At 43.1% G+C, this 56,968-nt stretch carries 63 protein-coding genes and 4 pseudogenes (2 of these 67 running past the window's edge); 44 read left to right on the top strand and 23 right to left on the bottom strand.

All coding sequences use genetic code 11. The features are described 5' to 3' along the window. Positions 1-76, bottom strand: a pseudogene (locus tag B853_RS23690) (outer membrane protein transport protein) (it extends 1,211 nt beyond the left edge of the window). A gap of 466 nt (positions 77-542) precedes the next feature. On the opposite strand from B853_RS23690, the gene B853_RS23685 reads away from it, so the two are divergent. Then, positions 543-1,520: a ribonuclease Z gene (locus B853_RS23685; RefSeq protein ID WP_038886614.1), complete on the top strand. Its 978-nt coding sequence runs from the start codon at positions 543-545 to the stop codon at positions 1,518-1,520. 87 nt (positions 1,521-1,607) lie between these two features. Here the strand turns inward: B853_RS23685 and B853_RS23680 are convergent, their stop codons facing one another. Next, the gene (locus tag B853_RS23680; protein WP_010452123.1) at positions 1,608-2,087 is read right to left on the bottom strand and encodes an aminoacyl-tRNA deacylase; all 480 of its coding nucleotides are present in this window, start codon (positions 2,085-2,087) and stop codon (positions 1,608-1,610) included. A gap of 129 nt (positions 2,088-2,216) precedes the next feature. On the opposite strand from B853_RS23680, the gene B853_RS23675 reads away from it, so the two are divergent. From B853_RS23675 to B853_RS23665, 3 genes are all read left to right on the top strand, one after another. Beyond that, a complete protein-coding gene (locus tag B853_RS23675) occupies positions 2,217-3,758 on the top strand; it encodes a glutamate synthase-related protein (RefSeq protein WP_038886616.1) in 1,542 nt (513 codons plus the stop codon). A gap of 113 nt (positions 3,759-3,871) precedes the next feature. Further along, positions 3,872-4,324, top strand: a complete 453-nt coding sequence (gene parS / locus B853_RS23670; protein WP_038886617.1) for a type II RES/Xre toxin-antitoxin system antitoxin — start codon at positions 3,872-3,874, stop codon at positions 4,322-4,324. Between the two features lies 1 nt (position 4,325). Further along, the gene (locus tag B853_RS23665) at positions 4,326-4,796 is read left to right on the top strand and encodes an RES family NAD+ phosphorylase (RefSeq protein ID WP_038886619.1); all 471 of its coding nucleotides are present in this window, start codon (positions 4,326-4,328) and stop codon (positions 4,794-4,796) included. Between the two features lie 55 nt (positions 4,797-4,851). Here the strand turns inward: B853_RS23665 and B853_RS23660 are convergent, their stop codons facing one another. Next, on the bottom strand, positions 4,852-6,699 hold the full coding sequence (locus B853_RS23660; protein WP_038886621.1) for an acyltransferase family protein: 1,848 nt from the start codon (positions 6,697-6,699) through the stop codon (positions 4,852-4,854). A 253-nt stretch (positions 6,700-6,952) separates the two neighbouring features. On the opposite strand from B853_RS23660, the gene nifW reads away from it, so the two are divergent. Beyond that, positions 6,953-7,228 carry a nitrogenase-stabilizing/protective NifW family protein gene (nifW, locus tag B853_RS23655; protein WP_005441361.1) on the top strand — a complete coding sequence of 92 codons (276 nt, stop codon included), beginning with the start codon at positions 6,953-6,955 and terminating at the stop codon, positions 7,226-7,228. 148 nt (positions 7,229-7,376) lie between these two features. Here nifW and B853_RS23650 read toward each other — a convergent pair whose 3' ends face one another. Both B853_RS23650 and gloA read right to left on the bottom strand, forming a co-directional pair. Next, positions 7,377-8,477, bottom strand: coding sequence for an alkene reductase (locus B853_RS23650; RefSeq protein WP_038886622.1), 1,101 nt, complete (start codon positions 8,475-8,477; stop codon positions 7,377-7,379). An 11-nt stretch (positions 8,478-8,488) separates the two neighbouring features. Beyond that, a complete protein-coding gene (gene gloA / locus B853_RS23645; protein WP_038886624.1) occupies positions 8,489-8,875 on the bottom strand; it encodes a lactoylglutathione lyase in 387 nt (128 codons plus the stop codon). 254 nt (positions 8,876-9,129) lie between these two features. Here gloA and B853_RS23640 point away from each other — a divergent pair, with 254 nt between their 5' ends. After that, complete coding sequence (locus B853_RS23640; RefSeq protein ID WP_038886625.1) at positions 9,130-9,531, top strand: PaaI family thioesterase; 402 nt, start codon at positions 9,130-9,132, stop codon at positions 9,529-9,531. Between the two features lie 85 nt (positions 9,532-9,616). Further along, a complete protein-coding gene (locus B853_RS23635) occupies positions 9,617-10,087 on the top strand; it encodes a GNAT family N-acetyltransferase (RefSeq protein ID WP_038886626.1) in 471 nt (156 codons plus the stop codon). A gap of 39 nt (positions 10,088-10,126) precedes the next feature. Here the strand turns inward: B853_RS23635 and B853_RS23630 are convergent, their stop codons facing one another. Continuing rightward, entirely contained in the window at positions 10,127-10,564 is a 438-nt protein-coding gene (locus B853_RS23630) for a DUF417 family protein (RefSeq protein ID WP_010452111.1), read from the bottom strand. Positions 10,565-10,865: 301 nt separating this feature from the next. On the opposite strand from B853_RS23630, the gene B853_RS23625 reads away from it, so the two are divergent. The 5 genes from B853_RS23625 to B853_RS23605 all read left to right on the top strand — a co-directional run bounded on the left by B853_RS23625 (position 10,866) and on the right by B853_RS23605 (position 16,848). Next, positions 10,866-12,179 carry a peptidoglycan DD-metalloendopeptidase family protein gene (locus B853_RS23625; protein ID WP_038883903.1) on the top strand — a complete coding sequence of 438 codons (1,314 nt, stop codon included), beginning with the start codon at positions 10,866-10,868 and terminating at the stop codon, positions 12,177-12,179. A 175-nt stretch (positions 12,180-12,354) separates the two neighbouring features. Continuing rightward, positions 12,355-13,233 carry an AraC family transcriptional regulator gene (locus B853_RS23620; RefSeq protein ID WP_038884052.1) on the top strand — a complete coding sequence of 293 codons (879 nt, stop codon included), beginning with the start codon at positions 12,355-12,357 and terminating at the stop codon, positions 13,231-13,233. Positions 13,234-13,356: 123 nt separating this feature from the next. Further along, on the top strand, positions 13,357-14,214 hold the full coding sequence (locus tag B853_RS23615) for a nuclear transport factor 2 family protein (protein WP_038883905.1): 858 nt from the start codon (positions 13,357-13,359) through the stop codon (positions 14,212-14,214). A gap of 241 nt (positions 14,215-14,455) precedes the next feature. After that, on the top strand, positions 14,456-15,016 hold the full coding sequence (locus tag B853_RS23610; protein WP_038883908.1) for a fasciclin domain-containing protein: 561 nt from the start codon (positions 14,456-14,458) through the stop codon (positions 15,014-15,016). Positions 15,017-15,288: 272 nt separating this feature from the next. After that, entirely contained in the window at positions 15,289-16,848 is a 1,560-nt protein-coding gene (locus tag B853_RS23605) for a methyl-accepting chemotaxis protein (protein WP_038883910.1), read from the top strand. A 73-nt stretch (positions 16,849-16,921) separates the two neighbouring features. Here the strand turns inward: B853_RS23605 and B853_RS23600 are convergent. Then, positions 16,922-18,414 (bottom strand): annotated as a pseudogene (locus B853_RS23600) (AGE family epimerase/isomerase). Positions 18,415-18,513: 99 nt separating this feature from the next. Beyond that, positions 18,514-19,059, bottom strand: coding sequence for a sugar O-acetyltransferase (locus B853_RS23595; RefSeq protein ID WP_038883914.1), 546 nt, complete (start codon positions 19,057-19,059; stop codon positions 18,514-18,516). Positions 19,060-19,343: 284 nt separating this feature from the next. On the opposite strand from B853_RS23595, the gene B853_RS23590 reads away from it, so the two are divergent. Continuing rightward, the gene (locus B853_RS23590; protein WP_038883915.1) at positions 19,344-20,480 is read left to right on the top strand and encodes an AI-2E family transporter; all 1,137 of its coding nucleotides are present in this window, start codon (positions 19,344-19,346) and stop codon (positions 20,478-20,480) included. Positions 20,481-20,541: 61 nt separating this feature from the next. On the opposite strand, the gene B853_RS23585 is transcribed toward B853_RS23590, so the two are convergent. From B853_RS23585 to B853_RS23550, 8 genes are all read right to left on the bottom strand, one after another. Next, positions 20,542-20,871: a c-type cytochrome gene (locus B853_RS23585; RefSeq protein ID WP_038883917.1), complete on the bottom strand. Its 330-nt coding sequence runs from the start codon at positions 20,869-20,871 to the stop codon at positions 20,542-20,544. Positions 20,872-20,873: 2 nt separating this feature from the next. Further along, positions 20,874-21,350, bottom strand: coding sequence for a TlpA family protein disulfide reductase (locus tag B853_RS23580; protein WP_038883918.1), 477 nt, complete (start codon positions 21,348-21,350; stop codon positions 20,874-20,876). Next, positions 21,343-21,912 carry an SCO family protein gene (locus B853_RS23575; RefSeq protein WP_038883920.1) on the bottom strand — a complete coding sequence of 190 codons (570 nt, stop codon included), beginning with the start codon at positions 21,910-21,912 and terminating at the stop codon, positions 21,343-21,345. The genes B853_RS23580 and B853_RS23575 overlap by 8 nt, the downstream gene beginning before the upstream one ends. 11 nt (positions 21,913-21,923) lie before the next feature. Then, positions 21,924-23,018, bottom strand: a complete 1,095-nt coding sequence (locus tag B853_RS23570) for a YncE family protein (protein ID WP_038883923.1) — start codon at positions 23,016-23,018, stop codon at positions 21,924-21,926. A gap of 110 nt (positions 23,019-23,128) precedes the next feature. Next, positions 23,129-24,787, bottom strand: coding sequence for an Lcl domain-containing protein (locus tag B853_RS23565; protein WP_038883924.1), 1,659 nt, complete (start codon positions 24,785-24,787; stop codon positions 23,129-23,131). Further along, positions 24,788-25,399 carry a cytochrome c3 family protein gene (locus tag B853_RS23560; RefSeq protein ID WP_017190228.1) on the bottom strand — a complete coding sequence of 204 codons (612 nt, stop codon included), beginning with the start codon at positions 25,397-25,399 and terminating at the stop codon, positions 24,788-24,790. A gap of 8 nt (positions 25,400-25,407) precedes the next feature. Then, positions 25,408-25,878, bottom strand: a complete 471-nt coding sequence (locus B853_RS23555) for a copper chaperone PCu(A)C (RefSeq protein WP_038883926.1) — start codon at positions 25,876-25,878, stop codon at positions 25,408-25,410. A gap of 24 nt (positions 25,879-25,902) precedes the next feature. Continuing rightward, positions 25,903-26,901, bottom strand: coding sequence for a porin (locus tag B853_RS23550; protein ID WP_038883928.1), 999 nt, complete (start codon positions 26,899-26,901; stop codon positions 25,903-25,905). Positions 26,902-27,119: 218 nt separating this feature from the next. On the opposite strand from B853_RS23550, the gene B853_RS23545 reads away from it, so the two are divergent. The 4 genes from B853_RS23545 to B853_RS23530 all read left to right on the top strand — a co-directional run bounded on the left by B853_RS23545 (position 27,120) and on the right by B853_RS23530 (position 31,780). Continuing rightward, on the top strand, positions 27,120-28,022 hold the full coding sequence (locus tag B853_RS23545) for a LysR family transcriptional regulator (RefSeq protein WP_038883930.1): 903 nt from the start codon (positions 27,120-27,122) through the stop codon (positions 28,020-28,022). A gap of 200 nt (positions 28,023-28,222) precedes the next feature. Next, positions 28,223-29,605: a hypothetical protein gene (locus tag B853_RS23540; protein WP_038883933.1), complete on the top strand. Its 1,383-nt coding sequence runs from the start codon at positions 28,223-28,225 to the stop codon at positions 29,603-29,605. A 372-nt stretch (positions 29,606-29,977) separates the two neighbouring features. After that, positions 29,978-31,312: a sensor domain-containing diguanylate cyclase gene (locus B853_RS23535; RefSeq protein ID WP_038883935.1), complete on the top strand. Its 1,335-nt coding sequence runs from the start codon at positions 29,978-29,980 to the stop codon at positions 31,310-31,312. A 117-nt stretch (positions 31,313-31,429) separates the two neighbouring features. Then, entirely contained in the window at positions 31,430-31,780 is a 351-nt protein-coding gene (locus B853_RS23530; protein ID WP_038883936.1) for a DUF3147 family protein, read from the top strand. 4 nt (positions 31,781-31,784) lie between these two features. On the opposite strand, the gene B853_RS23525 is transcribed toward B853_RS23530, so the two are convergent. After that, positions 31,785-32,606: an AraC family transcriptional regulator gene (locus B853_RS23525; RefSeq protein ID WP_038883937.1), complete on the bottom strand. Its 822-nt coding sequence runs from the start codon at positions 32,604-32,606 to the stop codon at positions 31,785-31,787. A gap of 109 nt (positions 32,607-32,715) precedes the next feature. On the opposite strand from B853_RS23525, the pseudogene B853_RS23520 reads away from it, so the two are divergent. The 5 genes and pseudogenes from B853_RS23520 to B853_RS23500 all read left to right on the top strand — a co-directional run bounded on the left by B853_RS23520 (position 32,716) and on the right by B853_RS23500 (position 35,579). Continuing rightward, positions 32,716-33,191 (top strand): annotated as a pseudogene (locus B853_RS23520) (YHS domain-containing (seleno)protein). A 245-nt stretch (positions 33,192-33,436) separates the two neighbouring features. After that, the gene (locus tag B853_RS23515) at positions 33,437-33,766 is read left to right on the top strand and encodes a YceK/YidQ family lipoprotein (RefSeq protein ID WP_038883941.1); all 330 of its coding nucleotides are present in this window, start codon (positions 33,437-33,439) and stop codon (positions 33,764-33,766) included. Positions 33,767-33,919: 153 nt separating this feature from the next. After that, complete coding sequence (locus B853_RS23510) at positions 33,920-34,294, top strand: VOC family protein (RefSeq protein ID WP_038883943.1); 375 nt, start codon at positions 33,920-33,922, stop codon at positions 34,292-34,294. 192 nt (positions 34,295-34,486) lie between these two features. Next, positions 34,487-34,948: a GNAT family N-acetyltransferase gene (locus tag B853_RS23505; protein ID WP_307718077.1), complete on the top strand. Its 462-nt coding sequence runs from the start codon at positions 34,487-34,489 to the stop codon at positions 34,946-34,948. Positions 34,949-35,072: 124 nt separating this feature from the next. After that, a complete protein-coding gene (locus B853_RS23500; protein WP_038883944.1) occupies positions 35,073-35,579 on the top strand; it encodes a P-loop nucleotide/nucleoside kinase family protein in 507 nt (168 codons plus the stop codon). Between the two features lie 61 nt (positions 35,580-35,640). Here B853_RS23500 and B853_RS23495 read toward each other — a convergent pair whose 3' ends face one another. Next, positions 35,641-36,975 (bottom strand): MFS transporter, encoded by a 1,335-nt coding sequence (locus B853_RS23495; protein ID WP_038883945.1) that lies wholly within the window; start codon positions 36,973-36,975, stop codon positions 35,641-35,643. Positions 36,976-37,086: 111 nt separating this feature from the next. After that, on the bottom strand, positions 37,087-37,881 hold the full coding sequence (locus B853_RS23490; RefSeq protein ID WP_038883947.1) for a CLCA_X family protein: 795 nt from the start codon (positions 37,879-37,881) through the stop codon (positions 37,087-37,089). Positions 37,882-38,216: 335 nt separating this feature from the next. Between B853_RS23490 and B853_RS23485 the strand changes: the two genes are divergently transcribed. From B853_RS23485 to B853_RS23405, 17 genes are all read left to right on the top strand, one after another. Next, on the top strand, positions 38,217-38,612 hold the full coding sequence (locus B853_RS23485) for a hypothetical protein (protein WP_038883948.1): 396 nt from the start codon (positions 38,217-38,219) through the stop codon (positions 38,610-38,612). Between the two features lie 183 nt (positions 38,613-38,795). Further along, positions 38,796-39,629: an alpha/beta fold hydrolase gene (locus tag B853_RS23480; RefSeq protein ID WP_211285390.1), complete on the top strand. Its 834-nt coding sequence runs from the start codon at positions 38,796-38,798 to the stop codon at positions 39,627-39,629. Positions 39,630-40,038: 409 nt separating this feature from the next. Continuing rightward, entirely contained in the window at positions 40,039-40,497 is a 459-nt protein-coding gene (locus B853_RS23475; RefSeq protein WP_038883951.1) for a hypothetical protein, read from the top strand. Between the two features lie 216 nt (positions 40,498-40,713). Next, entirely contained in the window at positions 40,714-41,730 is a 1,017-nt protein-coding gene (locus B853_RS23470) for a metal-dependent hydrolase (protein ID WP_038883953.1), read from the top strand. A gap of 124 nt (positions 41,731-41,854) precedes the next feature. Beyond that, on the top strand, positions 41,855-42,544 hold the full coding sequence (locus tag B853_RS23465; protein WP_038883956.1) for a glutathione S-transferase: 690 nt from the start codon (positions 41,855-41,857) through the stop codon (positions 42,542-42,544). A 128-nt stretch (positions 42,545-42,672) separates the two neighbouring features. Beyond that, a complete protein-coding gene (locus tag B853_RS23460; protein WP_038883958.1) occupies positions 42,673-43,323 on the top strand; it encodes a LysE family translocator in 651 nt (216 codons plus the stop codon). Between the two features lie 155 nt (positions 43,324-43,478). Continuing rightward, entirely contained in the window at positions 43,479-43,826 is a 348-nt protein-coding gene (locus tag B853_RS23455) for a DUF6404 family protein (RefSeq protein ID WP_038883959.1), read from the top strand. A gap of 63 nt (positions 43,827-43,889) precedes the next feature. Then, positions 43,890-44,201, top strand: coding sequence for a N(4)-acetylcytidine aminohydrolase (gene yqfB / locus B853_RS23450; protein ID WP_227741897.1), 312 nt, complete (start codon positions 43,890-43,892; stop codon positions 44,199-44,201). Between the two features lie 120 nt (positions 44,202-44,321). Next, positions 44,322-44,681, top strand: a complete 360-nt coding sequence (locus B853_RS23445) for a MerR family transcriptional regulator (RefSeq protein ID WP_227741898.1) — start codon at positions 44,322-44,324, stop codon at positions 44,679-44,681. 45 nt (positions 44,682-44,726) lie between these two features. Continuing rightward, entirely contained in the window at positions 44,727-45,302 is a 576-nt protein-coding gene (locus tag B853_RS23440; RefSeq protein ID WP_050568941.1) for an NAD(P)H-dependent oxidoreductase, read from the top strand. A 199-nt stretch (positions 45,303-45,501) separates the two neighbouring features. Further along, on the top strand, positions 45,502-45,693 hold the full coding sequence (locus B853_RS23435; protein WP_038883968.1) for a hypothetical protein: 192 nt from the start codon (positions 45,502-45,504) through the stop codon (positions 45,691-45,693). Positions 45,694-45,839: 146 nt separating this feature from the next. Next, positions 45,840-46,853 (top strand): acyltransferase family protein, encoded by a 1,014-nt coding sequence (locus B853_RS23430; RefSeq protein WP_038883969.1) that lies wholly within the window; start codon positions 45,840-45,842, stop codon positions 46,851-46,853. 211 nt (positions 46,854-47,064) lie between these two features. Next, positions 47,065-47,406, top strand: a complete 342-nt coding sequence (locus B853_RS23425; protein ID WP_038883970.1) for a hypothetical protein — start codon at positions 47,065-47,067, stop codon at positions 47,404-47,406. Positions 47,407-47,445: 39 nt separating this feature from the next. Continuing rightward, positions 47,446-47,700 carry a nicotinamide mononucleotide transporter gene (locus B853_RS23420; RefSeq protein WP_038883972.1) on the top strand — a complete coding sequence of 85 codons (255 nt, stop codon included), beginning with the start codon at positions 47,446-47,448 and terminating at the stop codon, positions 47,698-47,700. 59 nt (positions 47,701-47,759) lie between these two features. After that, positions 47,760-48,173 carry a nucleotide triphosphate diphosphatase NUDT15 gene (locus tag B853_RS23415; RefSeq protein WP_038883974.1) on the top strand — a complete coding sequence of 138 codons (414 nt, stop codon included), beginning with the start codon at positions 47,760-47,762 and terminating at the stop codon, positions 48,171-48,173. A gap of 411 nt (positions 48,174-48,584) precedes the next feature. After that, positions 48,585-49,136, top strand: coding sequence for a DUF6795 domain-containing protein (locus B853_RS23410; RefSeq protein WP_038883976.1), 552 nt, complete (start codon positions 48,585-48,587; stop codon positions 49,134-49,136). Positions 49,137-49,145: 9 nt separating this feature from the next. Continuing rightward, entirely contained in the window at positions 49,146-50,303 is a 1,158-nt protein-coding gene (locus B853_RS23405) for a lipase family protein (RefSeq protein ID WP_128827027.1), read from the top strand. A gap of 257 nt (positions 50,304-50,560) precedes the next feature. Here the strand turns inward: B853_RS23405 and B853_RS23400 are convergent, their stop codons facing one another. Together B853_RS23400 and B853_RS23395 are read right to left on the bottom strand one after the other, a co-directional pair. Next, entirely contained in the window at positions 50,561-52,321 is a 1,761-nt protein-coding gene (locus B853_RS23400; RefSeq protein WP_038883978.1) for an ABC transporter ATP-binding protein/permease, read from the bottom strand. A gap of 219 nt (positions 52,322-52,540) precedes the next feature. Beyond that, complete coding sequence (locus tag B853_RS23395; RefSeq protein WP_038883979.1) at positions 52,541-53,179, bottom strand: hypothetical protein; 639 nt, start codon at positions 53,177-53,179, stop codon at positions 52,541-52,543. Between the two features lie 355 nt (positions 53,180-53,534). On the opposite strand from B853_RS23395, the gene B853_RS23390 reads away from it, so the two are divergent. Further along, on the top strand, positions 53,535-53,795 hold the full coding sequence (locus B853_RS23390) for a DUF5062 family protein (RefSeq protein WP_038883981.1): 261 nt from the start codon (positions 53,535-53,537) through the stop codon (positions 53,793-53,795). A gap of 89 nt (positions 53,796-53,884) precedes the next feature. Here B853_RS23390 and B853_RS23385 read toward each other — a convergent pair whose 3' ends face one another. Next, entirely contained in the window at positions 53,885-54,310 is a 426-nt protein-coding gene (locus B853_RS23385; protein WP_038883982.1) for a YybH family protein, read from the bottom strand. 189 nt (positions 54,311-54,499) lie between these two features. On the opposite strand from B853_RS23385, the gene B853_RS23380 reads away from it, so the two are divergent. Next, positions 54,500-54,838, top strand: coding sequence for a winged helix-turn-helix transcriptional regulator (locus B853_RS23380; protein WP_038883985.1), 339 nt, complete (start codon positions 54,500-54,502; stop codon positions 54,836-54,838). A gap of 235 nt (positions 54,839-55,073) precedes the next feature. Further along, positions 55,074-55,553: a DUF6795 domain-containing protein gene (locus tag B853_RS23375; RefSeq protein ID WP_227741900.1), complete on the top strand. Its 480-nt coding sequence runs from the start codon at positions 55,074-55,076 to the stop codon at positions 55,551-55,553. Positions 55,554-55,659: 106 nt separating this feature from the next. Here B853_RS23375 and B853_RS23370 read toward each other — a convergent pair whose 3' ends face one another. Further along, positions 55,660-56,193: a DUF6795 domain-containing protein gene (locus B853_RS23370; RefSeq protein WP_038883987.1), complete on the bottom strand. Its 534-nt coding sequence runs from the start codon at positions 56,191-56,193 to the stop codon at positions 55,660-55,662. A gap of 307 nt (positions 56,194-56,500) precedes the next feature. Here B853_RS23370 and B853_RS23365 point away from each other — a divergent pair. Both B853_RS23365 and B853_RS23360 read left to right on the top strand, forming a co-directional pair. After that, positions 56,501-56,743 (top strand): annotated as a pseudogene (locus B853_RS23365) (winged helix-turn-helix transcriptional regulator); the annotation flags it as partial. Between the two features lie 166 nt (positions 56,744-56,909). Next, positions 56,910-56,968 carry the start of a YcxB family protein gene (locus B853_RS23360; protein WP_038883988.1) on the top strand. It continues 436 nt past the right edge of the window, so 59 of the gene's 495 nt are visible here — the first part of the coding sequence; its start codon is at positions 56,910-56,912; its stop codon lies beyond the right edge, outside the window.

Raw genomic sequence — 56,968 nt, 5'->3', positions numbered from 1 at the left:
ACCCGGCAGCGTATAAGTTAGGGGAGCTAAGCGCTATGCCTATTGCAAGCGCGAGTTTTGCATTCCTTGTCTTCATATCACTCTGAAACTCCATGTGTTTTTAGGATGCGTTTTAAATAAAAGTGCTGATAAATCCATATCGGGGTGAATCGGTTGTTCACTACACACTCGGCTCAAGCATAAAAACAATTAACATACTTGTAACATTGAATTTCAGAATTTGTTATTTCCATCTCATATAACTATCAGTTTGTAATTGCCGTCCTAACTATCTGTAAATGTTATACTTAGGCGATATTTTTCTAAGGCTTCCATTTGATGAAGCTCCTCTTTACTGTTTGATGTTCGCTTAAAAAGCGATGTTTAATTGTTAGCGAATGGTAGATGGTAATAAAGTGAATTTAGTACGATTGTTTTAAACGTGTGTTTAATTGAATTTTAAGGCTCAAAGCGAAAGTTGGCGAAAATGGCGCAATTTATCACTGAATCGCATGCTAAACTTTATGAGTGATTAGAGCTTTTACGTAAGTGTCGAGGAGCATATGGAGCTGTATTTCTTAGGGACGTCTTCTGGAGTTCCAACAAAATCCCGTAATGTTTCTGCGACTGCTTTGCTGGAGAGCAAGGGGAAAGGGTGGTTTCTAGTTGACTGCGGAGAGGCGACTCAGCACCAATTGCTACACACTCCGTTATCACTTAATTATTTGCAAGCCATCTGTATTACCCATATTCACGGTGACCACTGTTATGGTTTACCGGGGTTGCTCGCGAGTGCAGGTATGAATAACCGTAAAGATCCTCTGACGATCATTGCGCCAGAGGGGATTAAACAGTGGTTTGAAGCGACTCAAGCGTTCACCAAACTCTACCTGCCATTTGAACTTCACTTTATTGAAGTAGAGCAGTTTGATTCGATTGAAATTGGTCAGTTTACGATTACCGCAACTGCACTTTCACATCGCGTTCCTAGCTTTGTTTTCTGTTTTGAAGAGTCAACCATTCGCATGTATCCAGACATTGATAAGCTTGAGCAATCGAACATTCCGAGGGGACCTATCTGGGGAGAGCTTGTGCGGGGCAATGATGTGGAGTACCAAGGTCAAACCTTAATGAGCAAAGCATTTACTAAGTTTGCTCATGCACCGAGAAAAGCGATCATTTGTGGTGATAACGATAGACCGGAAAAGCTTGATGGTCTGATTGAGGGCGCGCATCTGTTGGTACATGAATCAACGTACTCAGAAGCGATGAAAGAGCGAGCGGGAGAAGTCGGGCACGCTTATTCATCACAAGTCGCCAATTACGCGCAGGCAAAACAAGTCCCGAACTTAATTCTCACTCACTTTAGTCCTCGCTATCAGTTCAGCTCTGAAGCGGAGGTATCGATCGAGCAGATTCGGAAAGAAGCTCAAACAGCTTACTCTGGTCGCCTCTTTCTTGCTCATGATCTCGCACATTATCGAATTGACAGGGCGGGTGTAGTTGAGGAGGTTAAAGATGCTGAGAGTAAGGGTGAATAAAGGCTCTTGCTGTATGAGCAATTCAAAATGTAATCGTCACAACAAGAGCCAACATTGTCTATATATCAGGTTTATCGTAGCCTGATGCTAGTGGAATACTTCACTACTAAAGCGTAGAAAACGACTTTCTCCCATCAGTTCACGGAACGCTTCTTTATCTAACTTAATCAAGGTTTCGTGATCGCCTGCTTCCAAATACACATGGTCTAAGTTGGCAAGCATTTCGTCGCAAATAGTTGCCATGTGATAAGCGCCTCCGACGGGTGGTATTGCACCGTTATCGCAATCGGTAAATAGACGGTAGACTTCGCGCTCTTTGATTAAGTGGAAAGAGGCATTGAGCTCGTCATTCAATCGAGACAAGCTGATTTTATTATTCGCAGGCAAGACAGCCATCATATGATGACCTTGGTGATCTTCTAAAATCACGCCTTTTGCCAAGTTATTGAGAGGGATACCCGCTGCAACACCGCTTTGCAGCGAACTATTACTATGACTGTGATTCACAGTTTGAAAGTGAATATGATGCTCAGTCAAATAGTGGTCGAGCCGGGTTGACATGGTCATGTTAGCCTCCAGAGTGTTGATACCCACATAAAGTATAGGTAAATCTTTATTCTCCTGACGCATTACTTGAGCTGTTCTACGCTTACTGAAAGCCAGCCACAGAGTATGGCATTGAAAAAGGGAAGCAAAATGAGCAAACCAGTAATAGCGGATAACAAACCCATCAAAGTTGAGCTTGTGCAAGGGCAAGAATATTACTTTTGTCGATGCGGGCGATCTAAGAACCAACCTTATTGTGATGGCTCCCACGCCGGAACCGATTTTAAACCCATGAGCTTTATCGCTGAGAAAGATGAAGATGCGTATCTGTGTCAGTGTAAACACACCGCAAATGCGCCTTTCTGCGATGGGACACATAAGCAGTTTACCTCTGAGCAAGTGGGACAAGAAGGTCCGGGTATCCAAGCAGGAAATAACGAGATCCCGATTGCAGTGGCGACGCAAGAAGAACCCACGGTTGAGTTTATTCACCAACTGGCAAGAGAAGGGCTATCAAAGTTAGGGCACCATGGACCGATGACGGCGATGGGTGTGCCTAGAGACCAATTGCCACATTGGGATGACCTGCAAATGATGGTCGCACAAATGGCAACCAAACCTCTGATGGAAGATGTGCCAGTCAAAACCGAATTGGTGATTGGTCCAAAAGCGAAGAAGCCGCTGGTACTAAAAATTCCATTGTTTGTCTCTGACATGAGCTTTGGCGCATTATCAGAAGAAGCTAAAATCTCACTCGCGAAAGGTGCGGAGTTAGCCGGAACCGGAATTTGCTCTGGAGAAGGCGGCATGCTGCCAGAAGAGCAAGCAGCGAACTCCCGCTATTTCTATGAATTGGCAAGTGCGCAGTTTGGTTATGACGAATCTAAGTTGCTCAATGTTCAAGCCTTCCACTTTAAAGGTGGGCAGGGAGCAAAAACTGGGACTGGTGGTCATCTACCAGCCAATAAAAATGTTGGCAAAATATCGCAAGTGCGTGGCATTCCCGAAGGGCAATCTGCGATTTCACCACCAACGTTTAAAGATCTGCATACTGCAGAAGATTTCAAAAAGTTTGCTGATCGGGTACGTGAAGTGACAGGTGGTATCCCGATAGGCTTCAAGCTCAGTGCAAATCATGTCGAAGAAGACATTCAGTTCGCACTCGATGCCAGTGCGGATTACATCATTTTGGATGGTCGTGGAGGAGGCACGGGTGCAGCGCCTGCGATGTTCCGTGATCACATCAGCGTGCCAACCATTCCAGCTCTCGCCAGAGCAAGGCGCTATCTGGATGCACAAGGTGTGAGTGACCGTGTCACGTTAATCGTTACGGGTGGGCTACGTGTTCCAATGGATTTTGTAAAAGCGATGGCGCTTGGGGCAGATGGCGTTGCGATTTCTAACAGTGCGATGCAGTCGATAGGTTGTGTAGCCGCGAGAATGTGCAATACCAACAATTGTCCTGCAGGTATTGCAACGCAAAAAGCCGACTTAAGACAGCGGTTGAATGTGGATAAAGCCTCGGTTCAATTGAAGAACTTCTTTGAAGCCTCGGTTGAGTTGATGCAAGTAATGGCAAGGGCGTGTGGGCACGATGATCTTAGCAAGTTTAATCAACACGACCTCGCCACTTGGAATCGCGATATGGCGTTGCTTTCTGGGGTGAAATACGCGGGCGTAGACAAGCCTTAACGTTTCTCTTGCTCTGATTAGCGCCTCTTTTACTCTGGCTGCAATTTGTGCGATTGATAATCGAGCTCATATGGACCATAATATTAAGACCATTTGGTCTATAGGAGCTCAGTATGGCAACGGCAACATTAAAAAGCTTTAAACCGAAGCCGCCTCATAAGGCAAACTTTTGGTTTATGCTGGGCATTGAAGATGCCGAAACCGGTCGTACCGATGCGGTTCATAAAGGCTTTGAGCCAAAGGTATACCGTAATATCGTCGAGCGTGTGAAGCTTTCTCAAAGCGAATTCCAACACGTCACATTGATCCCGGTGAGCACCATCAAACGTCGACTCAAAAACGAAGAGCGCTTCAACACGCAAGAGAGTGATGCCATCTATCGTTTAGCGATGCTACTTAAGCTAGCAACAGAACTGTTTGATGATGAAGAGCGCGCACTAGGCTGGATGCGGGAAAATGTTTATGGCTTGGGTGGCAAGCGCCCATTAGACATGGTTTCAACCACGGTTGATTTTGAAATCGTCAAAGATTTGATTGGACGACTAGAGCACGGGGTATTCTCGTAATATGAAGCTCTATCGACTGACTCAAAAGAAGTTCTCTGAGTCTCCATTTAGCCCAATCGGTGCCAAGCTATACGGCGGGCGATGGAACTCTAAAGGAACCGAAGCACTGTACTTTTCTCAATCCGAATCTCTTTGTTCGTTAGAAGTGTTCGTCCATGTAAACAACGATCCTGCGATCACCAAGCTTTACGATTTATATCGTATTGAGATGCCGGAATACTTAATTGCCGCACTGGATGAGGAAGATCTGCCGGTCACTTGGCGCTCCATTCCTGCTAATGAATCCACACAATACATCGGTGACCAGTTTCTCAACGCTCCACACCCTGAGTTTGCTGCACTGCAAGTGCCTTCGACAATTTCTCCTCGTGACAACAACTACGTCGTCAATCCAAACCATCCCAAGATGAAAGACATCTTGAAGAAAGCAGAGAAGCTTGATTTTGCTTTCGACCCAAGAATCTTTAAATAAAAAACTCAGCGCCTAGAGTAGCGCCGAGTTTTTCTTTCTCTCTTTTTCCATTGGGTTAATGCTGAGCAGTTAACTGTTGATTGCTCATTACTTCTTTCTGGTAGCTGCCTAATACGATCTCTGCGCCTTTGTAGGATAGGTGGTTCGCATCGGTGTACATGGCGTTGTTATCGCCTACCTTCATTGCACATTTGCCTTGCTGACAGATGTAACTGGTAAGGTCGACAAACTCCACATGTTCAAATTGTTCAAAATAGTGAGCCAACGTAGCCACGCGATGTGGGTGTGATTGCCTTGGCGTGAAGTCACATTCATTACCAGTGTTGTCTCCAAACAGTCGCGCTTTCCACAAACATTCACCAATGGCATGTGGTGCGGAAGGTGTTGGACCAAAGACCAGAACCTCTCGGCCTTCTAACTCGTTCAAAAGGCGAGTGAGCGAAGCTTGGTAGTCTTGTTTGGATAGCTCTTTATTGAAGTTAGAAGAAATCACCACGAGACGGATAGAAGGGGTATTCAAAATGGTTTCTATTGCATCAGTGAAGAAATTGCTGCAAGACAAATGGTTTGCACCTGAAACCTTATCGACATAGCCAACCGCGCAAGAGTCTTGCGTAAGTTGAACAACCCCTGTTGGTGTGTCATTCGCGAGTTGCTGTACAAAGACCATGCTGTGGCTGTTACCCAATACAGCGACAGTAGGCTGGGAAGATGAGGAGCAGGTGTCATTGATGCCGGTATTACCGTTACATGCGATGCCGTAGCCGTTGTTCACGCGCATGGCTTCGAAAAACGCGCTACGGTCGGGAAAGCCTCCGTTTTTATGGCCGACGACACCAAAAGCAAGCAGTGGCAGGGTAATGAATACAAGTGAGGCAGTAAGTGTGCTCATGCCGATTTTCTTGCGGCTACGGAAAGGCTTTTCAACAAAGCGCCAAGTTAGGTAAGAAAAAGCAAATAGAGCCACTAGATAAAACGCGAGACTGAACTCTTGTCCGGCAGTCAGTACATATCGATAAAAAACCAGCAACGGAATGTGCCACAAGTAAAGGCTGTAGCTGATCAACCCAACAAAAACCACCGATTTGAGACCTAGAGCTTTACCCAGCGTGTTGTCTTTGGATGAGAACAAGATGATAAGCGCGGTACCAATCACAGGGATTAACAGCATTAGCCCGGCGCCATCTTTTGATTTATCGAACAACAAGGCGGAGGCAAGCACCAGTGTTAAACCAATCATGGCAAGTGTGTTGTTGGGCTTGATGACGGTTTTACGCATCACTAGGGCAATCAGAGAGCCTGCTGCCAACTCCCAAGCTCGGGAGAAAATCATGTAAAAGGCGAAATCAGGATCACCACTGGCGTACCAAATAGTCATCAAACTTAGTGCAAATACTGCGATGAAGAAGGTGAGATAAGACATGAGCTTTCCACGTGCCAGCAACATAAGCAAAAGAGGGATCACAATGTAATATTGCTCTTCGACACCTAAGCTCCAAGTATGAAAGAGTGGGTTGGCTTGCTCTTCCAGCCCAAAATAATTGTGGCCTTTGAGGTACAGCAACACATTAGAAGCGGACAGAATGGAAGACACAGAAAACTCGCCCACCTCTTTGTGTGCGTGGGGAAGGAACAACCACCAAGAGAGCAGGTAACATACTGCAATAACCAGCAGTAGTAAGGGCAAGATCCTACGAATACGGCGCTCGTAGAAATCGGAAAGGCTGAATTGGTTCTTATCTAAATCGTTTATCACAATAGTGGTAATTAGGTAGCCACTGATCACGAAGAACACGTCTACGCCGATAAAGCCACCAGCAAACGCTTCAATGTCTGCGTGGAAAAAAATCACCAATAGGACGGCAATCGCTCTTAATCCATCAATCTCTGCTCTGTATGTCATTGCCTTTCTCCCTAGTCAACGACATACCTAACGCAAAATGCGCACCAAAATTTGGTCGTTGAAAATCAGAGTGTTAGTGGCGGCTATAAAGATGAGAACAGTTTTGCAGGGAGACTTCTTATATTGATTTTCATTTTGAAAACAGAATGCTCTCTGTTTCTGGCAAAGTGACGTGCTACGGATGTAAATCAAAGATCAGTTGAACGGAAGTTCTTATACTCGCAGCTAGGTTAATGAACTCAGAAACGAGGCTATGAGCCAAAACGATATTCAAGCCAAGATTGCCAGCTTTACTTGTATCGAAGAAGCATTGGATTACTTCGATATTGGTTTTGATAGCCGCTTTATTGATAAACACAGAGTGGAGTTAGTGAAACGCTTCAATGGCTATTTGATTCTGACTAAGCCTGAAGATTGGTTTGCGGCTCGCCGTGCATTAAAGAACGCATACTGCAAGGTGCAACGCAGTTTACTGGATAAAACTACACGCTCAGCTTGTCGTGGTTGCACTTCTTGTCAGCGTCGTTAGTACTCTTTTCAACAGCGAACAATAATGTCAGTAAGCTCTGAGCGCTAAAACACAAACCCCGCAGATGTACTCAAGCGCATCTGCGGGGTTTTTGTCTATTCAACTTGCCTATTCAAATAAGTAGGCTGAACTAAGCCAGCCCACCGACTTAGTTTGCTTGGTAAGTTGGATAATCCAACAGACCTTTTTCGTTACCACCAAACAGCGTCGCAGGATCGTGAGCTGCTAGCGGGTAATCGTTCTTGATACGGTTCGGTAGGTCAGGGTTCGCGATGAACGGGCGACCAAAGCCAACCATATCTGCCAAACCACTTTCTAGCGCTTGAGCAGCTTTCTCTGTGTTGTAGCGACCAGCGTAAATGATGGTGCCCTTGTATGCTTCACGCACGGCTGTTTTGAACTCAGCAGGGGTATCTGGCGCGTCATCCCAGTCGACTTCCGCAATGTGCATGTAAACGACGTTTAGCTTATTAAGCAGTACCGCAGCAGCTGTGTACGTTTCTACCGGTGTATTATCTACAGTACCGTTTAGTGATGTAAACGGAGCCAGACGAACACCAACGCGATCAGCACCAATCGCTTGAGTCATGGCTTCAACCACTTCACCCAAGAAACGCAGACGGTTTTCAACTGAACCACCGTATTCATCTGTACGGTTGTTTGCTTCAGAATCGATGAACTGGTTTACAAGGTAGCCGTTTGCTGCGTGCAGCTCGATGCCATCAAAGCCCGCTTCAATCGCATTCAATGCCGCTTGACGGTACTCTTCGATAACCACTTTGATGTCTTCTTTAGTCATCTCACGTGGTTCTACCACGTCAACGAAACCAGGCTCATCTGTGCCGTTATCAATAAATACTTTCACGTTTTCTGCTTTTAGTGCAGAAGAAGAAATTGGTTGTTCGCCACCGATGTTGTCAGGGTGAGTTACACGGCCTACGTGCCAAAGCTGAGCGAAGATCGCACCACCTTTTGCGTGTACAGCGTCAGTGACTTTTTTCCAGCCTGTGATTTGTTCTTGGCTGTAAATACCCGGTGTCCAAGCATAGCCTTGACCCATAGGTGAAATCTGTGTGCCTTCTGCAACAATCAAACCCGCAGATGCGCGCTGTGCGTAGTACTCAGCCATCATGTCGTTTGCGACATTACCAGGTTGGCTTGCACGAGAGCGAGTCATTGGTGGCATAACGATACGGTTCTGAAGGGTTAGAGAACCAAGTTGTACAGGTTGAAACAATGTATCTTTCATGACTAACCTCGTTATTTGCTTGTTTGAATCAATTCGATTTGGTAACCGTCAGGGTCTTTAATGAATGCGATGTGAGTTTCACCGCCTTTCATTGGACCTGGTTCACGAGTGACGTTGCCACCAAGTACTTTGATTTTGTCGCATGCAGCGTAAATATCTTCACAACCTAATGCCATGTGACCGAACGCGTTACCTAGGTCATAGCTGTCTGTGTCCCAGTTGTAAGTCAATTCAATCGTCGCGCTGCCTGGTTGGTCGGCGTTACCAACAAACACAAGCGTGTAGCGATATTCTGTGTTTTCGAAGCGATCAAGCTCGCTCATACCAAGAACTTTGGTGTAAAACTCGATGGACTTATCTAAGTCAGCCACGCGGATCATAGTGTGAAGAAATTTCATAGTTAACCTTCTTATCTCGGCTTGTTAGCTATCGTTGGAGTGACAGAGTCATCTCAACAAGCAACCTTGTTGAAGCTAAAGATAAAATGAACGTAATGAAACGTAAAATTATCGTTGATTATAATTTTGATAATGTATTTTTATAGGGGCGTGATTTATTTGACGTGCAAGAACAGTGTCAATTGGAAACAATGTTTACAGAGCGCTCACTGAAGGGTAATTGGCATATGCTAATAACTTTTAAGGACGATCTTATGTGTGAAACATTAACCTCCCATCACTATTGCGCAGTATGTTCCAAAGGGAACCCTTACTCATTAGGGGTGGAATACCAAACTCAAGATAAAAGCAGCGTAGTCGCATCATTTATAGTAAACGAACATCACCAAGGTTATAGCGGTTTACTGCATGGCGGCATTGCAACATGCTTGGTGGATGGTGCAATGACTCATTGTTTGCTAGCAAATGGAGTGAAGGCGTTGACCGCTCAATTAGAAATGCGCTTTCATGCACCCATTGAGATCAGTGAAAAGCTACGTGTCACTGCAAGCATCGTGAAAGAAACAAGAGGCATTTTCCATTTGGTTGCAAGCTTAGAAGTCGGTGATGAAACTCGAGTATCTGCAACGGCCAAGTTCGTTCGCCCCAAACCTTAGATGACGGCTAATATCAAATTTTTGGCCGAAAGCGTGAGCGATAGAGTTGAGATTGTGGCAACGTAAAAGTAGCAAAGGAGGCAGGATGTTAGAAATTAGACGCTTTGAAAGTGGTGATGAAGAAACATTGAGAACGCTTTTCTACTATACGGTCAGAAAAATATGTATAAACGATTATACGGACGCACAGGTAAGCGCTTGGGCACCAAACATCTATGTAGCTGACGACTGGAACAAGAAAATAGCGTTATTAAATCCATTTATCGTGCTACTTGATGGACAAGTTGTTGGGTATGCAGATTTACAACCAGATGGATATGTCGATCACTTCTTTTGTCACTGGCAACATCAAGGGAAGGGAGTTGGCACAGCGTTGATGCAGCAGTTAATCGCAGAGGGTGCGCGAAACTTCAACCATCGCTTATACGCTAATGTCAGCTTAACCGCAAAACCGTTTTTTGAACGTCACGGATTCATTGTAGCTAAGCAGCAGTCGGTAGATATCAGAGGGCAAACGCTGACTAACTTTTTAATGGAAAAGGATCTTAATAAATAGAGGAATTACCATGATTCCTCTATTTATCACGAGCCAATATTATCTGTTCTTTTCAATTACACTAATTGAGATTGCCAGAAATAATATATCTTTTACTAAGAAGAAGTTCGTTATTAAAATTCCATCAGACACTTTCCAAGTATTTGGTGTTGTGATCAGGAAGCTAAGTGTAGATAGAAAAATTACGGTAGCAAAAACACCTGAAAAGAAGCCGACCTTTCGATTTTTTAAACCTACTACCAATCCAATAGCAACAATAATTTCCACTGCGCCAATAAGGTTTGATACGGCTTGCACGGATATAACGGAGTACAACCACCCCATGGCAGGATGATTCTCTACTAATGGTTTAATGAGGTCTGCTTCAGTCGGAGTAAACTTGTATATACCGATCCAAGCTAATACCAATGCTACCCCAAGAACCCCAAGACTATAGCCAATATTTCGTTCGCTAACAGCAGTCATGTTTTTTTGCATAAATGTGCTCCATTAATAAGTTACATGGAGGAGACCTTGTTGTATAAAATAAAATTTCAAAAAATAATCAAGATATTATTTTTTTTAAACAGCTGTATTTAAACTATTGAACAGAACAGAACAGAACAGAACAGAAGTACGGGTGTTCTGCACTTCGCCGCTTGTGTGTGCTTAGTTTTTGTCAGGTGCTGACTCTAACTTCTTGTTACATGGTTTACTCACTAAGGAAGAGGGGGCTTTCAATTGTTACAAATAAAATGTTATAACATAACAATTGATGTTCCCGATTATCTCAAGTCTCATGAATTTTGTTCGCTATTCACTTATTGCTGTTGCAGCTACTGCATTCTCTCTCGCAGCTTACCTCACCTACCAAGCAGAAACGAAACCAGAAGAAATTATCATTAAGGTGACGCCTTATGCTCAGATTAAAAAAACAGATGGTGTCGAAGTTGATGAAGTAACACCAAAAAACCAGCTTGCTACAGAAAAGTATGACAACATCGCCCGCATTCACTACTTCGTCAAAGTAGGGGATACACTCAGTACCATTTTTTCTTCATGGGGTGTTCCTTACGAAACCACGCAAAAACTGCTTAAAGCTGATATAACTTCACTTAAGCTCGATACCATTAAGCCGGGAGATCATCTTGAGCTTATGGTTGATAGAGACTCCAAGACTTTAAAACAAGTTATTTTTCACGAGAGCCTCGTTGAACGCGCTGTCTACACACGAAACGACGATAGCTCGTTTGCCTATGACTTTGTTGAAGAACCTGGTGAATGGCGCGAGGAAATGTACTCAGGCACGATTAACGTTAGCTTCTCTTCTTCTGCTCATCAACAAGGACTAACCACCACCCAGATTGCCAACATCACACGTGTATTGCGCGACAAAGTGAATTTTACCCGTGAGCTTCGTGCTGGAGACAGTTTTCACGTGTTGGTACTTCGTCAGTATGTTGATGATCATTTGACGGGCAACACGGAAGTGCAGGGCATTGCAATTAAAATGCATGGTAAAGACGTAGAAGCGTTTTTGGCTCAAGATGGCCGCTTCTATGATCGTGATGGGAACAGTCTAGAACAAGCGTTTAACCGCTACCCAATTGATAAGCAATACCGTCGTATCACTTCACCATTTAACCCTTACCGAAAACACCCAGTGACGGGGCGAATTTCTCCTCACAATGGTACTGACTTCGCGACGCCAGTTGGTGCTCCTGTATATTCAACCGGTGATGGAAAAGTGGTCGCGGTTCGTAACCATCCATACGCGGGCAAGTATCTAGTGGTTGAGCACAACAGTGTCTATAAAACTCGTTACTTGCACCTGAGCCGCTTTTTAGTAAAGAAGGGTGAGCATGTTAAGCGTGGGCAGAAGATTGCGCTTTCAGGTGCGACAGGACGTCTAACAGGACCACACTTGCACTTCGAAGTACTGGTGCGCAACCGCGCGGTTGATGCGATGAAAGCAGATCTTCCATTGGCAAGTTCGATTCCAAGTAAAGACAAGCCCGCGTTCTTGGCAAAAGTCTCAGAGTTTGATGATATGGTTGCCACAGAGCAAAGCGCGAGCCACGCAAAACCCGTCGAGGGTAAACAGGTTTCTTAATAGCAATAAACAAAGGCAGGCTTCGGCTTGTCTTTGTTGCTTTTGGAGTTGGGGAATAGACAAATATTCACCACCTTAGTCGCTACCTAGGTAATGTGATGTGGTAAAGTTTGGTGGCACAATCCGATTTAAATTAGCCAAAATACAAGTAGTAACGAGTGGAGGGTGAATGCAAATACCAATACCAACGGTAGGCTTTGACCATAACAAATCTAATCAAGCGGAGATTGAAGTCTTCGATCTAAAAAGCTTACATGGACAAGAGTACAGAAGTCATTCACCCCAGAAGCCACACCGCATTACTTTCTTTATGATGGTTTATATTGAACAAGGCAGTGGTGTGCACATGGTGGACTTTAAACAGTATCCGTTTGAGTCAGGTAGCATTATCTTTGTTCGTCGTGAGCAAGTGCAAGCTTTCGACTTATCGCAAAAGCCTTCCGGTAAAGTGATTCTATTCACTCAAGCGTTTCTCGACCAAGTGCATGCAAACATGCGCCTACCCAGCTACACACCAACACACTTAAATCAGACTCATTCTCCGGTATTGAACTTAGATGACGAGACGCGTTTAAGTGCAAAACTGCTCATTGGCGAAGTGATTAAAGAGATGGAAAACAAGCGTTCCGATCCATTGATTGTTATGTATTTGTTCTCATCTTTTGCGTTGATGCTGCATCGTCTGCGTCCTGAAGAGCGCCATGACAAGTTAACCAAAGAGCAGAGCTACAAGCTGGCTCGTTTCTTTGATTTACTCCAAGCCAATTATGAGCGAATTCGTGATGCGAACTGGTACGCGGGGCAGATAGGGTCAACCTACAAAACACTAAATGTGATTTGTAAGTTGGCGACAAACTTAACCGCGAAACAGATGATTGATGCGTTTGTCACGATTGAGATAAAGCGACGCTTGGTTGTCAGTAATGTTACCAGCCAACAGTTAGCTTTTGACTTTGGTTTTGAAGATGCGAGTAATTTTGTTCGATACTTTAAAAATCAGACAGATATGACGCCAAGCCAATTTCAGAAGCAGTACAAAGAACCCCAGTTATGATATTGAATATGAACGTACTTTGGTGTTCATGTTCGATATTGACCATTTTTCGACGCATATTCACACAGACGAGTCTATGATTCATTTTTATTATTATTCCCAAGCCAATAAGAGGAAAATAATATGAATAAATTGACTCGCTTTTTCGCTAGCTCTGTCATCGCATCTACTGTTTTTGCAAGTGTTTCTTTCGCTGTAAACGCCGATGAGTTACCGAATCGAGACAAAGCCGTTGCCGTTATCTCAAGCATAGAAACTGGCGACCAAACGGCTATTTCTTATATCAACCCAAACAAGTACATTCAGCACAACCTTGCTGTTGCAGATGGTTTAGCGGGCTTTGGAGAAGTGATGAAAATGCTGCCGGAAGGCAGTGCTAAAGCGAAAGTAATTCGTACCATTCAAGATGGTGATTACGTTGCCTTGCATACCGAGTACGATTTTTTCGGACCAAAAGCGGGTTTTGATATCTTCCGTTTTGAAGATGGGCTGATCGTTGAGCATTGGGATAACTTACAAGACGTGGCGAAACCTAACCCAAGTGGCCGAACTCAATTTGACGGTGCAACAGGAATAACAGACGTAAACAAAATAGATGAGAATAAAGCCATTGTTTCTGATTTTGTTCAAACCATTCTGATGAAAGGGGACATGTCTCAGATCAGTAAGTTTATCGGTGAGAAAGACAGTGACTACATCCAACACAACGTTGCGGTTGCTGATGGTTTAAGTGGACTGAGCGTTGCGCTAAAACAATTAGCGGAAGCGGGTATGCCGATGGTGTACAGCAAAAATCATTTGATTCTCGGTGAAGGGAACTTCGTGTTATCAGTGAGCGAAGGCCAGTTCATGAACCAACATGTAGCGTTTTATGACTTATTCCGCGTCGACAACGGTAAGATTGTAGAGCATTGGGACACGATTGAGGCGATTCCACCGAAGTCAGAGTGGAAGAATGGTAATGGTAAGTTTGGTTTTTAATAAACCCTTTTCGCTTTGTTAAGTTCTACTTAGAAAGAAGCCGTCAATATTAGACGGCTTCGGTGGTTGTTATAATGTAGGAAACTGGCGGCATAATAACATCTCAAACTTCTACAAATTAAACTAATTTCATAATGGCAAAAAAGTGCTATCGGTTTCGATTTAAAAAATGATCTCCGGCCTCAAGTCACCCGTAATTCTCGGGTGATAGCGTTTTTAACGCTAAGAAAGGAGACTGATAATGAACACTTTTAAATGCACACTCAAAAGCCTGATCGTAAGTATTGCTCTATTCTCACTATTCAGCACCAGCGCTCTGGCAAAAAAACCTAAATGGGCAGATGAAATAGACGCAAGTATCGTTGAATTCGCCGTTGGGGCATCGGGCGAACCGTTTGATTTTGATGATAATGGGGGTGATTTTGACATCCTCGTTGCTGCGCTCATCGCCACTGGAACCGTTGCTATTTTTGATGGCACTGAGTACACAGTATTCGCGCCTACTGACCAAGCATTTTATGACCTTACAGGAACGTCGACCGATGCAGACGCATTCAATGCAGCCGTTGACTTGCTCGAAGTAGAAGGCGTGGCAGCGGTACTTGCTTATCATGTGACGCTTGATACTCGCAACTCACGTTCTGTCGTAAGAGCAAAAAAAATAAATATGCTTGATGGCAACACCATCAGTTTTGAAAACGGGTTGATCATGGCAAACAAGTCGGAAGCAGGGTTGGTCGATATTGATAACAAACTGAGAGATGGTATGGTTCATGTAATCGACACAGTGCTACTGCCTTAGCGTTAACAGCCTGAACAATAGAAATTTAAGTATTTAAATAGCGACCTTTATGGTCGCTTTTTTCATTATGCCTATGAATTTATAAAGTGTGATGTTTGCTAAGCTTTTGTCTTTTATTATTAAAGTTGTTGCATTTTCTTCAGATAAAGTAACTGAACATTTACATCTAACGTCGGGTCTTCGATGGCTTGGCTTTCAGTTGTCAGTATCAAAGTGCAAGGCTTAAACACCCCTGTAGATGGACATTAATAAATTGCGTTGAGACAATCAGAATGAAAAGAATAATCTTATTAGCCGTTTGTGCCATGTTTGGCATTGCTGTCATGGCGAGTATGGCGTCGACCTATCTTATATCCAGTCAAAAAATAGATGACATCATCTTACACAAATCTCAAGTTCAAGCAGAGTTCCTAGCTGAAAATGCGGGTTATATTCTAGAGAACTCACAACAGCCATTAGAAGATCTACAAACCCTTGTTGACGGTTTAAAGCAACGTTCAGATGTTAGCTATGCGATTGTGATTGATAGCAATGTTACGGCGGTTGCACACAGTGACAAGCAGAAGCTCAACAAAACATACGAGGATGACTACACGGTCGAAGGAGCAACGAAAGGCGTTCAGCAATATTCCAAGTGGTATGCGGATGTACAAGAGGTGTGGGTATTCGACATTATGTCGCCAATCTATGTAAATGGTCAGCTGTATGGCACATTCGATATCGGTATTCCAATTACTGAAGTAAGCCAGGCGACTAATGGCATCATTGCCTATCAGCTTGGCTCAATGGTTGTCATATTCGTGCTGTGTGTTGTTGTGCTCTCATTATTATTGGGCAAACTGATGCAACCTCTATCGGTGCTTAAGAATGCATTAAATGATATTTCACAAGGCGATGGTGATTTAACGGTCCGCTTGCCGATTAAGGGAAATGATGAAGTCGCGCAAATATCATCGGCATTTAATTTATTTGTTGAAAAGGTACATGGCATTATCTCTCAAGTCGTCAACACTGGGGTCGAACTTAATGGTTCAGCCATCGCGCTTCGAGAGCAGTCACAACAAGCTCTTTCGCGAGGCCAAGAGCAAAATGAACAAACAATGCTGGTGGTCACTTCTATGAACGAAATGATCGCAACGGTAAATGAAATTGCATCAAACGCAGCGGGCGCAGCCGGGGCGGCTAGTACAGCGACTGACGAGACGCAAGCGGGATATCAAACGCTTCAAAGAACAACAACGGCGATCAGCAATCTTGAAACAGAGATGAATAGTACGTCTAGTATTATTGTTAGCTTGGCTGATAACACACAGTCGATCGGCACTATTCTAGAGGTAATTCGAGGGATCTCTGAGCAAACGAACTTATTGGCGCTAAATGCAGCGATTGAGGCTGCGCGTGCGGGAGATGCTGGCAGAGGTTTTGCAGTTGTTGCGGATGAGGTTCGTAACCTTGCAACAAAAACCGCTCAGTCAACGGACGAGATTGATTCAATGATCAGCCGCTTACAAACAGAAGCACAGAATGCGGTGAACTCAATGAGCAATAGTAAAGCGTTGATAGAAGAGGGAACCACGGAAACGGAGTTGGCTCGACAGGCATTAGAAGCGATTTCTAAGCAAGTAATGACCATCCTTGACATCAATACCCAAGTTGCGACAGCGACGGAGCAGCAATCGACCGTGGCTAACGAGATCAACATGAACATGGATACAGTGAGTAACTCAGTTAAGCATGGCTTAAATGCGAGTCAGCAACTAGAGCAATCAAGCCAACAATTGGCCGAGCTTTCTCAAACCCTCGACCGCTATGTCGGTGCGTTCAAAATCTAACTAGCGTGAGGAAACAAAAGGCGACCAGTAGGTCGCCTTTTTTGTTGGCTAGTAGGTGATGGATTAAGAACGACTAGGGAGTAATTCCTGTAAACGTTACCGCTTGGCGCTTACCGTCGTCTACTAAACCAACGTGTTTAACCTTGCCCTTGAAATAGTATGGAGTGAAGCTTGGCATTGGCTTCTGTTCATTCGCATAGTATAAGGTGATCGGTTGATGGTTTAACGCACCAGACGTTAGCGTGCCGATTAACGCGTGTTCAAACTGATGATAACCATTGCCCCAATGGAACGCTTTGGTTGATTTTGGTTCGAGGCCAATGCCTCCATATTGATGATCGACCATGCATCCATAAAGGTGCGAGTGGTGTATGGTAGTACGTTTCCAACCTTGCTATCTAGGATGGCAAGTGTCATTGCAGACTGGTCGAGCTCAGCCCACTCCCATGAAGAACTGCCATTAGAGTATGGCCGACTTTGCCAAGCTGGAATTGCTTTGTTCGCCCATTCGTTTTGTAGTTCTGCGGAGAAATAGTCGCTGACGGGGTCAAATGGGAACTGATATTCGGCACGTTCCAGAGTGGTTCTCATACCTTCTATAGCAAACTGCTGCCAATCAGATGCTTGCAACTGTTCGCCAACGAGATAAGTCATCCAATACGCTTTGATCGTATGACCAAAGTCGTTGTGCTTAGCGTTGGGTTGCATTACCGCTTTATGATGAATAGCACCGTAGAAGCGCTGCTCCTTATCTGAGTGATAGTGCTCAACTAAGGTGTTAGTTAACCACTTAAGATCATTTAGCCATTGTGTTTTGTAAGGCTGAGGAAGCAGAGGCGCGACCAAAAGCATATAGCCATTAATTTGGTCCAGTTGCGCGACCAACTCATGCTGCTTTGCACTCTGTTCATCGCCATCCTCCAATACCCAAGCTAGGCCAACTTCATCGTTCACTTTGTAATTATCGAAGATAAACTTTTGCTGTTCGATAAGCACTTTCTCTACGTTTGGATCTCGTGTCAGGTAGTAATACATCGCTAGCCCAACGAGGGCATAAGCTTGGTCTTGTGACGTACGTTGCGTCCACTTTAAGCCCACTTGTTTGTTTTGCGTAAATGAGACAAAGCCGCCGTGCTCTTTATCTTGCAATTCGTTGATAAGGTAATATGCACCTTTCTTAGCAAGCTCAAGAGCCTGTGTGTCCCCAGTTAGGTGATAAAGTACCCCATAAGCGTACGTTTGGCGTGACTTCATACGGGTGTATTCACGACCAAAGTGAGGAGTAATCCAGCCACGGTTTAATTCAGGGCAAACATTTTCCGTATCTAGCTTGCGGCCGTCGTTGCAACGGAAAGTAGGGAAGTTCCCAATAGGATCCCCGTAGGCTTTCTCATCCATCCAATATGGGGCTAATCCCTTTTTGACGTGGTTCAACCAAGCCTGAGTTGATGGGAAGCTCGTTGATATCGTTCTTTCTGGAATAGCGTTTTCACCTGTTGCCGCAAATGACAGCGTACTGGTGGCGAGGGAAAGCGCTACTATTAACGACTTTGTCGAATAGTCCATAAAGCAAGTCCTTGAAAGAAAAGAAAGAGTATATCGGTAGATACCCTATACAAACCGTTGAACTAGTCGGGTTTTCAATTCGTTAGAATGATAAGGTTATCAACCGTTTTTAATGGAGCGGGCAGGATTTCCGACGACGCGATCTCCGGCTGCAACATCTTTGGTTACCACGGAGCCAGCTCCTACAACAGCTTCTTCTCCGATGGTTACTCCTGGCATGATGATGGCACCGCCTCCAATCCATACATTGTCTTTGATTGTCACTGGTTTGGCCGTTTCATCTCCAGCAAGGCGTTGCTCGGTTTCTAAAGCATGTGCAGCGGTATAGATTTGAACTCGTGGACCAATCATCACGTTTGCACCAATAGCGACCTTCCCATTATCTAATATGATCGCATCCCAGTTGATATAGCTACTTTTACCAATGGTTAGGTGGCAGCCGTAGGTAAGTTGGAGTGGCGCTTGGATACATGCTCCTTCACCTAAGCTCACGCCCATACTGGTCAGTAGTGCATGACGTTTTTCTGCGTCTGATTCATGATTGAATTTGAAGATCAATGCTGAAGTATTATCACGCATCATCTGAAGCTCTTTGTCCAAGCAGTTATACACCTCACCTGAACGCATACGATTAAGTTCTGACATGTTTGCCCTTAAAGCTAAATAGTGCAATTACACACAAATATAAAGCCTTGAGAGCGTTAACTAAAATCCAAACAGAGAAAACCCGAATACCATCACCAAATTCTATTTATTCGGTACTTGACGCAACGAAACCGTGGAATATACGGGAGGGTGTACTAGGTTATATAGATGCGTACAAGCGTATTGGGCAGACAGGCTTCTGAGGTGTATTTAATATTCGTTCGAAGCTTTCTGTAATTAAAGCATCAAATGCTTCGGATTCGCTAGATGGGAGGAATCAAGCTTTGAGTAACTCAAATGAAAATCTAGAGAAAGTTCTCGCGAAGGCCCTTACTACTTCATTGATTCGGTTTTCAGTAACGACACTTATCGTTATTGTCTGTTGGTGGGCGTTCTTACCTTTTCTGCCTATCTTGCTTTGGGCTCTCGTACTGGCAATTGCACTCTATCCAATCAAATTATTGATAGAAAGAAAGTTCAGTTTGAGTTCTTCTCGATCTGCAACATTGATTGCCATTGTCGGAGTGTTGCTCCTCGGTACACCGACAGCAATGGTTGGTAACTCGTTTGCTTCTAAGACGCTTGGTGCCCTTGAGTCGTATCGAGATGGTACGTTGGTTGTCTCCAAACCAGCAGACAGTGTGAAAAGCTGGCCCTTGGTCGGTGAGAAAGTTCATGCGGTTTGGTATGAAGCCGCAGATGATCTGCCAACTTTTATTGAGAAGCGTCAGCCGCAGATTAAGACCTTCTTTAGCTGGTTTGTGGATAGTGCGACAGGCGCAGCGAAAAGCATGTTTATGTTGATTGGTGCGATTATTATCGCAGGTATTATGTTGGCCTGGGCACAGCCTGCAGCAAAATCGATACGTAAGATTTTCATTAGTTTTACTGATGAAGTCAGAGGGTCAGACTTGCATGAGCTCACTACGGCAACCATCAGGCAAGTTGCAGTGGGTATTATTGGTATCGCTTTCTTAACAGCAATGGCATTTGGTGGCGTTGTTGCATTATCAGGCGTACCTGCTGCGGCCTTGTTTACGCTTATCGCATTAGTCTTCGCTATCGTTCAGCTTCCGGTCACCATCATTGCTTTAGTCGCAGTCGGCTTATTGTGGGCGGGGGATAGTGGCACGGTTCATAACGTCATCTTTACCATTTTACTGATCGCCGCTAGTTTAATTGATAACTTCTTAAAGCCATTGATACTGGGTCGTGGTTTAGATGTCCCCATGCCGATTGTTCTAATTGGTGCAGTTGGCGGCATGATGTCTGGTGGTATTCTGGGCATGTTCATCGGTGCGGCATTCTTAGCGGCTGGCTATCAAGTGTTTATGAAGTGGGTAGACACGGAGACTCAAGACGTTGCCGAAGTCATTGAAAATGCGGGCGTTGGAGAAGAAAACAAAGAAGCAAAAGACTGACCGACTATACAAGTAACAAGACGGTCTATTTTGAGGCCGTCTTGTTATGAGAACCTTGAATTTAGTTGTTTTCTACAGCGCTCAGGTATTTAGCCATAAGGCGAATCTCTTCATCCGTGTAGTGTTCCATTGCTACCTCCATGGTCATGAACAAGCCGTTTTTACGTTTTTTCATCTTGTAATCTTTCATTTGATTGAAGAGGTAAAGTTCGTTTTGTCCACCGATTTTCGGGTACATAGGCATCACTGGCTCATTTCCGGTTTCACCATGGCACGTGGCGCAACCACCTTTCCCAGGGGCGATATATAGCGCTTTGCCTTTTTCAGTCTCAGGGCTGGAAAAAGCAGAGAAGCTGATGGAGACAATAAGTAAGATAAGCATACGTTTCATGACTACAGCTCCTCTCTTAAGCAAGTTAGCCAGTCTTGAATCACTTCGGGGGAGTGCTTGATATACCCAGAATAACGAAACTTGGTTTCACCATTAATCACTACCAATGTGGCTGGTAACCCTTGAAAACCGAGCGCGTGAATTGCTCCCATATCTGCTTCAATGGTTTTCGGTAAGTGATGAATACCCAATTTAGAAAAACGCTGTTCGATGGCCGGAAGATTATCCCCAATGTGTACTGTTTCAACACTAAAGTGTTCGTTATTCGCTATGCTGTCGAGCGCAGGCAACTCCTTTAAACAAGGAGGGCACCAAACCGCCCATAGATTGACCAAGCTTACTGGGCTTTTTAACTCGGTAAGCTGATAAGCTGCGTTTTCTAGTTTAAACCCCTCTGGGGTGGTGCATTCTTTTGCTGTTATCGAGAAGCTCAAGCATAACGTTACGCTAACCAGTGCAAATGAGGTCCATTTATTCATTGATATACCTCTTCAAACTTTGACCGATCTTTGCGCCACCTTCACCATAACCAAATACATCGATAAGCTCTCTGTCTGGTCCGTAAAGGTAGATGTAGGCAGAGTGGTAAACTTCATATTGTTTTGGGAGAGGGGGATAAATCGGTTTGCCTTCAAGAGAATAGCCATAGGTTGCTTTCATACTCTTTGCTATTGCTTTGATCTGCTCTTGAGTTCCGGTTAATCCAACCATTTTGGGATCAAAGTACTTTACATACATGTCCAAGTTTTCAACAGTATCGCGGTTAGGGTCAACAGAGATAAAGATTGGCGTAACCTTATCGGCCTCCTCTTTTAACGAATTCACCGCGGTCGCTAAATCGATAACAGTGGTGGGGCAAATGTCTGGGCAACTGGTGTAACCTATACCCATTAATAAGAATTTCCCTTGCCAGTTTCTCTCGGTCACAGTACCTAAGGTATTCTCTTTCAGTTCAAACTTTAAAGGTTTAGCCGCGGCGCTAAAACTCAGCAAGCATGCCGCTAGAAAAGCGTAGATAGTGTAGGAAGTTTGTCGTCTCATCGTACGTTCCTTTAGTGGCATACAGTATTTGTAATGCCCATTGCTAGCAGGTGGGGCTTGGCGAGCTTGGTGTCGATCGCTTTCAACACCTTGTTGGTGCGGATGTCGTACACGAACAGTTTTGAAGAGCCTTCTTGCGTTGCAAACAGCGTCTTTGAGTCTGAAACCACAACCACTTCTCGTAAGTCACTTTTTAACGAGACTGATTGAACTGGTGTGTTGGTCGAAAGCTCAAAAATGTCCAGAGCTCCCTTTGATTCAATGATGCCCATTGTCTCTATCCAACCAGTACGAATAGACTTTGGAGCCCCGGTAAGCTTGAGTTCTTTGACAACTTCACCTCCCCAAGATTCGATAACTTGCGCTTGGCCACTTTCACTGGCAAGAACGATATATTCAGAATCTGAACTTACGTAAGGACGCCAAGGTTGTGAGTCGAAATGGAAGGTGTTGAATTCCATTTCCATAGAGAGATCCCAAACAACAACGGAATTATCTTTATATTGGGAAGTAAGCGCTAAGCGCGCGTCTGGTGACAAAGTCAGTTCAGAAACGTCACCTTCACCGACATTGATATAGCTTCTCTGACCATCGTGATTACGATAAATAAGCGTTTTTCCTGACTTGCTTTCTGAAACATACAAGTTGTAGCCACCGTTATCAAAGTTCATGCTAAACGGCGATTTGATGTCGGTAATCGTGGCGACATATTCACGTTTTAGCGGTTTAATAATGTCTATGCAGTCCTTCATTGCCACTGCCAGTTGGGCTTCATCAGCATGAAAGGTAATCTCTGTTGGAACACCTTCCATCTCCATCTGCCAATGTGTCTTTTTAACTAAGTCGTAGACGAAGACGGTTGGTGTTTTTCCGTCGATGTAAACGAGAACGTCTTGTACGTCTGACACTTCAAGATGAATCGGTTTTGCCTTGAGTTCGATCTGGTCTGTGTAGGAAAACGTAAAGGTGTCAATCACGGCGACGTTTTTAGATTCATCGTCAGAAATGAATGCCCAACGAGCACCATCGTCATATCGACCTTCGATATCGGCGTACGCAGAAAAGGTAAGCAAAGAGGTAAGTAGGGAAATTAAAATCTTGTTCATAGTAACCTCGAACAATAGAAAGCATCATCGCAATCGAGCCATAAATGATTTTTGGGGCGACGTTGTTGGTGTGGAAGTAAAGAAGCCCTCAAGAGGGCTTCTTTAAATAACTAAGGGTTGCGAACACAGCGAGTGTAGAACTCGGAGTCTTTCGACATACCGAAACCCTGTCCCGTTAGGTAACCATGCGCCCAACCTTCGTTGTCACCTGTGAATCTCAAATCCAATTGCTCAGGCGTTTGGTTTTTCTTACGAGCCGATAACGGTCTTACGTGAAGCGTAGGGCCGGCAACATCAGAGGTGCTGGTCCAGAAGAATGACTTCACTGGTGTATTCGGGAAAAACTCTTCATCAATAGCTGGAGAAACTTTGTTGTAGTTAACAATTGAGTTCATCTCCTTGATATCTGGAGTGCGCCAGTCATCATAGCCAGCATATTCTAAGTCTTGGCAGTACTTGAGGGAGTCATCGAACTTGCGTTTCACATAATCAATGTTTTGCTGCCACATTCGATTGGTCACTTTTTCTGTGACAGTACCGTCACCGTTATCCACGTACTGCATGTTGTGGTATGCTGCGTCGTTATCCGCGCGAACACAGCGAACCAGCTTGGTTGAAGCAGTATGTTGACCCATGATATGAGCATCAGGGAAACCGACGTGCCAAACGTGATCGTGACGATCAGAAACAGGGAACGTCCAAATACCAGAGTTTTGACGAGGCATGTTCAAGAACACATCGGTATTAATAGCCGGACGGAACTCACCCATGTCAGCGATGGAGAATAGTTCTTTCATTAACGGGAAACGCCAATCTGTGTAACCATCGATTTCTAGGTTTGCGCAGTATTCTTTACCTTCCACCGCCGTCATCCAGATTCGGGAGGAGTCTCGTTCCCACATCAGCTGAGTATTGTTGTCGAGAACGACTTTCCCTGATTCAGAGATAGTGTAGCTAGGCTCATTACCTTGATAGTCAGAATCTTCGCCAAAGGTGTCAGTAAAGTTCTGAATTTGACCTGTTTCTGGTAACTTGAAACCTTTAGGTGCAGGCATTCCGATGCCAGTAATAAACTCTTCCTTTTCAATCGGCTTGACGCGTTGACCAGAAACATAAGCCGCTACATCACGGTAGTCTTGGTCTGACAACATCTTAGCGTAAGGCATCATGATTCCTGCTAATGCACCGTTTGTACGTTTGCCGTCGCGGTAGGCAATCATCTGTTCATAGATGTACGTTGGCATTTGGCCTTTCAATGGCGGGAAGTTTTTCTGAGTTGATGCGCCTTGTTCTCCATGACAGGCTTTACAGGTTCTGTCGTAAGTTTCTTTTCCGCGTTTAAACTCTTCACTTTCCAGTACATCCGGCATTGGGTTGTACTTCATTTTTTGTGCACCAAGCAGGATCGCAGTCGATGCCATATCACGAGGCGGGTTAGCGTAAACGATCTCTTTCATTTGAGAAGAGATACCTGCGTGGCGCTCATTATCCATAGAGAACCATTGGTCTAAGAACCATTGCGGATCAAAGCCTTCAAGCTTAGGGCTCAGCGTTTCAGGCACTTCCTCTTTTGCTGGTCGGTGGCAACCGAGGTAACAACCAAACACAATACGTTTTGCTGCTTTTAGGTCCTTAGGTGATTTCTTTAAATCTTCAAAAGTTCGATTAATGGTGTAATCACCGTATCCATTATCGATGTCTTCTGCTGCAAAAGTGCTACCAGCCAATGCTAAGCTGATGGCAAGTGTCAATGCGGTTGAATGTTTCATTTATAAGCCCTCAGTTGCCGCCAAATTACGAATTCGTTCTTCATCACGTAAACGCATCTCACGCTTTAAGTTAGGGTGGGCGATATCGTAGTGGCAGCTCGAACACTTCCAAGATGGATCGTTAGCTTTGTTGTTAAATGCAAGGTTATGAGAAAAGTCCGATGCAGGTGAGTTTTCGTCCGCACCTTGAGCGCGCTCTTCCAAGCCTCGGTGGCAATTGATACAGCCTGAGTCATAAACATACTCACCACGTTTAGGGTGGAGTTCATCATAATCAAGCGATTCCATACCCAGCACAAATTCTCCCCATAGATGGCGAGTTCCGGATGTTCCTTTTACCCAAAGCTCTTCGACAATATTCGATTTCGGCAGGTGACAATCGATACAATCTGCGACAAAACCATGTTGGTTATTACCGCCATGTATCGATTGAGAAAACGTTTCAGCCATTGGTTTCATCGTATGGCATGACGCACAAAATTCATTGGTACTGAATACATGCAAAACTTCGGTCGCAGGGAGTGCTGAGATCAAACCAATACCGATGCCGACTGCGACAATGGCGAGTTTAACCGAGCGTTTCACTTGTTTAATTTGCTCAATAATTTTCATCATCTCACCTACATTTTATGCTTCGGGGGAAAGTCAGAAGATTTAAGAACGTTCGCTTCACATTGTTGGTCTGAAAGGTAGGTCAGCCATAAGTTGACCGTGTACTTTTCACCGGCGAGTGGGCGCTTCTTAAGGTCCATCAACATAAAGTGCGTTCCACCGCGTTCTAGTTTGGTCACCGTGTTCTTCTTGAGGAACAGTTTCGGAAAACGCTGCATCTTCATAACACCATCTTTCATAATGGTGTTGTGCATTTGAACCTCATTGGTAAGCTCCGGTATTTCCGCTCCTAGAATCGCTTCCGGAGAAGGAAGTCTCAGTGCTTTTACTTCTTCGTCTTCAGTAAAGGTCGCATTAAAAAACAGCCCGGTTTTGTTGACGCCTGGAGCGGGTTCAACGATGACACAGTCGGTAATAGAGACACCTGCATAGGCTTGAGCTGCGCAGAGTAAGCTCAACGTTGTGAATAGCTTTTTCATCTGTTAGATCCTTAGCACAAGGCGTTAAAACTTGAAGTGGAGGCCGATGTTAATGTTGTCATTTCGGTTTTCACCGTTGTTGTTCGCTGGGTCATTGGTTGCTGAATCTTCAGCGTACTCAGCGACTTCAACATAGGTAGAGAACTGTTGGCTAAAGGCATAGTTGAGACTTGCTAGGTAAAGCGTTTGGCTATCTTTATCGGAATCGTCGAAAGCTTTGTGTTGAGCCCCCAGTTTAAAGGTCAGCTTATCTAGAGAGTATTTGCCTGAGATACCATATACCGCGCTGTCGCCTTGGGGATCGTCGTAATTCAGCTCAATGAGGCCACCAAGGTAGAAGTTATCCCAAGTGTAAGAAGACGACAGAGCGTAACGAACGTAGTCATCGTCTTGATGCCCTGGCATTTGTTTCTCGTCGACTTGGGCACGATTCAGTACCAGATCAAAGTTATCGGTCACATACAGTAAGCGCAGGCCAAGAATATCAATGTCTTCTCCATTGCTATTGTCAGGGTTTATGACCGCGAGTTTTGCGTATACACCGTTCCATTTGGGTGTCATATAGGCAAGTTGATTGTCGCCAGACTTTGCTTGACGAAATAAAGCCACATTACTTGAACGATGCATATTGTTGCTTTCAAAAATGTCGACGCGAGAGTAGAGATCTTTATAGGTGCCAGTGGTACCGTTGCCGAAGTAGATGCCGCCGAAATCTTTGGTTATTAGAATTAAGTTTGCTTCGCTAACGCGGGTATCGAAGTCTTGCTCCTCTGTAACCTTTTGAGTTAAATCTTCAGAATACTCAGCTTCTAGGTTATAGATAACACGCAATAGACCAGCATCATGTTTGCCTTTGATGCCTGCATTAGCGCGATGAATTTCTGACTGATAATCTTGTCCCGCTTCCCAACGTACTTGCCCTAAAATGTCGCCATAAAAGTTGGGTGCTTCAAAGGTTGTTGCCGCGACAGGCGTTGTACACAAAGCGAGTGTGGAAAATAGTAAAGGATGTTTTAACTGCATGAATAGACCTACTCTAAGGTGGTAGTTATGAAAAGTTGTGTCGAATTATATAGAGTTGTTCTTTTGGCAATACGCGAGTAGGAAATAGCAGTAATTCAGAAACTGAATAGCAGAGGTGAGATCAAATAAAGGGGTGATATTTTTTTACTTACAGTGATGAAGGGAGAAAATTTACATAATAGTCAGTAATATCTTAGAGACACGATTAGGAGCTAAACATGGATATCGAAGCCGTTAAAATGTTCTCTGTTTTGGCGAAAAAACTAAACTACACCGAAACTGCAAAAGCACTCGATGTAAGCCAACCGACATTAAGCAGAAAAATTAAAGCATTGGAAGAGAGCCTAAATGTTACTTTGGTTCATAGGAGAGGGAGCAGTATTAGTCTTACGCCACAAGGCGAAACGTTTTTGGAGTCGGCTGGCCAAATTCTAGATCTTATCGACCACACTGTAGAAAAGCTTCATGTTGAGCGTAAAGGTATTAGTGGCCTACTGCGTATAGGTTGTTTACACCCGATGGCGAGGTTTTTAACAAAGAGCTTCTTACCGGATTTCCATGAAAAGTATCCGAATATCCACATTCACTTTCATACATTGACGCCAAATACTTTGAGCTTATTTGAAGATGTAGATTTGATGATTGCCCCGTTTTTACCGAACGATGAGTCAGTCGTCTGCAGAAAAGCGTCTCGATTTACACGATGCTGCTACGCTTCCCCAAAATACGTTCAAAAACGTGGCGAACCTAAATATGTTCATGATTTAGAGCTGCACCAATGTATTACTCACACCAACACACCGAGCCAAGAAAGATATTGGAATCTGACGAATGAGAACGGAGACAAGCGTCAGATTGAAGTGACTGGTGACATGACGACAAACTCAATAGACATCGCGATTAATTTGGCTCAAGAGGGGTTTGGTATTGGTTTAATTCCTGATAACCAGGTACGTGAACAAGTGCGTTGCGGCGAGCTGATAAAGCTATTCAATGGTGAATGGTTTGAGGAGGGTACACTCTATATTTTGTATAAACAGAGCATACATACGCCGAAACGCTTTAAGGTGTTTATTGAAGAGTTTGAAGCATTTCATGAACAATGGGGATTACAAAACTGATTTCTCGGGATTTTCAGTCCAAGTGTCGAGAATATAATCAATCCTTGGAACCAATCGCACAAACCTGAGCCTTGAAAAATAACTGACAATTTATAAACGATAGTATTGATCCTTACTGCCAGTATAGGATTAAACATTCGTAATTTTAATGTGTTACAACGCATAAATCCGCAACGAGCCTGGCCAATTTAATAAGGAAGATGGCTGGTATGCTTAAATTGAGAGATGCAAATGTACTGCTGATTAAAGAGTTCGCAAATAAAAATATCAGTATATCGAGTCTCTTACTCTCCCTAGGAATTCGTCAGCATAAAATAGTGCACTTGAACTCACCGACAGAAGCGCTTAATCGGAGTTTCCACCAGCAGTTTGATATCTTGATATGTGATCAGAGCTTTCGAAACGGCCAGGTAAAATCTCAGGACTTAATTTTTGAGCTAAAGAAGGCTAACGCCGTAGATGAGCGTTCTACTATTGTCATGGATTGTAAAAGAGGGTTTGTCCGCGATAGATCTTATTATTTGGCTGATGTCCACATTACTCCAGACGATAACCAACAAGATATCAGCGACCTCATCCGTAAGGTGTTCAAGAAAAAAAATAAAGTCTGGCCTTTATTACAAACCGAAAACCTAGATAGCCACAATGATATTGAAAAGCGCTATCAGTTTTTTGAACGTCACTATATCGACTATCAGCATGACTTGCGGCTCAATCGAGCAAATCATCATCTACTAAATCGAGAGCTCAAGCAGGCGTCTGAGCTCTATGGCGTTCTAATCAAAGAGGGTGGTAAACGCGACTCTTCTGTTGAAATTAGTTTATTTCTCAATACATTGGCTTTAAATGGCCAAACGGAAGAAGCGCTCGAACTGTACGAAAAGTTTGACTCAACTCGATTTCAACTAGGCCAACCTTTTGAGGAAATCGGTAGCCTATTGTTGCTAAAAAGTGGCCATGTCAAACAAGCTTATCAGCTGGCTGCTCGATCTGGTCTCCAGTGGGGACTAAGTCGAGTACAGCATCAAATACTGGCATTGTTCGCCATTGGTTTAGGAAAATATGAAGATGCGCTTGTCCACTTTTCTTCAGACCTAAATGCAGCAAAACAAATCAATCAAAATGTTGTTCATAGCACCCTGAATTATTTGTTTGCGTTACTTATGGTGTGGATGAGAAGTGAAGAAGGGCGAATATTATATGAAAAGAAGTTTGCTCAGGTTCTTAATGAAGTATCCCGTTTAAAAATGAATGAGAGTGAAACTCAGCATTTCACTCTCATTCAACTTCATGCTGATTTTCTTAAGGGGGAACGCCAAAATGCTGAAGCGTCGCTAGATGCTTTTGTACGTAAGTTGGACAAAGCCAACGATATGGGAAAAATTCACGCGTTGTTCCTGTCCACAGGCTTATCTGACCGAGAAAATCTAGCGCAAATCCTTAACCACATTAAACACAATGACAGCGTATTCATGTTTGATCCTCTGCCTTCATTATGTGCAGCATTAGTTAAACACATCGACTTTCAAGAGTTTGCTAAAGAAATGAAGCGTTTCCATAGAACAGAACTCTCAGAATCATGAGTAGATTTAAAAATAGAAATCGCTTGTTTTCTAAGCAAGTAGGCGAGTTGGTTTTTGCCGTGACGATCAAATTTGTTAATTAATAAATTCGATCGTATCGATCAATCTGTTCGATCGATAGAAGTTAACGATTGTTAGATAAAAAATATTTGCCGTAACGATACCTTTTGATCATCGACTCATATTCATTTAGGCGTATAATTCGCATTCCTTTGCCTATCGAATGCAAGTGCTTTATTTGGAAAGGCAATAATATATACCTAAGTCATTTTCGCTGAACTAAGCGTCTAGAAATTACTTGGGTATCAAGCTAAACGGATTTTAAGACATAAATTAAGGATATGGAGAACCAGCTGAATTAGGATAGTTGAAATGAGTAGAACCTTTAAAGTGGTATTGATGTTCTTGTTAATAATATTAACCGAACTGCTTGCTACAAAACTCAGCGCTATCAACAACCAAAATGAAACCGAAAAAGTGATTAACGCTATCAACAAAGAGATGAAAGTTATTTTTAATGATGCGTTGATTACCGCTGAGGTTGTGAGAGAAATGGTTATCCTTTCAGATGAAGATTCAATTTCTCAAGAAGCATTTAGTAAACTAAGCCGAACACTGCTCCTTACTTATCGAAATGTTGATGCGTTGCTTTACTTACCAAAAGGTATTGTCGCATTGGTATATCCTTATGAGTCACAAAAACTGGCCATTGGTCATAACGTTTTAAAAGACCAAAATAGAAAGGTTGGCGCTACTCAATCGATTGATTGTAAGAAAAATACAATTATTGGGCCGGTAAAACTTGTCCAAAATGGCAAACAAGCATTTATTCTACGTAAGGGAATTTCAAATGAAGCGGGGTTTATTGGATTCTCTTCATCTGTTATCTACTTAGAATCCATATTAGCTTCACTAGAAGAGATACTGAGCGCCAACCACATCAAGAACTACTCAGTAGTCGGATACGATCCTGATAGCTCAAATTATTACGATAAAGTGATCAGTTCAAAAGGACAGAACGATGGTAACGCTTATACGGGAATAGTGAATATCTTCAATACTAATTGGCAGCTCTCCATAACATCCAACGATACTGGTATCACGCCAAGGTTAGTTATCTTTTTGACATTGTTTTCGGTACTGCTTGTCATCACGACATCTGTTAAATACTTTAATAAGTATCGCCATTCAGAAAAGCAACGTAGTGATTTACAAAATGAAGCCCAAACAGATTACCTGACGGGGTTGCTTAACCGACGAGGACTTGAAAGTAAGTTCGAAGCATTAAAAGCAGAAAACCCTACTGGTGCAATTGCTGTTCTTGATATCGATTTCTTTAAGCGTATTAACGATTCCCATGGTCATGAGGTCGGAGATCAGGTACTGGTGCATTTTTCCAAATTATGTAGCGCTAACATAAGCTCTGATTATTCTTTGGCACGCACGGGAGGCGAGGAGTTTATACTTCTAATGCCACATGTTAACGAGGAGCAAGCAATACTGTGCTGTGAGAGAATTCGACAAGAAGTCGCGCAAACATCTGTAGTTATCCATGAGTTGAATATTGATATTACCGTGAGCATTGGTATTGCATGCTTTAGTGGTTTTGATACGATGAAAAATGCACTCGCTGATGCAGACCGCGCACTATATCAAGCAAAGAACCTAGGACGAGATCGAGTGCATTGTTTCCTAACTATCATATAAGTCTGAATCCATGCAGCGAAACAACTCTCACAGATATTAAGTTACAACCTTGTAAAAATAGAACCATTTAGGTTTAAATCGAGGTGAGAAACTATAGCGGATTGAAGGAGCAAGGTGATGCTATGGATTGTAACAAAGTACCTAACCACTGCCGCTATTGTGGTTCTGATTTCTGAAGTAGCAAAACGTAGTGATAGGTTAGGTGCTTTGGTTGCTGCCTTACCAACGGTGACTATTTTGGCTCTGGTATGGATGTATATTGAAGGCCAGGGGACAGAGAAACTGTCCAACCACGCGTTCTATACCTTTTGGTTTGTTGTACCAACTTTGCCAATGTTCCTGCTTTTCCCTTACCTACTCAGTAAGTACTCATTTTGGAGCACCTTGCTTATTAGCTGTGTCGTATCCGTGGTTTGTTTTGCGATTACTAACATGGTCGCTAAACAGTTTGGAATAAACCTTCTTTAAACGGTTATGGCTTTTGGCTTTGCAGCCACTTGCGAGGTGACATTCCCGAGACACTTTGAAAAGCGCGGGAGAAGCCAGAATAGCTGCTGTAACCGACTTCATCGGAAACCCAGTTGAGTGGCTTATTTTGCAGAAGCAAAGACTGAGCTACAGATATGCGCCATTTTTGAACGTAATCTCCAGGCGTCTCCCCAACCACTTGTTTAAAGGTCTCAATAAACTGTGTGCGCGACATTGCCGCGTTAGACGCCATCTCGCTTAGACTCAAATGGCGGACAGGTAGCTGATGAATGATAGTCATTACAGCTGCAAGTCGTGGATGGGCAAGAGCCGCAAATAGCCCGTGCTCTATTTGATGCTCCTCAATCAAATAGCGAAAGATTAACGCCATTAAGGCATCGCTCAATTTGTCCAGTAAATATTCTTGACCAACTGAGCTTTCACTCGCTTCTCGAGATAGCATCTCTAATACTGGTGTTAGATTAGGAGCTGCATGGAAAGGTATTACTATCGCGTCCGGCAAAGCGGATAACAATGGGTTTATCTGGCTACCTATATAATCCACATTGGCACAAACTAACTCGGTTTCTTCCGTACCTTCTATCCTGTGAGGAGTAGTATTTGGCAAATAAACAACGCAAGGTTGTGTAAGTCGCTTTGCATGTTCTCCTGCACACGTTAGGGTTAACTCTCCAGCGTTTAATACATGTAGATGACCTCGGTTCTGTTGTTCCGGTTTGAATGACGAGACACCGCATAAATGCCCAGAATAGAACACGCCTGTACGTATTGAGAAGTGCTCCATCAACTGTGATAACAAGTCCATTTTGGCTCCGAACGATTTGCGTACTTTTTTGGCCTTTAGTCCCTCTATAGACCGGATTAGTTAGCTAACTTATTCACACAAGGTAAACAAACATAGAAAGGAGCTTACTATGTCACGCATTAAATCAACGGGTCGAAAACTCTCTTTAATGGCCGCTTTAATCGGAAGCAGTTTTTCACTGATGGCCGCAGATGTGGGCATGAGCGTTGATGCTAATGATCTTGCAATCAAGGGATATGACCCAGTTGCGTACTTTACAGATAATGGCGCAGTGAAAGGTAAAGCTGAGTATTCAGCCACGTATAACAACGCAATCTATCACTTTGCCAACGCTGCAAACCGTGAACAGTTTAAATCAGACCCACAAGCCTATGCACCGCAATATGGTGGTTACTGTGCATTTGGCGTTGCAATGGGGAAGAAGTTTGAAACCGATCCAGAGGCATGGAAGATAGAAGGTGGCAAACTATACTTAAACTTGGATAAATCGGTACAGAAGCGCTGGCTAGAAGATACGCAGGCTTTATTCAAGACGCCAACAACAACTGGACAACGATCAAAGTTGTCGATGCAGATAAGCTGTAACTGACGTCGTTTTTACTCTTCTTCATGTACTCAAGGCGAACCAATTGGTTCGCCTTTGTGCGATGGGTCGAAGGAACTGAACGTTTATAAGTTGATATTTACCTAAGTTAGAAGCGATACATTTGTCACGAAAATTGATTTATTCCCAATCAAATTAGTTAGGTAGGTTTTTTATAAATGCAGATAGGATTACTGTTGTCGAATAATAATTTACATCAATAACAATCAGTTGGAACCTATCAGATATGAAAAACGATCTTCTTAAAAAACTTCAAGTGCTTGTCGTGATCGCATTGGCCTCTTTGACAGTAGGATGTTCATCTATGGATGCACATGCCAGAGGAGGTTACGGTAAACCATTTTCCGGTACAGCACTGTCCGTTGCTCGCCAACCATGCTTCTTGGATGGTTCAGCGGTGTCTTACGCTTTATATCCTATTTCATTTGTGGATATGCCATTGTCTTTGGTTACTGATGTTGTATTCCTACCTGCTGATTTAGTCATGTTATTTACCCCGACGACGAGCTACGGCAGTGTTTTGTCACAAGGTTGCCCGAGTGGAAGCATGATCTAAACGCTCTTTGATTTTAACTTCATACTCATCATAAACCTTTATCAATGCTTGAAATCACTTCTTGACCTTAAGTTAGCTTGAGGTCTTATTCTCGCAGCCTTGAACAGTCAAAACCAAAAATTGTTAAGCAACTATTCGGAAAAGGATATTTCTATGAATCTAAATCAAGTGTTGTTAACCGTTAAAGACATCAAGCTATCAATCGAGTTTTATCAAAAACTTGGGTTCAATTTGATCGTTGAAACAGAGAATTATGCGCGCTTTGAGTGCCTTGAAGGAGACGCCACTTTTTCACTGTATCTCGGTGCTCCAGAATCCAAAAACAACAGCGTCATCTATTTTGAACACGAAGAGCTTGATGCGTTAGTCGCAAGTTTAAAAAAGAAAGGCATCGAGTTTGTGCAAGATCCTACCGATAAAGATTACCTTTGGAGAGAAGCCATGCTTAACGATCCCTCAGGCAATGAAATTAAATTATATTGGGCGGGCGAAAACCGAAAGAGCCCACCTTGGCGATTAGATCAGTAATAGACTCATAGCCAGTCAGCGACTATTTCGTTCGTGAGGAACGTTTGTGTGCAGTTTATTGGCGATGATAGTCTTATCTGACCGGAAGAAGAGGAGTAGACGGTAGTCTAGTTAATGGATTGGCCGTGTTTATGGGATAGAACACCAGCCTCTTAACTTCCCAGAGAATAAAAGGAATTACCTATGTAAACTATTCGACAAGTTTGTATCGCAGATATAGACGCCGTAAAGCGATTACAGTTTCAGCTTAATTCATATCACCAAGAAAACCTCCCAAATGATTTTTTAGCTCCAGAAGAGATTGAGTTAAAAATTGATTTGCACAAAGTCATCAAGAGCGATCGTACGATATGCCTAGCTGCTGAAAATGAAGGGCGACTGGTTGGTTTTGTATATGGGGAGTTGTGGGAAAGGAAGTCATGGACGCTGAAGCAACGGAAAATAGCGAGCATCGAGCAGATTGTTGTTGATTCTGGCTCAAGAGGACAAGGCGTTGGGTTGAAGTTAATTGAAGAGTTTGAGCGCCGTGCGATTGCACAAGGTAGTGAAGAACTGTGGTTAGAAGTGTACTCGTTTAATGAATCTGCGCTGAGCTTATACAGTAAGGCGGGGATAGAGCCAAAGATCCAACTCGGTCAAAAATCGTTAGTGTAGAAATAGTGATATCAAAGTAAGCTCTTCAAAAAATAATGGCTAATGAGCACCGTTTCTATTGTGCATTTTGTTTAAGGTGTTGATGAAGTTCAACAAGTAGTTATACCAGAAGGATAGAAATCAATTGAATATTCCTGTGTTGTATATTTTTTCCGGTCTGCCAGCTTCAGGGAAGTCCACTCTCGCCAAGCTACTAGCACGCAAAATTGGAGCTATGTACCTACGTGTTGATACTGTAGAGCAAGGACTAAGGGATCTGTGCAACGTTAAAGTTGAAGGTGAAGGCTACCGATTAAGTTACCGAGTCATTCGCGACAATCTAGAGCTTGGCGTTAGCTGTATAGCGGACTCCTGTAATCCGATTGAGTTAACTCGCCAGGAGTGGCAGCAAGTAGCTGAGAGCGTTGATGCAAGATTTGTGAACATTGAAGTGTGTTGCTCAGATAGTGATGAGCATGAATATAGGGTCAATACCCGACCCTCGGAAGTGGCTAATTTAAGGCTGCCGGATTGGAATCAGGTAAGAAATCGCCACTATGAAGCATGGAAAGGTAACGTGATTCGCATCGATACATCTGGTCAACAGATTGAAACGTCTTTTTCAGAATTAGTAAATAAGTTGGGAATATGATAATTGGACCTCACCAGTGGTAATAGCTTCCTTTTCGAACTGAGAGTGAGGTCAGGTCTGATCATCTGAAAATCGATTGCTTCTTGTCTTTGAAGTAGAAAAACACGCTGATGATAAAAAACAAGAACGTGAAGTAATAGAAAAACGAAGAAAGCGAAGCGATGAAGTCTACGTGTTGTGCAATCTGTTCTTGCGTATAGTTTTGCGAGATCAACTTGTAGTAATACGCATAGAGAATACCAATTGAGCCGTAGCCTAGGTTAAACATCAAACCTTTAAAGCTCAGCACCGTCGCTCGGTTGTGAGATTCCGTTTTCTTGTTGAGATGGTAACTAATGAAAATGTTCATCGTCATAATGATGAAGATAAGAATCAATGCCGGAATGACACCATAAATGGACCATCCAAGACTAATCCAATAATACGTTGCCATACTAGCAAGGCCCATTATCGCAATGAATGTTATCGGCTCCATGCTTTCTGCTAAGCGACGACTCTGGCTGGCCAATAGAATCTGCAATACACTGATGCCTGCGCCAATAAAACCAAAGTAAATAATCGGAATATCAATCGCACGATAGTACTGACTGTTCATGGTTAAAAACATACGCGATGTATGTTCGAACAAACTGTAGTAGAGCAGAATGAACAATACGTAAGGCGTAGACAAGACCCATTTCGCCGTGTCGAGTGTCAGCTTCATACTTGCCATGGTAGAGGCCAACTTACTTTCACTGCTTGGCATGACTTTTTTGGCTTCTCTCATACCCAGCGCCGCGTAGATCGCAATCATTGCAACAAACAGGGTGGCATACACGGGGATTCTCATAATGTCTTGCGTGCTCTCAGGCTCTGCCAGCCCAAGGAAGTGATAAACGCTAGCCATAAAGTTTACGTCGTACATAGCCGCACCCACCAGAGTGACAACAATTCCAACGCTTGAAGAAAGACGAAGTTGAATTTGCAATACTCTTGGCCAAAGCTCTTCTTTGCCTTGTTCCTTCAATGTATCGTAAGCCAGTGCTTCGTCCGCGCCACTTGCTAGCGCCATCGCTAAGCCACTCAATACTCGGTTAATCAAAAATACAACGAAAACAAAAGTGGGATTCCCTGTCGGGACAAAGGCGATCATTGCGATTTCGATGAACATGACCAGCGATGACAACACCACTAGCCGTTTCCGACCGAGCGTATCGGCAAATGCACCTGATGGTACTTCGGCTAATACAATCGTGGCAGCCCAAACAACATTGAGCATGGCGAACTGAGACAGAGTCAACCCGTAATCCAGATAGAGCAGGGTGAATACAGGGTAATAGAAGCGCGCGAAATAGCTGCTTCGGAACATAAGGAAGCAGCGGACATTGCGGATTTTTAGTATTTCTTTTGACGTCATGAAACATTCAGCACTTTGAATAACATAATGTTATGTATAAACCTTTTTGTGATTAATAGGAAAGGTTTGTGCTTAAACGGTATCCGATAATGATGAATAGTCGCTATTCGCTTATTGGCGACTTAGTGCTTCACCAAGTGGTCGGAAATAAGCTTGTAGTGCATCATGGATAACGTGGCGATGCGCAATATCTGGGTAGAGGGTGATGGTGTCAGCCTTGGCAGTACCAGACACTAGATAAGCGTTTTCTATGCCAGAGCATGACTCTACAACGGCTTCAAAGGCTCTTGCCATCATCTCTGTTGGTTGAGAAAAATAACTTGAACCCATTGCCTTATCCGCTTTGACACTTCGAGTCACGTAGTCGTGCTTATCTTGACCATCCGCACTGAGCAAAGTCGCATCGAAAATCTTAAGCAAGCGCTCGTTTAATAGGTGAGGGAAGTGGTTAGCGTTACGTAGCCAGCAATCACTGGCAAAAATCGTTTTATGTTGAGGGCCAGAACGGTCACCAATATCAAAGGCCTTTTCGGCTATATAGTGATCGAACGCGTGCCAAAACTCATGAGCAAGTGCACCGGCTCCTGCATTTTTGGCTAATGCTAACTCGCGCTGATTTGGAGCATAGTGCGCTTGAACGCCTTTTCGTCCTCCGGTGCCAAAAGCAAGGTTCAAGTTACCTCTTAGCCCAATTGCTGAAGGCGGTAAGGCCAATATGTAGGCCAAGTCTGCCAAAGAATCGAATATTAAATTCGCAGCAAGATCCTTTTCTTCAGTGTTCACCCACTTACCAATACGAATACCACCGATGCCAAACGTCTCTTTGATATCGATGAACGACACTTGGTCGCCATGACGATAATCAGGGCCTTTACGCGTTTTGTATTTAAAACTGGTTAACTGCAAGACATGCCTCAGTGGTGGTACTAAAGGGGAACAAACTTATACTCAAAATATTGGATGAGAGATTATACTGCAATCACTGAAAGAATTAGAGTGTTACCTAAACACTACCATTTCTGTGTAAATATACCCGTATTAACAAGCATCAGCTACGTTAAAGCTATGTTCGAGCTTGAAAGTCCGATGGAGTGGCTGTTATCGGATCGCTCAGTTCTTCAAGTTCAAAAAAAATCGGAACTTATGGCTCGAAGAACGAAGCGATGAGTATTTTGGGTAGGCAGTTTGCTTTAAAGTTGGTTTTAGTCGCTAATCGATGCGGCTTGAAAGATAGGTAAAGTATGAAAATGATTAAGTTAGGTTTTATTGCAGCTGCCATGATGAATATCGGTGGCGTATTGGTATTCTCGCGACTTTTCACAAACTCCGTGATCAACGAGTTTGACCCTGTCGTGATGTCCAATTTTGGTTTGCTGATGATCGTCATATGGGGCTTGGCTTATCTTGGGGCTGCTGCGATTACATCCGGCATCAAGTGGTTAGCAGGTGCGTTCGCTATCGAGAAATTCGTTTATGTATTGGCTTGGTTGTTTTGGTTCAAAGATAACAGCCTTGGTGCCGTGTATGACAAAGACTTATTTGCGGGCATCTTTTACAGCATCTATGGATTGAATGACTTCGTATTCATGCTGTTCTTCGCGTGGGTATTTTATTCTCAAAGCAAAACATCGAAATAAGCTGCGCCAAAGAGCTTGCCTCAGATTTTTAGTGCTCTAACTTTACAACTTTGCAACAAGTTTATTTTATTATTCTGATCAATATATTAGAGTTAAAACACAACGGTGTACATGAGGTTTACGCCTTAAGTAGGCGTTATGCGACAGGAGTGTCGTTATAGAACATGTAAAAGGGACTATTACATGAGAAAAAACATACTGAGGTCTATTCTCGCGATCATTTGTATCGCTGTTATTTTGTATTTCATTACTCCGTCTTCGACCATATCTCAATATTTGATTAAAGCAGAGCGAAGCCTCGCACACCTTGAAGTGGAAAGAATAAAGGTGGGTGAATTAGAAATTGAGTACCTTCGTGGCGGTAGTGGAAAGCCGCTAGTTTTACTTCATGGCTTTGGCGCAGATAAAGATAACTGGAATCGAATAGCTCGCTATTTAATTGATGATTTTGATGTCATCGCGATTGACTTACCAGGCTTCGGAAATAGCACAAAGGACATAGAACTGAACTATGATGTTCAGTCGCAGATAGACAGGCTAAAGCTGGTAACAGAAGCTTTAGGGTTAACAAAGTTTCATCTCGCGGGTAATTCTATGGGTGGGTATATTGCAGGAAACTTTGCTGTCCAATACCCCGAGAGCGTCGAAAGTTTATGGCTCATCAGCCCCTTTGGAGTAGAAAGGGCACAAGCAAGTGAAATGTTTTTAGCAACAAAACAAGGCCAAAATCCAGTGGTTCTCGCTCGTACAGAAAACGAGTTCTTGGCGCTCTTCAGCTTTTTGTTTGTTGAGCCTCCCTTTGTTCCGTCACCAATTGTCAGTCATTTGGCCAACAAAGCCAAAGAGCATGCAGATATAAACACAAAGATATTTGAACAAATTCATCGGATGAAAGGTGGGGAGCCACACCCTGACTTACCCTTAGATAGCACATTAGAAAACTACACAGGTCGAGTGCTAATCTCTTGGGGGGGGACAAAGATAGGGTTTTGCATGCATCGGGTGCCATGGTTTTAAAGTCAGTCGCTCCTCATGCTAAATCAGTGGTTATGCCAAACGTGGGGCATTTGCCAATGGTTGAAGCTCCGTCAAAGACCGCTGATTCCTTTTTGCTCTTTGTTAAGTAGTGTTTGAGAGCACGAAGCCGCACTCACGAAAGCTTTTGAGCTCGTTAATTGCGTTATTGCCGCTCATGCTAACCAATTAGAATTCGATGGTTTCAAGTCTCCTTAATGCTGCGCTGATTGTCGCGGTCGCTAGGAACCTTGTATGGAAGTTGTTCCAGTCGTTTTAGAAAAGTAAATCCTCTAGTGGAACTAGTTTGACCGACGACACGTTTACATCCCCCGAAAATAACAGTGGCAATTGAAATCACAGCCCTTAGAATGCGCAGACTAAAAGTTTATAACTGATGTAGAGTGATTTTATGCTTCGTGATTACACATTCGATTGTCTTGTAACCATGCCTCGCCATGAACTGGAAGAGTTCAGTGCTCGCATGATCAGTAAAATGGTGCCAGAAGATGTGATGAACGAACTGTTTACCTTTGATCAAGAAGAAGTAGACAGTGAAGACCGCATGTTGTCAGCGCGCCTCGATGCGATGTTACGCATGACAGCAATCGCATTGAGCGAGATTCAGCAAGCTTTCGATGATTCAGATAACGCGAAACAAAACAGCGAACGTATGACGCGTCTTGTGCTTTGGCATTTCTACGCAATCTCATTTCGTTTGGAAGAAGCTATTACGCTTGAAACGCATTGTGAGCAAGTAGAAAAGCTACTTCAAAACACACCGACAGACGTATTTGCATGGGTTAAGACGCTAACAGAACTGCTACACACATACGCTGAGATTAACGCAAAAGAAGAATCTCAAGACTAAGTTTTAACTTCAGCGATCTATCGAGCAAGGCGAGCCATTGGGTTCGCCTTGTTTCATTTAAGGGGTGAGAACACTTTTGCACTTCTAGATTTAGCACAGCGTAGTTCACCAACTAGCGGGCTCGGCCATTCCTACTTACACTACAATAGAAGTACGTGTCTTCAACCAATTGAATGTGTCACTTCTAACAAACGAATGCCTTCGCGAGGGTAACTAATGGATCCATTAACGCAGGGACTACTGGGCGCTTCTTTGCCACAGGCGATAAGCAAAAAACAGCACTTGGTTGTTGCTGGAGTGCTCGGCATGCTGGCGGGTATGGCACCAGACTTAGACGTACTCATCCGCTCATCAAGCGATCCACTGCTGTTTTTGGAATACCACCGTCAGTTTACGCATTCTCTCTTATTTATTCCCATTGGTAGCTTCATTTGTGCCTTGCTTCTACATCAGATGATTGCAAAGAAGCGCGGGTTGTTATTTAAACAAACCTGGTTTTATTGTGTGCTAGGCTACGGTACTCATGCTTTGTTGGATGCTTGTACCACTTATGGCACCCAGCTGTTATGGCCATTATCTGAAGAGCGGTATGCGTGGAATACCATCTCCGTTATTGATCCTCTATTCACACTGCCTATCTTGAGCCTTCTATTTTTTACTGTATTGAAGCGAAACCCTTGGTATGCGCGCGCCGCATTTATATGGGTTTTAGCATACCTCGCGTTGGGGACGTACCAACGAAACAAAGCTGAAGCCATAGGGTGGGAGTTAGCGCAAGCTCGTCAACACTCTCCGATACGGCTGGAGGCAAAACCAACGTTCGCAAACATCCTAGTTTGGAAAGTGATTTATGAAACGGAGCAGGCTTATAATGTAGATGCGGTAAGGGTGGGTGGATATTCGAAAACCTACCAAGGCCAATCTATTGCAAAGTTGGACTTGAGCAAAGATTTCCCATGGCTCGACATGAAATCGCAACAGGCGAAGGACATTGAACGCTTTCGTTGGTTTTCAAACGGTTATATCGCCCAAGACCCCTACGATGAACTAAGGATCATCGATATCCGTTACTCAATCGTTCCAAATCAAATTAAGGCGTTATGGGGGATAACCCTATCCCCAACAGCAGAAGAAGAAACCCATGCTGATTACACCGCGCATCGCGACAGCAGTCCGGAATCAAGGCAAGTGTTTTTCAATATGCTAAAGGGCATTGATTGTACTACCTGTTAAAGGCGGGACAAGCAGTCGCTTTGAGGCATGTTTGTATCTCGGAAGTCGTTGGTTCACACTACTTGATTGGAAAAGAAGACTTGATTGGAGAAAATAAAGATACTAATCGTTGATGGAGTTGAACATGCAGAGTAAACCAGTCCCCATCCTCTATTCCTTACACAATTGCCCGTATGCTATTAGGGCTCGCTTTGCTTTGTTGAAAGCACATCAGAGAGTATTTCTTCGGTCAATAAAACTTGATAACAAACCGCCTGAGGTGTTGGATATGTCGCCAAAGGGGAGCGTTCCCGTGCTAGTTATACCAAAAGTGCAATGCGAGAATAGGGAGGCTCCAGAAGCTCCGCTTGTTCTTGATGAGAGCTTAGAGATTATGACTTGGGCGCTATCTGAGTATGATCCTGACAATTTACTACAAAGCGGCAATCCCAACGCACTGCCAGAAATTATCACAGTAATACAAGAGTTTGAGCGCTACTTCGTGCCAGCGCTCAATGCCTTTGGGTGTGCCAAACGTTATCATGAAGCCGATATAAAAGAACGGCGTAAAGTATGTGAAATTCAACTGGCGAAACTTGAAGAGCGCTTAACAGAACACCCATTTTTGTTCGCGGAACAAGAGAGTTTAGTCGACATCGCTTTGCTGCCATTTTTGCGTAAATATGCTCGCATTGATAAGCAATGGTTTCGCCATAGCCAATACACCAGATTAAGGGCTTGGTTGAACGGCTATCTTCATAGCGCTGAGTTTTCGAAGGTAATGAAAAACTACAACCTGTGGGTAGAAGAGAGAACAGATGAGTATTTTGGATGACTAGAGCTTGCATGAACCTTGGTCGTTTTAGTGATTTTAGTCTACTCCGCTCCGGTTTTATAAGTAAATATATTTCCATTCTAATTTAGTGCATAATTCATCAATTGAGTGTGAATGGAGGTGCTTATATGGATATTAGTTTAATTGGTATTTTTGCGACAGTAGCAATAGCGCACTTTTTAGCTTTGTTAAGTCCTGGCCCAGACTTTGTGTTAGTTGTAAAAAGTGCCATCAGAAACAATAGTAAAAACGCACTTGGTGTTGCTGCGGGAATAGCATTAGCTAATGCCGTTTATATTGCCTTATGTTTAGTCGGTGTTGGGTCTATCTTAGCCGCCTCAGTTCCTATTATGATTGCTCTAAAAATTATCGGAGGGTTGTTTCTGACCTACCTTGCTTTTCAAGCGCTTAAAGCGAGAAAATCTTCTTACGAACATTTGGAGGAAGAGGTAGATACCGAACCAACGCAGTCGAACTCATTTGTTTATGAACTCATCACCGGCTTTATGTCGGGCATACTGAATCCTAAAAATCTATTGTTTTACCTAAGCTTATTCACGGTTGTATTGACTAAAGAAGTGAGTTTCAGTTTTAAGCTAGGCCTTGGTATCTGGATGACATTGATAGTGTTTATTTGGGACGCTGCGATTATCTACTTACTATCAACTCATACCGTTAGGAGCCGATTCACTAAAGCGGCTTACTATATTGATAAGGTGACAGGGGCAATCTTGGGATTTATTGGTATCTCCATTGTAAAATCAGCCATAGTGCGTTGAAAATTAAGATAACGTCCTTAAAAATGACTTCCAGTAGATTGCACTTTTAGTTTGCATTGAGCATTCGTTGTTTTGACGCTATGTTTGTTGGTCAAACGAATCAGTTACAAGAAACTCTTTCTTAACTGGCGCAGTTTTTCATTTGGGAGGTGCATATGAGTTACAAGGAAAAATTAGAGCGTGCTGATGAGCAATTGAGGGCATCCGGGCTTTCTTGCAGTACAGATAAGAGTTTTTTTTATCGATTTTTACGAAAGCAAGGCTTTGAGCTTAAACCGGTATACTATGAATCGTTTTTCAAGAACGTAGCCGTAAAGTTTACCGAGTTCTTTATCATCTTTTTCCCAATGACGTATTTATTTAGCCTTGCTCAAGATGGAGTAATGCTCATTGATACGCTGATTAATGCCCTTGCTGTAAGCTCAGTGTTCGCCATCATTTTGAGTGTTTATTACCACAACATAGTGAAAAGAAGTTCGCTAAGCGACTGGAATGAACTATAACAATTGATCACATACGACACGCTATGTGCAGGGAAGAAACCGTTAGGAAGTAGGTGTAATTCATTGGATAAAATCACATTTTTCGCCAGGATGGAGCGACAAATCTTATCTGGAAAGAAGACCGCAACGATTCGTGATAAATCAGAGAGTCATTATGCCGTTGGGCAAATCGTTGAGGCGTTTACTCACGAAGACAACAGAAAGATCGGTAAGTTAGAAATACTCGGCGTTGAGTCGGTGGCGTTTGAGCAACTCAATAGACAGCATGCAAAAGCTGAAAGCCTACCGTTCGTTTTCATGCTGAAATGGATTTTACGTAAAATCTATCCAACTGAAAGTAATCTGTATTTTATCCAGTTTAAAGTTGTTGAGTGATGAGTCTAAATGCAAACTGCACTATAGCTGCATAATATCCTGTGGTTCTGACGACGTTGTGATTGCTCTATTCGTCATGTAGACGAGTGTTTGTATAGTGAATTCAATATGGAGGTTGAAGTGTTTATCAAAGAAGCATCTGAACTGTCAGGAGCGACTCAAAGGGCCATCAGACTCTATGAGTCATTGGGTTTACTCAACGTCGCTCGTTCAGGTAAGTATCGAGTGTATACCCAAACGAATATCAATTTGATAAAGCTGATCAAAGAAGCTCAGACACTAGGAATTCAGCTCTCTGAAATGGCGCACTTAAAGAGTGATCAGGAAGAGTTCGATTGGCAAATAGTGAGAGACTTTTTAATTGATAAGCAACGAGATGTGGAACTTCAGATCAAGCAGCTAGAAATTCAAAGAGACCGAATTCAGCAATATCGAGAGTCAATAAATGTTTGTCTTCAAGGGGTTGACTCTGACCTATAGGGAAGACCTTAAACTGTACTTTTCGTCAACATGGATGATTATATTTTGAAAAAAGTACTGGTTATAAACGCAAACCCAAAAACTGACAGCTTCTGTAAATCTCTAGCGGACAATTATGCTCTCACCGCCGCTTTTAAAAACGAAGTGAAGCAAGTAGACATCAGTGAAATGCACTTCGAAATCAGTTTAGATAATGGCTATGACAGCCGCACATCACTAGAGCCTGATTTGCTGCGCTTTCAAGAGCTCGTCCTCTGGGCTGAGCATATCGTCATCATTACTCCTGTTTGGTGGGGGACTGTGCCCGCTAAATTTAAAGGTATTGTAGATCGCGTATTCTTGCCGAACTTCGCTTTTAAATACACTGAAGGAAACATGTTTCCAGAAAAGTTACTATCAGGACGCAGTTCAGAGCTATTTATTACATTAGATACACCGCCATTATTGTACAAACTCTTCAAAGGCAATGTGATTTATAAACACCTTAAAAAGTCTATATTGGACTTTTCTGGTATCAAAAATCGCTCTGCAACCTATTTTGGTCCCGTCATGGGTTCAAACATTAATAAAAGAAATAATTGGCTTAATAAGGTTGCGAAGTCTGCAAGCAAGATAAAGTGAATTTATAACTTCACCACGAACCAATTAGTCCCCATCAAATGTGAAATATTAGCTTACTGACATTAGGCTGATAACGCGTTGACGAGCATACTGAAGAAGCGCATTCTTTTACGTTCACCTAGCACAAGGCGGGCTCCTGAGAAGGAGTAACACTTATCCGCCTGTTCTGGAAAATACATCTATATCAATGGCAGGGCGTATGAACAAAATAGTAATGTTAGTAATGGGGCTGCTTTTTACTAGCCGATTGTTTGCAAGCATTGTCCCACATGCTAGTCAACTTGAGCATGACGCACCTATTCTAATTCGCTCTGCACTTGTTGTTGGCGCCGCTGGTTTTCTCATCTGGAAAGTGTTCCAGTACGTTAAGAAAAGCAAATCGTCCGATTAATAGTACCGCTCACTCAAAGCAGTATTGCAGAGCCGTTCCTATTTCCCATAGTTTACAACGCACTTAAGCTTGGCTAAGTTTTTATAAGTGTCAGTAAGAATTGATTTATTAAAATTTAGCTGAGAAAAGCTTGGTTAAGGAACGGTATGGGACGCACCCCATTTTTTGATAACGCAAAGTTTATATTGGTCTTTCTTGTTGTGTTCGGACACCTGATTGAGCCCCTCATTGAAAATAGTCCAATAATTAAGAGCGTTTACCTCTCCATATATTCCTTCCATATGCCTGCCTTTGTCATCATTTCTGGGATGCTGTCTCGCAGTGATGGAAGCTCAGATGCAGTAGCGAAAGCCGTCCGTAATATACTGATTCCATTCATAGCTTTTACTATTGCTTATGAAGCGTTCAACTGTCTTACAACAGGGAGTATCAGTAACTACACAAAGAATGTTCAGCCATACTGGATGCTATGGTTTTTATATAGCTTGTTTTTATGGAAGTTAATGTTGCCTAGCATACTGAAGTTTAAATACCCAATTGCAATGACGTTACTTATTGCGGTAAGTGCCGGTTACATTGAATTGATAGGGTATGATTTGGGCATATCACGAACACTTTACTTTCTTCCCTTTTTTGTCATAGGACATAAGATCACTCCTGATACTTTTATGAGCGTTAGGAGCAAGTATCGTGGTCGCTCGCTCAAAGCTGCCATGGTTGGGGTTGTGGTACTAAATGTTGCTTTATTTTCTTATCACAATGGCATGCCGCACCAATGGTTATACGGTAGCTTTTCCTACTCACGTCTTGGCATCGGTGACATTTCGGCTGGACTAATCAGGCTTGGTCTGATGCTTATCTCACTGCTTACGGCTTTTGCTGTGTTATTACTGATTCCTGTTGGAAGTAACAAAATCTTGTCGCAGGGGAAAAATTCTTTATATGTATACGCTTGGCATGGATTCTTTATAAAAGCCTTTATAATTCTTGGCGTACCAATGCTACTGACTAGCTATTCAGTCTTAACTTGCTTGTTTTTTCTATTTGTTTTTTCGGTGATATTGACCTTAACGCTGTCACAGGAGTTCATTGCCAATAAAACCAAGCAGTTGGTATTAAATCCGCTACATCACATTCTACAGAGCCGAAAAATATCGTAAGACGATAACCTTTACCTTACTGTGATGCGTTAATTAGAGGCTGCTTTAATCGAATCACTACCAAACTTGCCATTGAAATTGACTGGGTGCTAATTAACTAAATAGTTAATTAAGTTGTTGATTTATTGTTGCATTTTGATTGCAGCTGCGGCAGTGTAACGGCCTAGCTCTTTCATAGTCAGTTAGTTTAAATCATTAACAAGGATGTGTAGTGAAAAATAGAAAATGGATATTTGCGGCTATCTTACTCATCGGTGGGCCTTCACTATTACCATTTAGTTTAGAGGTAATCTCTTTAATCGAGTTATTTAGTGTTTTGGGTTTATGGACAATTTATTCATCCTACGCTGAATATTTGCTGAGTCATCCTCGGTTGAAAAGAGTCCTTCGTTTCGCAACCAGTTGGGATGTTCAGCCTCAAATGCTGTTTCTTCCTCGTGAAATTAAAAGCTGTCCGAAGTTGATTGTTCATATGCTGCCTATCCAAAGCACAATGGTATGGACAGCAAATATAATGTTCTGGGGTGGCTTAGCATGGTGCTATTTAATTTAGGCTCACCCCCTTAGCATTACTCTAAGTGGTGGAGGGAAAATGGATTATTTTCAGTACTATGGGATCGATTGGATTGCGATGGTGCTTACGTTTCTTGCCATATGGCAAATAGGAAATAAGAATAAAATTGGTTTCGTACTCATGATGTGTGGCAATACAAGCTGGGTAGCGGTGGGTTATCTCACCGGAAGTGTGGCAATGATAATCGCAAATATCATTTTCTTCTCTATGAACCTACGTGCCATCATCAAGTGGTCTAAGCCAGAGCAAAAAACTAACGGCGTTGAGGTGTAGTCGTTTACCAAAACGACACCGAGGTAGAGTTAAAAAATAGCGCTTTTGAAGGATGTAATGTGAATAAAGAAGTAAGAGTTGGTGTCGCGACCATTATCCTTCGTGACGGAAAAATATTGCTTGGTGAGAGAATTGGTTCTCATGGTGCAAACACTTGGGCGACCCCAGGCGGACACCTTGAACTAGGTGAGAGCATTGAAGAGTGTGCTAAGCGTGAGGCTTTCGAAGAAACGGGCTTAGTCGTCGATTCGATTGAAAAACTGACCTTTACCAATGACATTTTTGAGAAAGAGGGCAAGCACTACGTGACGTTATTTGTCTTAGCATCGTGCGATAGCGGTGAGCCTCAAGTGACCGAGCCAGATAAATGTAAGCAGTGGCAATGGTGTGAGCTAAACAACTTACCAGAGCCATTATTCCTGCCACTAAGTAACTTGTTTAAAGAGAACCGTAATCTCCACGAAATTTTCTAGCTTATACCAAGCCCGCCTTATTCAGCGGGCTAAAATAACTGTTACTCGAAATGTTTAAACTGTAACGCCACTAACCGTTGAGACAACTCACAGCTTTGCATTAATGACTGATGGTTGCCGATATCAATCAGCTCGCCGCCGTCCAGTACTGAAATCTTATCTGCATGTTGAATCGCCGGCAGGCGGTGCTTTTCCAGAGATGTATGAGAGTCTAAAAACTAAGAATTAGTCAAATGAAGATGCCGTTAGAGTTGCTCAGCGTTGATAGTGCTGAATGCAGTATATAGCATTAGCTCAAATAAAACTGATTGCCTATGGGGGGGGATGCGTATGGTTAGGAGCCCCTCATCGCTAGTACTCATTATTTTCCTGTTATCATTTGCATTTGAAGCCGATGGATTGGAGATAGAAATGTATAAAAAGGAAACTGTCGAGCTATTTCCAGCTGTACGCGGACAGCTCACTTACAATGGCAAACCGTTGGTTGGTATTAAGCTGAAAAGAAGCTACGAGTTTATCGATATCACGGATGGTGAGATACACGACTATACAACAACCGACAGTGAAGGGCGCTTTAGCTTTCCGGAACTAACTATGCAATCGCGTCATGCCAATAACCCGTTGAGAACCAATGTGATTTGGCAAGGCATCCGCGTTGATGATCAGCAAGTCAATACTCAAAAGGATGAAATTTACCTTTGGGACGCAAATTCCCGTGGTGTAACACACAACTCTTACTTTTCTGAAATGCTGTCGGAATTAAATTGTGACCTAGCTAACGACGGAGAAATCGTTGACATCTACAACTCTGACTTTCCAAGTGGGGTAGTTAATTATACGGTCGTAAGCGTCTCCAGATGGCCTGTTCGCTCAGAAATAGAGAAAAAGAAAGCTGCTGATATTGAAGCGTTTGGTGAACTTCAGGATCTAGAGAAATACGGTAATATTAATGGACTAATTTAAGGGATTTAAATGGGAACTCTTCCTCCTAAGCTAGCCTCGGAACTAGCTTTCTTCGCATATTCTATACGAGAACAACAGCGTAATGTTCCCCCCCCGCCTTCTATTCGTAGGTATTTTAAAAGTAAAGATAATCTGGCTAGCAAAACTGGAGGCTACCTGTTCAATAAAGAGACGGGATTTGCAGCGTTAGGTTATGGTGATGGTCCATATGATGGTGATGCTATTATCGCGATTCGCGGAACTAAAATGACATCTGGTCATGATTGGGGGACTAATTTGCAAATTGGTTCGAAGGGGAGTGCCAATGGACAAACTGTTCATGCTGGCTTTCAGCGTACATTTTCACTGTTACGCCCACAATTAAAAAAGTTTTTAGATGAATGGCGAAAAAATTCAAAGACAGGAACAGTGCATTGCATTGGACATAGTCTAGGCGGAGCTTTGGCTACGTTAACTGCCGACTGGGTCGCAACTAGCTCTTATAGCAACAACGTGAAACTGTATACGTTTGGTGCACCTAGGGTAGGCTTGTCAGGTTTTGCTAGTGCGAATACGAACAGAATCAACGATATTTATCGTTGTACGCATGGAGCGGATGTTGTACCAAAAGTGCCACTTTGGCCATTTTTTCATTCGCCGTATAAAGGTTTAGAGTTTCGCCTCGACGGTGGGCAAGGTATTTGCGCTAGCGCTCATGGCATGGATCCTGACCAAGGAGCTGTTCCAGGTTATCTTGTAACAGCACAAGGTGAAGATTGGCAGGAGTTACAAATGGCTGCTAGTGATTTTCTTCTCCCTGTGCGGTTGGATTACAATAAACGCAATCTGGCTAATTATAGTAATTATTGGACTGACCGTTTAAGTGCTGCTTTAGTCACCCTACTTAAGGACACTGGTTACTATTCACTTATAGCCGCTCAAGGAGCGATTAGCGCAGGTGCGACACTGTACGACTTTATTGCGCAAACGTTGGTAAAAATAGCCGAAGCAGGAAAAACTGCTGCATCCCAAGTTAAAGGTCTACTGGGTCATATGTTGGTATTTGCCGGTGCGGCTAGCTCTGTTGTTATAGATTTGACTTATAAAACAATTAGAGAGATTTTCAATAAGATGCTTAGACGTTTATATCGAGGCGTAAATGAGGCAATTAAGCGTTTCAATGATTGAGCGGTAACGTATTAATAGAAACGTTTGAGAACGTGCTCTTACGACAGCATACTTACTTCGTGTTCGAAGATAGAAGATGTAAAGCTCGGGGAAGTAGCAGGAGGCGGTCCTCAACAGAATGTTCGAAGTGTTCTATTCCTTCAGCTTCTTGATTGCCGCAGGATTATATGTGTTAGCGTCTTCGCGTATTTGGTATCGTTGAGAACTCTCTCTCCGTTGCTGAGTGGTTTATCGGTGCAATTAGTAAGAAGTCTCCTTTACTCGAAATGTTTAAACTGTAACGCTACTAACCGCTGATACAACTCACAGCTTTGCATTAATGACTGATGGTTGCCGATATCAATCAACTCGCCGCCGTCTAGTACGGCAATCTTATTTGCATGTTGAATCGTCGACAGGCGGTGCGCGATGATCAACGTGGTGCGGTCTTTCATCAATGCCTCAAGCGCTTGCTGAACATGGTGTTCACTCTCACTGTCTAGTGCGCTGGTGGCTTCATCCAGTAAAAGGATTTTAGGGTCTTTCAGAATCGCACGGGCAATCGCTATTCGCTGTTTTTGGCCGCCTGATAATCTCACGCCGCGCTCACCCAAAAAGCTGCGGTAACCTTCCGGTAGCTTCTCAATAAACTCATGGGCATGGGCTTTCTTCGCCGCTTCTATTACTTGTTCGTCGGTTGCGTCTGGGTTGCCGTAGCGTATGTTATGAAACACATCATGACTAAACAAAGCAGGCTGCTGCGGTACTAATGCCATTTGACGGCGCAGATCATTTGGATCGAACTGTCGAATGTCTTCACCCCCAAACAATACTTGCCCCTGTTGCGGGTCATAAAAGCGTTGCAGTAGTTCAAACAGTGTCGTTTTACCTGCACCAGAAGGGCCGACTAGCGCCAGCACTTTGCCTCGCTCCGCAGTCAGTTTTAAGTCTTTGACCGCGGGTTGATCTGGACGAGAAGGGTAGTTGAAGTTCACCGACTCAAAGGTCACTTCTGCGGGCATATCCTCGGTGATTGGAAGGTGATTGTTTGGCGCGCTGATATCACTTTCGACTTGCAGAATCTCAATCAACCTCTCTGTTGCACCAGCTGCTCTTTGCAGTTCGCCCATCACTTCAGAAATGGTCGCCGTAGACGACGCAACCATGATGGCATAGAACACGAACGCGGCTAGATCACCGGCAGACATCTTACCGTGGATAACATCACTGCCGCCTACCCAAAGCATGCCAGCAATGGCGCTGAATACAATCACAATCACGCCAGAGATCAGAATCGCACGTTGTTTTACTCGTTGCCTGCCGACCTCGTAAGCTTTTTCTACTTCAATTGCAAAAGCGGCTCTCTCATGTTGTTCTGAGCTAAAGCTTTGTACCGTTTTGATATGCTCGATCGCTTCACCTGCATAGCTGCCTACATCTGCCATCGTGTCTTGGCTTTTGCGAGATAGGGCGCGGACACGTCTTCCGTAAACCAGAATCGGAACCAATACAAATGGCACCGAAGCCAGCACAATTAGCGTGAGTTTAAAGTTGGTCGCGAACAACATAATGATCGCGCCAATACACATTAGCGCGCTGCGCATTGCCATAGAAAATGACGAGCCAATAATGCTCTGCAGCAACGTGGTATCCGTGGTGAGGCGAGACATAATATCGCCGCTGCTATTGGTTTCAAAATAGCTAGGATGCAGCGTAATCACATGGTTAAACACCGCAAGACGAATATCTGCGCTGACGCGTTCGCCTACCGAAGAAACCAGGTAGAAACGGAAGAAAGTCCCAACCGCAATACATAGCGTGACACCAACAATAAACTGAATCGCATAGGTGAGCTCTTGGAGAGATTGCTGAGCAAACCCTTGGTCAATAAGGATGCGAACGCCATAGCCAACGGACAACGTCAAACTGGCTGTTGCAATCAGTGCCACCAAGGCAGCAGCAACGCGCCATTTATAAGGGGACACGAAGGTGTTGAGTTTAAGAAGAATACTGAGGTTTTTATTATTTTTACGGCTCATGAGTGACTCACAAAGCGTTATAGGTAATTGGCATAGTAAGCGACTTTAGAGGGTGAGACCAGTAATGCGTCGCCTTGAGCTAATGGTTTTACTTTACGTGGATGGATTGGGTTTTGTGTAAGCGAGCCTATTAAGAAAGCTATTAAAGGAAGTGAGTTAGTCGAATTGGCTAACTCACTTTTGATCGTGGTTTGTTATCGTAGAGCCTAAATCGTCAACTTAATCAACATAAGCCACAGAGCTAGGCTCTTTATAAATGCAGTCAACTTTTGTCACACTGCCGCTCGAGTCTTGATATTGAGCATAGACGGTCCATAGGCCGTTGATTCGGGCCCCCATAACCGTAACGCGAGTATTTTCACCGTAAGTTGTACTGTCCGTGCCAGATCCTCTGCCAAAAGAAACTTGAAACTCCTTCTGGACAGCACGTTGTACTTCCATGCCGTTAAAGTCTCCCTTTGGTTGTACATGCAAGAACTCAAGTCCGCCACCTTTTGCTTTACGGATTGCAAACGTACAACCGGTCAATTGAGTGGTTACCAGGTAGTCTGCAGCATCATAGTGCGTGACTTTAGAAATGGAGTCGGGTTTAAGTTGTTCAAAAGGAGAGACAGGGATATGAATACATTGAAGTGCTTTCGCGTTTTTAGTTAACGATTTTGGGCCAAGGCGGAAACGCATCTCCTTCATCCTAACCCCTCGGTTTATCCCAAAGGCGGTATCGCCATGGCTATACAAGTAAAACCTCATAGCACCTTTGGATTGACCCGCGCTCGTAATGGACAGTGGGAAACGAAGTAAAAATTCCTCTAAATCACGGTCTAAAACCTGAACAGCCTGATCTAACGTTTGTGGCATAACACAGTCCTTTGTTGTTATTTATAGAATGCGTGAAACCTTATCGATTCCAGTTAATAAGCATATATGAACATATTGAATCCATCGAAGTTTCTTGTTCTTTCATCGGAGGAACATGAGATTGCTCGAAACTAAACGGTAGATTTTGTATCCATCATTGGATCTTGCATTTAGAGTTTCTAGAGGTGGTAGTGTTTACCTATAACGCAACGTGAGGTAAAAGGAGTGATGTTCTGATTGCTTTTTAAGCACTTACTAACAGGTGTGACTTAAAGTTATCAATATGAGAGCTTACTAACACGCTGTTAGTCCCACTTAATGTATTCTTAATTGAAGCGAAGAAGAGGATATATCAATGTCAAAAAGCTCCAAGCTTCACAATGAAGACAAACTGGTTAAGAAAGCATTAGAGATTGGTGGGAAGATGGCAAAGATGCAAGGCTTTGATCTCCCTCAGTCACCACAACCTTTAAGAGTAAAAGTGATTTACCTATTCTTGGTCGATGCCAAACAGATCACGCCACTACCGGAAAGCAAGCTAGATGGTGCGAGCATCAAACACCGACTGGCAGTATGGATACACAGTGCGTTGCCAGACGACGACCCTCTAAAATAAGCATCATCTTGTAGTCGCAACTTTCACTAATTTACAGTTATAGATAGTTAATAAGGCGAGCCAAATGGTTCGCCTTTTACTTTTTGGTGTTAGTAGCCGTTGGGATTGTCGATCACATAAACCCAACCTCCATCCACATAATGCATCACCTCTAACGCTGTTCCTTGGATGTTTTTACCTTGCAACGCGTTCAATATTTCCCAATCAGAGCGTACCATGGCAACGTCCCCGTTAATGTGGATAGAAACGCTTTTGGTTAGCATGTCGACATCGCCTTTCATATAACCTTTCAATACCTGCTTAATTGCTTCTCTGCCCTTGGCTTGATTACCTTCTTTATCTACAACAAACACGGCGTCTGGATGAAAAAGTGTACCTAGTCCTTCCAGATCTTTATTCGCGAAATACTGTCCAAATAACGAATGTAACTCAGAGGGTGTTTGTGGTTTTGAATACAGAATCTCGGCATGTAAGCCAAGGGAGAGAAAATAGATAAACAGTAAAACGTAACGCATAACTTCATCCTTTTGATATTGGCTTAGGCCTCAGTTGAGCCTCTGCCTTGTTGTGTTTTCACAATAGATAAGTCGGTTACGATTTAAAATTAGCTTCCCAAAAGTAACTAGTTACTCCTAGGTAACTATTGGTTTGTGATGCGTCGTTTGATTACACTGGCGTAGCAGAGAATGGATTAGGGAAGTGCGATGTCGACAAAAGTGAATCATCAAGTACAGCCAGATGGCTACTGTAGTGTAGATAAATATTTAGCCTTAATATCGACAAAGTGGACAGCGCACATCGTATGGTTGCTCGGGCAACAAGAAGAGATGCGATTCGGTCAAATTCGTAAGCAGTTAGCGTTGGTGTCCAGCAAAGTACTTGCTGAGCGTTTGAAGTTGTTATCCGAGCATGGATTTGTCTGGCGAAAACAGCAAGACACCATTCCTGTTACAGTGAATTATGGGCTAACCCAAAAAGGTAAAGAGCTTGCTGGCGTTGTGGAGCTCATTGTCCAAAAATCCGATGATTGGGATGCAGATTAATTTCGTGCCAAGCCCCTTAGAACTTGTTTGTAGAAACTAATAGATATGTAGATTGCATCTAATTGTGGATTGAGACTGAGAATTAACATAGACCTGTACTATTAACCCTGAAAAAGAGTCACAATCATAACGGTTTTGATGGGTTTTTTCTCGTGTATTCGATAATAGATGGTTGATCGAACACGCATCTATCTCAAAGTACTTATCCACCAATTTAACAAGTAAGTTTCTATATATGGTTAATAGCAAATTGTTTAACTTTTTAAAACCCTATAAATTAATGGTTAGCCCCAAAGTTTCGGGTGAGATATTAATGCATGGAGAACCTATTAAGAATATTGAAGTGACTCTTCTTGCTGGTTTTAATGATTATTATGAAAAGAAAGTGATAACAGATAAAGAAGGGAAGTTCACGTTTGAACCTATCTTTCATCGACAATGGATGAAGCCTCTTTCACTCAATGAAAATTTAATAGGGATTCAAATTACGGCAAAAGTAAATAGCGACAAAGTTTTATTATGGTCTTCACATACGGGCTTAGTTTTGCATGATTATGTGGTAATCAATTTGGAAAAACTAGAGTATGAGTTAGGTGACGCCACTTATGAATATCACTTTAAAAACCGAGTCGTATCGAATGGACGTAACCACTTAGTTTTTGGTGCATGTCGCCTTAAAGGCTATGAAGAAAAATTACTTAGAGAGGATTTATAGCTCGCTACCTTAAGCATGCTTTGAAGAGCATGCGATATCCGGTTTACAAGAGTACTCGAGGGTGTAAGCAAAGTCCCTTAGCCAAACTTAGTGCAAGACGGAGTGATTACTTTTCAACAACGTAATTATTAAATTTGGTCAATTTGCATTGAGTGAGGACATAATTCCCATAAGAGTAAAGCTCATATCTTTTAAGTGGATCTGTTATCTCGCACTGCAAATTAGACATGTTTACTCTCTCGACTTTACCCACCTTATATTGCCTAAATGAACCATCCCAAATCTTCACTTCTCTGTTGTCAACCTCAGTGATAATTTCGATCTTCATTACAGTTTGGAATAAACCATCAAAAGTGCGGAAAACTTTTCTTCTTTTTTTCAGTACTGAATTAAATCTAAACTCACCATTTGTATTAGTAGTGCAACGTTCTTTGTAGAAATAATTGAAAGAATAAATCTTAAGAATTACAACATTATTACACAACGGATTTCCATTTTTAGTGATACGACCATAGCTCTCAGGAGAATACTCTTTAGCTTCTTTGCCGCAAAAAAGGTAGCCTAAAAGTATCGTAAAAATTAATGCAAACACTAAAAATAATGAAAAAGTCTCAAGTGCGATGAAAAATGCTTCGATCATGACCGTACCTCAATGAAAGCGAATACGCTGAATCGTTACTTAATACTCCTCAGGAAAACACGATATGTATGATTAATTTGGAGATAATTCACGTTTTCACCGACGTTATAAACTGGTGATTACATACCTTGATGGAAAGTGTTTAGTATTTGGTTGATGACGAGAGACTAGAAGTAATTGGATGTGCAATGGTGCCTAAAGTGCCTGGTGGTAGAAAACCATGCTCGATCGGTGAGCTTTTTTGTTTAACGTCCTAACAAAGTACAACAGCATCCACACGAGTTTACTGTCGCTGCGCCATTGATGAATATGGTTGCTCGGGCAACAAGAAGAGATGCGATTCGGTCAAATTCGGAAACAGTTAGCGTTGGTGTCCAGCAAAGTACTTACTGAGCGTTTGAAGTTGTTATCCGAGCATGGATTTGTGTGGCGAAGACAGCAAGACACCATTCCTGTTACAGTGAATTACGGGTTAACCCCAAAAGGCAAAGAGCTTGCTAGCGTCGTGGAGCTCATTGTCCAAAAATCCGATGATTGGGATGCAGATTAGGTGTTTCACCAGCGGCGGGAGGTTTCCTGTTGGAGTCACTCGGTATTATTGATTTACAAAACAGAATCAAAATGACTAAAGATAAGCCCCAATAAGCGCTACAATGCGACCGTTGCAAGAGCGCAATTTAGAATACTCATTCACAGAAACCTTAAAGTAACTATACATGTCTAAAGATTTCGAATTCACCACAGAATACATACTCGACAAGCCTTTCTTTGCTGA

Origin of the sequence: Vibrio rotiferianus CAIM 577 = LMG 21460 (genome assembly GCF_002741985.1) — a bacterium.
Lineage (GTDB): Bacteria > Pseudomonadota > Gammaproteobacteria > Enterobacterales > Vibrionaceae > Vibrio > Vibrio rotiferianus.
This window is presented reverse-complemented; position numbering and strand designations above follow the sequence as displayed.

Coding starts and splice junctions, on each gene's coding strand:
- B853_RS23685 (WP_038886614.1), top strand. CDS start 543: ATGGAGCTGTATTTCTTAGGGACGTCTTCTGGAGTTCCAACAAAATCC.
- B853_RS23680 (WP_010452123.1), bottom strand. CDS start 2,087: ATGACCATGTCAACCCGGCTCGACCACTATTTGACTGAGCATCATATT.
- B853_RS23675 (WP_038886616.1), top strand. CDS start 2,217: ATGAGCAAACCAGTAATAGCGGATAACAAACCCATCAAAGTTGAGCTT.
- parS (WP_038886617.1), top strand. CDS start 3,872: ATGGCAACGGCAACATTAAAAAGCTTTAAACCGAAGCCGCCTCATAAG.
- B853_RS23665 (WP_038886619.1), top strand. CDS start 4,326: ATGAAGCTCTATCGACTGACTCAAAAGAAGTTCTCTGAGTCTCCATTT.
- B853_RS23660 (WP_038886621.1), bottom strand. CDS start 6,699: ATGACATACAGAGCAGAGATTGATGGATTAAGAGCGATTGCCGTCCTA.
- nifW (WP_005441361.1), top strand. CDS start 6,953: ATGAGCCAAAACGATATTCAAGCCAAGATTGCCAGCTTTACTTGTATC.
- B853_RS23650 (WP_038886622.1), bottom strand. CDS start 8,477: ATGAAAGATACATTGTTTCAACCTGTACAACTTGGTTCTCTAACCCTT.
- gloA (WP_038886624.1), bottom strand. CDS start 8,875: ATGAAATTTCTTCACACTATGATCCGCGTGGCTGACTTAGATAAGTCC.
- B853_RS23640 (WP_038886625.1), top strand. CDS start 9,130: ATGTGTGAAACATTAACCTCCCATCACTATTGCGCAGTATGTTCCAAA.
- B853_RS23635 (WP_038886626.1), top strand. CDS start 9,617: ATGTTAGAAATTAGACGCTTTGAAAGTGGTGATGAAGAAACATTGAGA.
- B853_RS23630 (WP_010452111.1), bottom strand. CDS start 10,564: ATGCAAAAAAACATGACTGCTGTTAGCGAACGAAATATTGGCTATAGT.
- B853_RS23625 (WP_038883903.1), top strand. CDS start 10,866: ATGAATTTTGTTCGCTATTCACTTATTGCTGTTGCAGCTACTGCATTC.
- B853_RS23615 (WP_038883905.1), top strand. CDS start 13,357: ATGAATAAATTGACTCGCTTTTTCGCTAGCTCTGTCATCGCATCTACT.
- B853_RS23610 (WP_038883908.1), top strand. CDS start 14,456: ATGAACACTTTTAAATGCACACTCAAAAGCCTGATCGTAAGTATTGCT.
- B853_RS23605 (WP_038883910.1), top strand. CDS start 15,289: ATGAAAAGAATAATCTTATTAGCCGTTTGTGCCATGTTTGGCATTGCT.
- B853_RS23595 (WP_038883914.1), bottom strand. CDS start 19,059: ATGTCAGAACTTAATCGTATGCGTTCAGGTGAGGTGTATAACTGCTTG.
- B853_RS23585 (WP_038883917.1), bottom strand. CDS start 20,871: ATGAAACGTATGCTTATCTTACTTATTGTCTCCATCAGCTTCTCTGCT.
- B853_RS23580 (WP_038883918.1), bottom strand. CDS start 21,350: ATGAATAAATGGACCTCATTTGCACTGGTTAGCGTAACGTTATGCTTG.
- B853_RS23575 (WP_038883920.1), bottom strand. CDS start 21,912: ATGAGACGACAAACTTCCTACACTATCTACGCTTTTCTAGCGGCATGC.
- B853_RS23570 (WP_038883923.1), bottom strand. CDS start 23,018: ATGAACAAGATTTTAATTTCCCTACTTACCTCTTTGCTTACCTTTTCT.
- B853_RS23565 (WP_038883924.1), bottom strand. CDS start 24,787: ATGAAACATTCAACCGCATTGACACTTGCCATCAGCTTAGCATTGGCT.
- B853_RS23560 (WP_017190228.1), bottom strand. CDS start 25,399: ATGAAAATTATTGAGCAAATTAAACAAGTGAAACGCTCGGTTAAACTC.
- B853_RS23555 (WP_038883926.1), bottom strand. CDS start 25,878: ATGAAAAAGCTATTCACAACGTTGAGCTTACTCTGCGCAGCTCAAGCC.
- B853_RS23550 (WP_038883928.1), bottom strand. CDS start 26,901: ATGCAGTTAAAACATCCTTTACTATTTTCCACACTCGCTTTGTGTACA.
- B853_RS23545 (WP_038883930.1), top strand. CDS start 27,120: ATGGATATCGAAGCCGTTAAAATGTTCTCTGTTTTGGCGAAAAAACTA.
- B853_RS23540 (WP_038883933.1), top strand. CDS start 28,223: ATGGCTGGTATGCTTAAATTGAGAGATGCAAATGTACTGCTGATTAAA.
- B853_RS23535 (WP_038883935.1), top strand. CDS start 29,978: ATGAGTAGAACCTTTAAAGTGGTATTGATGTTCTTGTTAATAATATTA.
- B853_RS23530 (WP_038883936.1), top strand. CDS start 31,430: ATGCTATGGATTGTAACAAAGTACCTAACCACTGCCGCTATTGTGGTT.
- B853_RS23525 (WP_038883937.1), bottom strand. CDS start 32,606: ATGGACTTGTTATCACAGTTGATGGAGCACTTCTCAATACGTACAGGC.
- B853_RS23515 (WP_038883941.1), top strand. CDS start 33,437: ATGAAAAACGATCTTCTTAAAAAACTTCAAGTGCTTGTCGTGATCGCA.
- B853_RS23510 (WP_038883943.1), top strand. CDS start 33,920: ATGAATCTAAATCAAGTGTTGTTAACCGTTAAAGACATCAAGCTATCA.
- B853_RS23495 (WP_038883945.1), bottom strand. CDS start 36,975: ATGACGTCAAAAGAAATACTAAAAATCCGCAATGTCCGCTGCTTCCTT.
- B853_RS23485 (WP_038883948.1), top strand. CDS start 38,217: ATGAAAATGATTAAGTTAGGTTTTATTGCAGCTGCCATGATGAATATC.
- B853_RS23480 (WP_211285390.1), top strand. CDS start 38,796: ATGAGAAAAAACATACTGAGGTCTATTCTCGCGATCATTTGTATCGCT.
- B853_RS23475 (WP_038883951.1), top strand. CDS start 40,039: ATGCTTCGTGATTACACATTCGATTGTCTTGTAACCATGCCTCGCCAT.
- B853_RS23470 (WP_038883953.1), top strand. CDS start 40,714: ATGGATCCATTAACGCAGGGACTACTGGGCGCTTCTTTGCCACAGGCG.
- B853_RS23465 (WP_038883956.1), top strand. CDS start 41,855: ATGCAGAGTAAACCAGTCCCCATCCTCTATTCCTTACACAATTGCCCG.
- B853_RS23460 (WP_038883958.1), top strand. CDS start 42,673: ATGGATATTAGTTTAATTGGTATTTTTGCGACAGTAGCAATAGCGCAC.
- B853_RS23455 (WP_038883959.1), top strand. CDS start 43,479: ATGAGTTACAAGGAAAAATTAGAGCGTGCTGATGAGCAATTGAGGGCA.
- B853_RS23435 (WP_038883968.1), top strand. CDS start 45,502: ATGAACAAAATAGTAATGTTAGTAATGGGGCTGCTTTTTACTAGCCGA.
- B853_RS23430 (WP_038883969.1), top strand. CDS start 45,840: ATGGGACGCACCCCATTTTTTGATAACGCAAAGTTTATATTGGTCTTT.
- B853_RS23420 (WP_038883972.1), top strand. CDS start 47,446: ATGGATTATTTTCAGTACTATGGGATCGATTGGATTGCGATGGTGCTT.
- B853_RS23410 (WP_038883976.1), top strand. CDS start 48,585: ATGTATAAAAAGGAAACTGTCGAGCTATTTCCAGCTGTACGCGGACAG.
- B853_RS23405 (WP_128827027.1), top strand. CDS start 49,146: ATGGGAACTCTTCCTCCTAAGCTAGCCTCGGAACTAGCTTTCTTCGCA.
- B853_RS23400 (WP_038883978.1), bottom strand. CDS start 52,321: ATGAGCCGTAAAAATAATAAAAACCTCAGTATTCTTCTTAAACTCAAC.
- B853_RS23395 (WP_038883979.1), bottom strand. CDS start 53,179: ATGCCACAAACGTTAGATCAGGCTGTTCAGGTTTTAGACCGTGATTTA.
- B853_RS23390 (WP_038883981.1), top strand. CDS start 53,535: ATGTCAAAAAGCTCCAAGCTTCACAATGAAGACAAACTGGTTAAGAAA.
- B853_RS23385 (WP_038883982.1), bottom strand. CDS start 54,310: ATGCGTTACGTTTTACTGTTTATCTATTTTCTCTCCCTTGGCTTACAT.
- B853_RS23380 (WP_038883985.1), top strand. CDS start 54,500: ATGTCGACAAAAGTGAATCATCAAGTACAGCCAGATGGCTACTGTAGT.
- B853_RS23375 (WP_227741900.1), top strand. CDS start 55,074: ATGGTTAATAGCAAATTGTTTAACTTTTTAAAACCCTATAAATTAATG.
- B853_RS23370 (WP_038883987.1), bottom strand. CDS start 56,193: ATGATCGAAGCATTTTTCATCGCACTTGAGACTTTTTCATTATTTTTA.